40 protein-coding genes and 1 tRNA gene (1 of these 41 running past the window's edge) are annotated in these 57,671 nt (G+C 38.1%); 13 read left to right on the top strand and 28 right to left on the bottom strand.

Annotation, left to right across the window (positions count from 1 at the left end; genetic code table 11):
- The 8 genes from Q0947_RS12185 to Q0947_RS12150 form a co-directional block, all read right to left on the bottom strand.
- Positions 1 to 924: the 5' portion of a gliding motility protein RemB gene (locus tag Q0947_RS12185; protein WP_299397782.1), read on the bottom strand. Its footprint begins 1,188 nt before the window's first position; the window shows 924 of its 2,112 coding nt (coding positions 1–924); its start codon is at positions 922 to 924; the stop codon falls past the left edge of the window.
- Positions 925 to 1,096: 172 nt separating this feature from the next.
- Entirely contained in the window at positions 1,097 to 1,888 is a 792-nt protein-coding gene (locus Q0947_RS12180; protein ID WP_299397779.1) for an energy transducer TonB, read from the bottom strand.
- 183 nt (positions 1,889 to 2,071) lie between these two features.
- Complete coding sequence (locus Q0947_RS12175) at positions 2,072 to 2,800, bottom strand: energy transducer TonB (RefSeq protein ID WP_299397776.1); 729 nt, start codon at positions 2,798 to 2,800, stop codon at positions 2,072 to 2,074.
- A 64-nt stretch (positions 2,801 to 2,864) separates the two neighbouring features.
- On the bottom strand, positions 2,865 to 3,227 hold the full coding sequence (locus Q0947_RS12170; protein ID WP_299397773.1) for a VanZ family protein: 363 nt from the start codon (positions 3,225 to 3,227) through the stop codon (positions 2,865 to 2,867).
- Entirely contained in the window at positions 3,220 to 3,600 is a 381-nt protein-coding gene (gene gcvH / locus Q0947_RS12165; protein ID WP_299397770.1) for a glycine cleavage system protein GcvH, read from the bottom strand. Before gcvH ends, Q0947_RS12170 begins: the two co-directional genes overlap by 8 nt.
- A gap of 57 nt (positions 3,601 to 3,657) precedes the next feature.
- Positions 3,658 to 10,854 carry a cell surface protein SprA gene (gene sprA, locus Q0947_RS12160; protein WP_299397769.1) on the bottom strand — a complete coding sequence of 2,399 codons (7,197 nt, stop codon included), beginning with the start codon at positions 10,852 to 10,854 and terminating at the stop codon, positions 3,658 to 3,660.
- A 6-nt stretch (positions 10,855 to 10,860) separates the two neighbouring features.
- A complete protein-coding gene (ruvA, locus tag Q0947_RS12155) occupies positions 10,861 to 11,442 on the bottom strand; it encodes a Holliday junction branch migration protein RuvA (protein WP_299397768.1) in 582 nt (193 codons plus the stop codon).
- Positions 11,443 to 11,483: 41 nt separating this feature from the next.
- Complete coding sequence (locus tag Q0947_RS12150) at positions 11,484 to 13,802, bottom strand: NADP-dependent malic enzyme (protein WP_299397767.1); 2,319 nt, start codon at positions 13,800 to 13,802, stop codon at positions 11,484 to 11,486.
- A 252-nt stretch (positions 13,803 to 14,054) separates the two neighbouring features.
- Here Q0947_RS12150 and Q0947_RS12145 point away from each other — a divergent pair, with 252 nt between their 5' ends.
- Positions 14,055 to 15,929, top strand: coding sequence for a hypothetical protein (locus Q0947_RS12145; RefSeq protein ID WP_299397766.1), 1,875 nt, complete (start codon positions 14,055 to 14,057; stop codon positions 15,927 to 15,929).
- Positions 15,930 to 16,050: 121 nt separating this feature from the next.
- Here the strand turns inward: Q0947_RS12145 and queG are convergent, their stop codons facing one another.
- From queG to Q0947_RS12085, 12 genes are all read right to left on the bottom strand, one after another.
- Positions 16,051 to 16,977, bottom strand: a complete 927-nt coding sequence (gene queG / locus Q0947_RS12140) for a tRNA epoxyqueuosine(34) reductase QueG (protein WP_299397765.1) — start codon at positions 16,975 to 16,977, stop codon at positions 16,051 to 16,053.
- A gap of 182 nt (positions 16,978 to 17,159) precedes the next feature.
- The gene (locus Q0947_RS12135; protein ID WP_299398321.1) at positions 17,160 to 17,426 is read right to left on the bottom strand and encodes a GIY-YIG nuclease family protein; all 267 of its coding nucleotides are present in this window, start codon (positions 17,424 to 17,426) and stop codon (positions 17,160 to 17,162) included.
- Positions 17,427 to 17,516: 90 nt separating this feature from the next.
- A complete protein-coding gene (locus Q0947_RS12130) occupies positions 17,517 to 18,851 on the bottom strand; it encodes a cytochrome P450 (RefSeq protein WP_299397763.1) in 1,335 nt (444 codons plus the stop codon).
- Positions 18,852 to 18,940: 89 nt separating this feature from the next.
- Entirely contained in the window at positions 18,941 to 19,966 is a 1,026-nt protein-coding gene (gene ruvB / locus Q0947_RS12125) for a Holliday junction branch migration DNA helicase RuvB (RefSeq protein ID WP_299397760.1), read from the bottom strand.
- Positions 19,967 to 20,135: 169 nt separating this feature from the next.
- A complete protein-coding gene (locus Q0947_RS12120) occupies positions 20,136 to 21,932 on the bottom strand; it encodes a cbb3-type cytochrome c oxidase subunit I (RefSeq protein WP_299397757.1) in 1,797 nt (598 codons plus the stop codon).
- Between the two features lie 35 nt (positions 21,933 to 21,967).
- Positions 21,968 to 23,035, bottom strand: a complete 1,068-nt coding sequence (locus tag Q0947_RS12115) for a cytochrome c oxidase subunit II (protein ID WP_299397754.1) — start codon at positions 23,033 to 23,035, stop codon at positions 21,968 to 21,970.
- 28 nt (positions 23,036 to 23,063) lie between these two features.
- Entirely contained in the window at positions 23,064 to 24,434 is a 1,371-nt protein-coding gene (locus Q0947_RS12110) for a quinol:cytochrome C oxidoreductase (RefSeq protein ID WP_299397751.1), read from the bottom strand.
- Positions 24,435 to 24,436: 2 nt separating this feature from the next.
- On the bottom strand, positions 24,437 to 25,018 hold the full coding sequence (locus Q0947_RS12105) for a cytochrome c (protein ID WP_299397749.1): 582 nt from the start codon (positions 25,016 to 25,018) through the stop codon (positions 24,437 to 24,439).
- A gap of 5 nt (positions 25,019 to 25,023) precedes the next feature.
- Positions 25,024 to 25,557 carry a DUF3341 domain-containing protein gene (locus tag Q0947_RS12100; RefSeq protein ID WP_299397747.1) on the bottom strand — a complete coding sequence of 178 codons (534 nt, stop codon included), beginning with the start codon at positions 25,555 to 25,557 and terminating at the stop codon, positions 25,024 to 25,026.
- A gap of 4 nt (positions 25,558 to 25,561) precedes the next feature.
- The gene (gene nrfD, locus Q0947_RS12095; RefSeq protein ID WP_299397744.1) at positions 25,562 to 27,286 is read right to left on the bottom strand and encodes an NrfD/PsrC family molybdoenzyme membrane anchor subunit; all 1,725 of its coding nucleotides are present in this window, start codon (positions 27,284 to 27,286) and stop codon (positions 25,562 to 25,564) included.
- A 31-nt stretch (positions 27,287 to 27,317) separates the two neighbouring features.
- Positions 27,318 to 30,446 carry a TAT-variant-translocated molybdopterin oxidoreductase gene (locus Q0947_RS12090; RefSeq protein ID WP_299397741.1) on the bottom strand — a complete coding sequence of 1,043 codons (3,129 nt, stop codon included), beginning with the start codon at positions 30,444 to 30,446 and terminating at the stop codon, positions 27,318 to 27,320.
- A 91-nt stretch (positions 30,447 to 30,537) separates the two neighbouring features.
- Positions 30,538 to 31,833: a c-type cytochrome gene (locus tag Q0947_RS12085; protein WP_299397738.1), complete on the bottom strand. Its 1,296-nt coding sequence runs from the start codon at positions 31,831 to 31,833 to the stop codon at positions 30,538 to 30,540.
- A gap of 232 nt (positions 31,834 to 32,065) precedes the next feature.
- On the opposite strand from Q0947_RS12085, the gene Q0947_RS12080 reads away from it, so the two are divergent.
- Positions 32,066 to 32,512 carry an SPOR domain-containing protein gene (locus Q0947_RS12080; RefSeq protein WP_299397735.1) on the top strand — a complete coding sequence of 149 codons (447 nt, stop codon included), beginning with the start codon at positions 32,066 to 32,068 and terminating at the stop codon, positions 32,510 to 32,512.
- A gap of 244 nt (positions 32,513 to 32,756) precedes the next feature.
- Here Q0947_RS12080 and infB read toward each other — a convergent pair whose 3' ends face one another.
- Genes infB through rimP form a run of 3 tightly spaced genes read right to left on the bottom strand, consistent with a single transcriptional unit; the run spans position 32,757 to position 37,354 of the window.
- On the bottom strand, positions 32,757 to 35,612 hold the full coding sequence (gene infB, locus Q0947_RS12075) for a translation initiation factor IF-2 (RefSeq protein ID WP_299397732.1): 2,856 nt from the start codon (positions 35,610 to 35,612) through the stop codon (positions 32,757 to 32,759).
- Between the two features lie 29 nt (positions 35,613 to 35,641).
- The gene (gene nusA / locus Q0947_RS12070; RefSeq protein WP_299397729.1) at positions 35,642 to 36,874 is read right to left on the bottom strand and encodes a transcription termination factor NusA; all 1,233 of its coding nucleotides are present in this window, start codon (positions 36,872 to 36,874) and stop codon (positions 35,642 to 35,644) included.
- 12 nt (positions 36,875 to 36,886) lie between these two features.
- The gene (rimP, locus tag Q0947_RS12065) at positions 36,887 to 37,354 is read right to left on the bottom strand and encodes a ribosome assembly cofactor RimP (RefSeq protein ID WP_299397726.1); all 468 of its coding nucleotides are present in this window, start codon (positions 37,352 to 37,354) and stop codon (positions 36,887 to 36,889) included.
- A gap of 154 nt (positions 37,355 to 37,508) precedes the next feature.
- Here rimP and Q0947_RS12060 point away from each other — a divergent pair, with 154 nt between their 5' ends.
- Complete coding sequence (locus tag Q0947_RS12060) at positions 37,509 to 38,333, top strand: universal stress protein (protein ID WP_299397723.1); 825 nt, start codon at positions 37,509 to 37,511, stop codon at positions 38,331 to 38,333.
- A gap of 586 nt (positions 38,334 to 38,919) precedes the next feature.
- Here the strand turns inward: Q0947_RS12060 and Q0947_RS12055 are convergent.
- Positions 38,920 to 38,992 (bottom strand) — tRNA-Gln (locus tag Q0947_RS12055).
- 228 nt (positions 38,993 to 39,220) lie between these two features.
- Between Q0947_RS12055 and Q0947_RS12050 the strand changes: the two genes are divergently transcribed.
- On the top strand, positions 39,221 to 42,532 hold the full coding sequence (locus tag Q0947_RS12050) for a DUF2723 domain-containing protein (RefSeq protein ID WP_299397720.1): 3,312 nt from the start codon (positions 39,221 to 39,223) through the stop codon (positions 42,530 to 42,532).
- 6 nt (positions 42,533 to 42,538) lie between these two features.
- Positions 42,539 to 43,225 (top strand): polysaccharide deacetylase family protein, encoded by a 687-nt coding sequence (locus Q0947_RS12045; protein ID WP_299397717.1) that lies wholly within the window; start codon positions 42,539 to 42,541, stop codon positions 43,223 to 43,225.
- On the opposite strand, the gene Q0947_RS12040 is transcribed toward Q0947_RS12045, so the two are convergent.
- Together Q0947_RS12040 and Q0947_RS12035 are read right to left on the bottom strand one after the other, a co-directional pair.
- The gene (locus Q0947_RS12040; protein WP_299397714.1) at positions 43,222 to 43,518 is read right to left on the bottom strand and encodes a thioredoxin family protein; all 297 of its coding nucleotides are present in this window, start codon (positions 43,516 to 43,518) and stop codon (positions 43,222 to 43,224) included. The two genes, Q0947_RS12045 and Q0947_RS12040, sit on opposite strands and share 4 nt — an antisense overlap.
- Positions 43,519 to 43,617: 99 nt before the next feature.
- The gene (locus Q0947_RS12035) at positions 43,618 to 44,853 is read right to left on the bottom strand and encodes a metallophosphoesterase (RefSeq protein ID WP_299397711.1); all 1,236 of its coding nucleotides are present in this window, start codon (positions 44,851 to 44,853) and stop codon (positions 43,618 to 43,620) included.
- Positions 44,854 to 44,968: 115 nt separating this feature from the next.
- On the opposite strand from Q0947_RS12035, the gene Q0947_RS12030 reads away from it, so the two are divergent.
- Positions 44,969 to 47,932, top strand: a complete 2,964-nt coding sequence (locus Q0947_RS12030) for a GH92 family glycosyl hydrolase (RefSeq protein WP_299397708.1) — start codon at positions 44,969 to 44,971, stop codon at positions 47,930 to 47,932.
- A 166-nt stretch (positions 47,933 to 48,098) separates the two neighbouring features.
- On the opposite strand, the gene Q0947_RS12025 is transcribed toward Q0947_RS12030, so the two are convergent.
- Positions 48,099 to 49,511: an aldehyde dehydrogenase family protein gene (locus Q0947_RS12025; protein ID WP_299397705.1), complete on the bottom strand. Its 1,413-nt coding sequence runs from the start codon at positions 49,509 to 49,511 to the stop codon at positions 48,099 to 48,101.
- A gap of 174 nt (positions 49,512 to 49,685) precedes the next feature.
- Here Q0947_RS12025 and Q0947_RS12020 point away from each other — a divergent pair, with 174 nt between their 5' ends.
- From Q0947_RS12020 to Q0947_RS11990, 7 genes are all read left to right on the top strand, one after another.
- Positions 49,686 to 49,955 carry a hypothetical protein gene (locus Q0947_RS12020; RefSeq protein ID WP_299397702.1) on the top strand — a complete coding sequence of 90 codons (270 nt, stop codon included), beginning with the start codon at positions 49,686 to 49,688 and terminating at the stop codon, positions 49,953 to 49,955.
- 356 nt (positions 49,956 to 50,311) lie between these two features.
- The gene (gene polA / locus Q0947_RS12015) at positions 50,312 to 53,170 is read left to right on the top strand and encodes a DNA polymerase I (RefSeq protein ID WP_299397699.1); all 2,859 of its coding nucleotides are present in this window, start codon (positions 50,312 to 50,314) and stop codon (positions 53,168 to 53,170) included.
- A 290-nt stretch (positions 53,171 to 53,460) separates the two neighbouring features.
- The gene (locus Q0947_RS12010; protein WP_299397696.1) at positions 53,461 to 53,991 is read left to right on the top strand and encodes a hypothetical protein; all 531 of its coding nucleotides are present in this window, start codon (positions 53,461 to 53,463) and stop codon (positions 53,989 to 53,991) included.
- Between the two features lie 78 nt (positions 53,992 to 54,069).
- Positions 54,070 to 55,290: a DNA cytosine methyltransferase gene (locus Q0947_RS12005; protein ID WP_299397692.1), complete on the top strand. Its 1,221-nt coding sequence runs from the start codon at positions 54,070 to 54,072 to the stop codon at positions 55,288 to 55,290.
- Positions 55,287 to 56,414 carry a restriction endonuclease gene (locus tag Q0947_RS12000; RefSeq protein ID WP_299397689.1) on the top strand — a complete coding sequence of 376 codons (1,128 nt, stop codon included), beginning with the start codon at positions 55,287 to 55,289 and terminating at the stop codon, positions 56,412 to 56,414. The genes Q0947_RS12005 and Q0947_RS12000 overlap by 4 nt, the downstream gene beginning before the upstream one ends.
- A gap of 207 nt (positions 56,415 to 56,621) precedes the next feature.
- Positions 56,622 to 56,852 carry a hypothetical protein gene (locus Q0947_RS11995; protein WP_299397686.1) on the top strand — a complete coding sequence of 77 codons (231 nt, stop codon included), beginning with the start codon at positions 56,622 to 56,624 and terminating at the stop codon, positions 56,850 to 56,852.
- Positions 56,853 to 57,074: 222 nt separating this feature from the next.
- Entirely contained in the window at positions 57,075 to 57,245 is a 171-nt protein-coding gene (locus Q0947_RS11990) for a hypothetical protein (protein ID WP_299397683.1), read from the top strand.
- On the opposite strand, the gene Q0947_RS11985 is transcribed toward Q0947_RS11990, so the two are convergent.
- Positions 57,246 to 57,488, bottom strand: coding sequence for a hypothetical protein (locus Q0947_RS11985; protein WP_299397680.1), 243 nt, complete (start codon positions 57,486 to 57,488; stop codon positions 57,246 to 57,248).
- Positions 57,489 to 57,671: the final 183 nt, after the last annotated feature.

Here is a 57,671-nt window from a genome sequence, read left to right as displayed (position 1 = left end):
AAACCTACCCTGACTTTCAAAAACAGAGGCCGAAAAACTAAACTTCTTACCTAAACCACCTTGAACATATATGCCTCGAGTATTATTGTAGGTCGTAGAAAAATCAGCATCTGTGTCTTTCCCCACTTGTAAATCGAGTACAGGGTCAATGGTAAACCAATAATCGCCACCTTGCACCTCTACCAAATGCTCATCCCACAATTTCCTGCTCCACCACGCATCTGAACCTTTAACTAAAGCTTCCTTTTCTGCCTTAAAATCATAATATGGCGCTACTTCCTCATAAACAAAAGGTTTTGCTGCGGTATGACTGTTGGTCCCCAAAGCATTCATTTGACCATCAAAACGCGAATAATATTGATGTGTAAACGGAATATTTAATTGACTGCTGTATTCCAAGCCTTCATATTTTTTAATGGCCTTGGTGATACTATCAAATTCATTGGAGACAATTGTATTAAGGTCGATTGTTTGTTTAATACTTTTTTCCTCTTCTATAGCATTAGTGGTCACCTCCTCAGGATTGACCAACGGAATTTTAATAGCTAAGGAATATTGATAAAAAGTAGGTTTACCATTATAGGTTCCGGGTTGAATTTTAGGCAAGGAATCGAAAATACGGTTGGTTTCATCTTTTAAACTATCATAAACGGCATCTATATAAAGCACATTTATAACACCTTCCTTATCCACTTCAAAAAGCACTTTTACATCGCCTTTATAGCTATCATCGGCTACTTTTTGAGGAACCTTGAAATTTTCGAAAATAAAGAGATTCAGTTTATTGTTAAAACATGCTTTTAGATCATCAATAGCTTGATTTTCGCAACCTTCAAAAACGGGCGATTTTTCATAAATTTTGATGTTCTGTGAAACACTTGTAAGATGAAAACAGATAAATACACTTAAGAAGAAGTACTTCATAGACAGTTGCAACCTTTTTACTGAGGAAAGATACTATTTTTTTTAAAACAGAGATGTCAAATTTAAAAAGTTCAGTTTGAGCTATTTTAACAACAAAGAGTTACTGAAAGATCCTCATTTGAGAAGGTCTTTTCAATAACTCTTTATAAGCTGATGGTTGTACAAGTACTTTTTACTGCACGTCAAATAGTATTGGCAAAGTATACAATACAGATACCGGGCGATGTCTTTGTTTCCCAGGAATCATTTGTGGCACTTTACTAAGCACACGCTTTGCCTCGTCTTCTAATTGCTGTGATGGCGCTCTCGATTGGATTTCAGTAACATTGCCCTTCTCATCAATTTTAAATTGTACATAGATTTTCTGAACGCCGGTTAATCCCATTTCACTGGCAATTTTGGTGTCAAAACGTTTCTGGATGAGCGTAGTCAACTTATCAGACATACAAGCTCTACGCGCATCATTGGTGGTAGCAAATTCACATCCTGGATAGATTGGCACCTGCTCTACCCCCAACATGTTGAAAATTTGAGGCTCATCAATTTCTGGTGGTGCCACAATATCTAACTGATCAGGATTGATCGGCTCATGGTACACATCCGGTTCAGTCAAAATATTTAATGAAGGGCTTTCAAAATCGTCAGGAGCAATAATTGGGTCTTTGTCAAGCACCACGGTCTTTTTTGAATTATCAACACTTTTTGGTGTAGTGTTTTCCGCAATCTGAAATACTTCCGGGGAGACCTCGGCAAAGGGCTCTTCTACCTCCAATTTACTTAGCTGATAACTTTTGTTCTCAAACTTCATTTCAAAAAGTGAATAGGTGCCCAACAAACAGAGAATCAATCCCACCTGAAAATAAAGGGTGAAGTTTTTTTGTAAGTTTGCATCATGCTTGCGTGATTTTACATGACGTGGGTCGCTCTGGCCAGCAACTCCACATGAATTTTTAAAATTCTTCATAATATGTATATTTAAAATGTTAATATTATGCTAAAATCACAACAAGCATACCAAAACGAAAATCCCGGCTAATTTATTAGACGGGATTTTTAATTATACGCATTACTACTGAAAATAGAATCAATAAAAACTAAAAAACCCCGAAGCTTTCGCAACGGGGTTTTACTATTTCAATTTGGTTTCTTAGTCTTGAACTTGGAACAAGATTGGTAAAGAATACGGTACTGTTACCGCTTTACCACGTTGCTTACCAGGTTTCATTTTAGGAAGCAAACCAATAACGCGTTGTGCTTCTTTCTCTAAACCAGGGTGTGGCGCTCTTGCTCTAACATCAGTAATACTACCAGTTTTGTCAATCTTAAAGATAACACTAATACGTTGTCTTCCTGAAAGACCTAATTCTGATGCTAAGTCAACATTAAATTTCTTGTTTACAAACTGAGCAATCTTATCAGACATACATTGTTTTTTCGCATTGTTACCACTTTCGTTTTCACAACCTGGAAAAACAGGTACATTTTCAATTACTGCAAATGGAACTTCAATATCTTCTTCTGGAGCTTCAACAACAACTACGTCTTCAACTTCAGCGATTTCATCATCTTGATTCGTTTCAGAAGATTGGATAACTGTTTCCTCAACTTCTTTCTCATCCTCAACAACCTCTATTTCCTCTGGCGCTGCTGGTGGCGGCGGTGGCGGCGGCGGCGGCGTTTGTAACTGTTCAGTAATTGGAATTTCTTCTTCCAATTCATCATCCATATTGATCATCCCAATATCAATGGCCTCTTTATCGTAAGTCTTGTAATTGATAGCCAAATTGGTTAACAATAACATTAAAGCAAGACCGACAGCAAAATAGATCGAGCTATTTCTACCAACGTCTGCCTTTATATTTTTTTTTGGTTCCATGTGCTTAGAGTGTTTTAGGAATGCTAAAATAACCAATAATTTGTTAAATAAGCAAGGGATTAATTTATTTTATCTTTAACTTTCTATAGACGACTACAAAGAGTACCGCAAATATTGCACCAAAGATATTGGCAATCATATCATAAACATCAAAGGTTCTATTAACTGTTAAAAAATCTTGAAACAATTCCATTAAAACCCCGTAAGTTGATGCAGCAAACAAGGCAATTATTAATGCGTTCTTTATTTTTAACGTCTTTAAATAGTTAAAAATCAACCAGGTCAACACAAAATAAGCTCCAGAATGATGGATTTTATCATCAATTGATGAGCCAAGTGTCTCAATACTTCCTAGCGTGATTAAACTTAAAACCAAAAGTACAATGGCATAAGCTACAAGCAAAGCCAAAGCTACATGTTTATGCACCTATTAATTCTTTGTAGGCATCAGCAGTAAGCAATCCGTCAATTTGTGAAGCGTCAGAAATTTTCATTTTGATCATCCAACCTTCACCGTAAGGGTCAGAATTCACTTTTTCTGGCTCATCTTCCAATGCTGAATTGAATTCAATAATCTCTCCAGAAAGAGGCAAGAACAAATCAGAAACTGTTTTTACAGCTTCAACTGTTCCAAAAATCTCCTCGATTTCTAAAGTTTCGTCTACAGTTTCAACCTCAACATAAACAATGTCTCCTAATTCTCCTTGTGCGAAATCTGTAATTCCTACAGTTGCAACATCACCATCAATACTGATCCATTCATGGTCTTTGGTATACTTTAATTCTGCTGGTATATTCATTATGTAATAAATTTAATAGTAAAGCAAATGTACTTTTTTAAAATCCTTAAATCAAAATTAATTGCCGAAATTATATCGCAAGGTTATCCCTGATCTTATTGTAGTTTGAGGGAATGCTGTAGAGATGGCATATTCAGAAAATGTATAATCAAAATAGAAAATACCTGTTAAGTTTTTACTGAAGGCATAATCCGCAGAATACTTAACTCCCCAAATGGTCTGACCAGATGTTACTTGGTTGTCTTCCAGATCCAAATACCTAATAATGGTCTTATTATCACGTAAGGAAATGTCCGCCTTCATGTTCAGATCAGCTTTAATAATTTCCGTTGGTCCGGCCATTTTTGATCGAATTCTTACATCTTTAATTCGGTAGCCTAACCCTAAAGTATATTCATTCCCTTTAATTTCAGTCAGTAGATTGTTATCAAAACTTAAGGAAAGGATTCTATCTTTTTTAACCTCAGCTAATATCTTAACAGAATTCTTCATTTCAAAATCCAATTTCACTAACGGACTAAACTGTTCTTCCAAGTTGATATTACTGAATAAGGTTCTGTTTTTGAAATTCCCACCTTGATCGAGCACTTGCGGATGCTCTTGATCGTAATCGAGATTGGTACGGAATTGATTGATGGTATATCCAGAACGGTAGCCATGAGAGACTGAAAAACGTTTGAATTTGTCCTTAAACCATTTTAAGCGCATCAATCCTGTATACTTCATGGTCCAATTAGGAATTGGAATATCTCTGAACGCACTTAGTTTTACATTATCAGGATTTGTTCCTTGATAAGCCGATAAGAATGCCGGCAATAAGACCGCTTGATTATTTTTTCCAAAACCAACTGGATACCCATCAGCGTCTGTAGGATAGGATGAATTACCATAGAAATCCTGCGCCAAACGTCTTGCAACTACCAATCTATTGGCTCTAAAATCATCAAACGCCGCGGATTGTTTTTCATCACTTGGGCTGAATGCCGTTTTTATGAGCGATGTTGAGATGTTAAAATTACCAAAGGAATTTGTGATGAGCGTGTTGTACGTATCACTCAACCCATCATTATCAAGATCGATGGCATTAAAGTTTTCACTTGTATTTTCAGAATACATTCTGGTACCAATCAAATCAATCTTCAAATCTTTAATCACTTCAAGATTGGCAGAAACATCTAATATGCGATTGGTAACTTCTGAATATTGCTGATTAAAATCAGGGTAAACGGTCAACCAACCATTTCTCGCTACCAAATCTCTAATATCATTTTGGCTACCAAAAGTATACCCGAGCGTAGGTTTCATAGTTCCAATAAAACCTGGAGTTCTTAAATATCCAGGCAAAAACGACCCATTATTTTCACTGTAGTTAATTTGCAAACGTTTCACCATGGTCACAATGTCCACAAAAGTATTGAATGCCTTTGCACCTACGTTGGAATCAGCCTTTTCTTGGTCAGGATTCTGATTTCCGTTGGCTGGTGTTTTTCTCTCTATACCACCTGGAGGAGGCGTTCGTCTTTGTAATGCCTTATTCTTATCCACTTTTCTCACGAGTCCTACATATTTATATAGGGTTTCCATGTTTAATGTGGAATTGATATTATGTGTATTGGCGTTTTGGATTGAATTTCCTAAGTTGTAATTCTGGATGACTCCTGTGGATTCATCTTCGAAAGGTAAATTAGTGTATATGTCCGAACCTTTTTGCCATTGGAAATCGCCAGTATAAGAATAGGTAGCTTTTAAGAAGCTAAACGTAGGAATCTTATAAAGTGGAATTTCATAATTGAGTTGTAACTGCTGATTCTGAATGTTTGGATCTCCGAAATCGAAAAAACCATCCCACACATCTAATGTAGGATCTTGTCGGCCATTGATCACATCATCAATAAAATAATTTCTGACGATGTTTGTGTTGTTGGCAGAAAAATTCAAGTTCAACGATTTCGACAGTTTGTAATTGATGGCATATTGAAAGTCGAATCTGTAATTTCTTCGGAATAATTCTTCCAAGCCAATATTATTTCCTGCTAATTCAACCTCTCTAAATTTCTGCTTGTTGAACTGACGTAAAACATCGGTGTTAATTGTAAAACTGTTCGGCAATAAATTAAGATTGAAATCCTTTAGAATCTTAGCATATTTCCCTTTGAAAATAGAATCATTTTTGGCGAAAGGCTCAAAGGTGATCGATTCAAAAGAATGCGCATAATTTACACCTGTTCGTAAATTCTGGTCTAAGGCATTCTCGATTTCGAAGTCGCGATGTTCTACCTTATTATAGGAATAGTTAAATGTCAGATTCTCCACATCATAAAACCGTGGTTTTTCATCTCCTGTACGTTGTTTTCTAACCCCGATAAAATTGATGCTTCTACGCTTGGTATAATCTTCAGACTGCGCCAAGATAGCATCCTCTTCTTCCGATGACTTTGCTGCGCTAAGTCTTGAATCTAACGTTAAATCATTATAGAACTGATCATACTTTGGCGTGATCGTTTCTTCACTTTGCGCATAATTAAATGGCACTTGAATGCCCCATTTTTTAGGTAACAACTGCCCAAGATTAACATTGGTAACCACATCATACTGCTTAACATCTTCACGGCTACGCTCATTAGGACGTTGCTCAATGCCGCCAAAACCAACGGTGCTCTGTCTTCCGGTTGCACTAATGCTTGCGAAATCGGCAATATTGGAATCCATGCTCAACACAGCAGCCCAACCGCCTTCATTATCCAAATCAGAAAGTCGCAATTCATTAAACCAAACCTCTCCACATACATTGGTTGCGGTAGTATTATTTTTAACACCAACCATCAGCACTCTGACATCACCAAAATTAGGATTTCCTTTTATGGCAACGCGGGTTTCGCCCACCTCAAAAGGATCACTTCCAGAAACCACTTCAGGTCCCGAAGATGTAACATTATAAACGGTAGGATTCTGATTAGACAAGGAGCCTTCACTTATTCCTATCGATTTAATTTGTTGTAGGATGTCCAACGAGATGTCAATTTCGTTTTCCGAAGGCCAAACCTGATCTCTTCCCGCACCTGAAACGACGTTTAAAGGCACTTGAATTTCATAGAAATTTTGGGTGAAATCATTCCCCATTCTGATAAAACCGACCATTTCACCAGGATTCAACGTACGGCCTTCCTGTGCTTCGGCATGCATAAACATTTTAAGTTTTTTGTACTGACGCATGTCAATGCTAATATTTTTATAAACCCCACGAGAATCTCCAGCTTCCAGTTCGCATACCTCAACTACTAAGGATTGTTCGTTTTGTCTGATAATATTGTTATTGTTGTTCAGCTGCTCCAATTCTACTCCTGGAGGCAATACATAATTTCCTTCGTTTTCTTGCAGACCAATCACACCCACATTAAAGGAAGCATCTGAACTATTATTTGCAGGATCACTATCCAAGTCTAAAGTGTAGCGTCTCCAATCACTTCTTACCAAGTCTAACGATGCAAAACGCATAACGGTAGGTTGCGTAAAGCCTTTAAGATACATTCTTGCAAAACGTACAGATCTGATATCCGTAATACCACCGATAGCTCTTGTAGATTTATCAATTGGAATACGGAATTGGTACCATCTGACATCTCTATTGTCGCCATTAGGCAAGGTGATGTTTCTCGTTTTAACGTCATTAATTAACGTGTTGTTCGGGTTGTCCAAACTAGCACGCGAAATATCAACTTCATACTCATAATAACTATCAATGGTATTCATTGTGTTATCTCTGTTGATGTCCTCAACATCCGGTTGCGTAGTAGAACCACGGTTGGTGTCAGAGAAAATATCTGGCGAGTTCCCCTCGGTACCGTTGTATTGTTTATAACGATCGAAAATATTTCCTTCCGCTTGAAGGAAGTATTTATAGTTATCATTTGATGGGTCTGGGCCAAATTGTGAGCCAAACTCCAAAATCTCCTGATCGTCATTATACCCATCATAACCCACATCTTGGTTTGTACGTTCTGCGCCTAAACTGGAAAACGCATAAATCAAGGATTGATTACGCGGCACAACAGTTCCAAATTCGGTAGTGTTTAATCCGCTGATATCACCATTGTCTGGAAGTCCATTTTCATATTGCTTTTTACCATCCTTAATGATATCTTCAGAAATATTTCCAAGATTTAAAAGCAATTTCCCTCCTGGGTTGGATGGATTATCCAAGAATGGATCCTGTACCCAAAATTCGATATATTCCACATTCGCCTGTTCAAAATCTGTACTTGTAATTTGACGCGTGATACCCGCCCAGCTATCTTGTGGCGATGTTAATGTATTAGGAAAATTAATGTTTTGAGTTTGGAAATTGTAAGGTCCTCTTTCAGTAGGATAAAATGCCAAGTCTAATGTTGGAATGACGGTACTTTGCCCCTGCACCAAATCTCTCTCAGGGAAAATCTCATCTATATACACACGTCTCGTGTAGAGATTGGAAACATCTTGATCAGTAATTCCACTTGGCCTTTGAGGACTGTAAAAAATAGGATCTACCGTGTACCAGTTCAGTAATGCTCTATTAAATCCGTTTTGAATGCCATTTTCATCCTCATTTGGAGCGATGCCTAAATTTTTAGGACGGCTTGACAAAAACCAAGCTTGAGGCGAAAGCAAATCGATACTACCCTGTGAACCTTCAAAATTATCAACATAAGCTGTAGCTTCCCCTTGAAAATTGGTACCTTTTGGTGCACCAGGAAGCAGGTATGCAAACTCCCCTCTTACCGAAAGATTGGATGGTACATCAGTATCTATATTTGGCAATTTATTGGCCAAACGGGTTAGGAAAGGCACTTCAGTAGAATAATTACCATTAAGTCCGAAAATTGTATTGTTGATGGACTCTGTATTGTAATTTGCTTTTTGGGTGATTGGCCGTTCGCTCAGATTTAAGAATGTTGCGCCCAATACAAAATTCTCATTGAACTGATGCTCCACATTTACTCCGGCAAAGCGTTTGGTCTGTTGACCGAAAACTGCGTTATTTTCTACGGATACATTAATCGGCGTATTTGAAGCTTTTAAGGCTTGATCTAAAATTTCAACACGCCCTAACTGATAATTTACAGTATAGTCAACGCCTTCAACCAACACACGACCACCTGCAGTTACTTTTACAGAACCTCTTGGAACGTTGAAAGCGCCAATGGCAATACCATCGCTCCCTGAAGATTTGTAACGCCCTTTTAACTGGAACTTATTCTTATCTGCTTCCTCTAAAGCTGCCGTTTTTGTGCCTTTATACAGCAAATCATACACATACTTTTCTTGATTCGGGTTGGCATAGGTGGCATCATTATAATCTGAAGGATAAGCTGGATCGGCTAAAACATCAAAGAGATATTTTCCGAAAGGTTCTACTTTTGTGAAAATAATCTTGCCATTTTGGGTCAGGACTGTAACACCGGGAACGAAATCGAAAAACCCATCCCCGTTTTGTTGAGGATCATTATTAAAGTTCAACCGGTCCAAATGGAAAAGTCGGATTAATGGTGTTTCGGTAATCTGTGTATCATCCGTGGGGTCTGGAGTGTTATTGTCATAAAGCGGGAATGTTGTTCCAGCTACCGGTTTTATGTAGTTCACTGGTGATGATTCCGTATAGAAAATATTCAATTTAAAATCTTCCTGACTTAATTGATAAGCACCAGAATCATAGATATTTTTCATCATCAAATCCCAAATAGGCTGATTCACATTCGTGATCGCACTTTTCAGCATTTTTAAGATCAAGTTATTATTGTTGATGACCGTATTTCCGGTTGATGGATCTGTAGAAGAACCTGTAGCTTCCACCCCATCGTTCGCAAATTCACCCACTTGATAAACTTTATTCCCCACCGTATATTGGAAAGCTACTGCCAACACTTCATCATTAAGCAAACGTTGATTTAAGGAAATATATCCCAATTGCGTTTGAAGGGTATAGTCATAACCTTCAATCAATTTTTTAGCATTTTCCAATTTACCAAAATCGAAACCTTCATTGGCCGGGATATTGATACCTTGTTGTACCCTTGTAATGTCTCTAACCGCACTGTTTAAATTGGAACCTGGACCACCAATATTCGTAGGATCAAAGCCGTTGTTTTTATTATCAGGAAGTGGACCTGGTTGTAATATATTAACATTAGAACCTACTCGTTGTGATTCCCCAAGATCTTGAAATGCGGCCACATTACGCACATTATCCGTTTGATTACTCCTATTGGTAACCCAAACTTCTATACGTGTAATTTGAACATTACTGTTGATATGTGGGTAACGTTGTAGGGCAACATCATAACGATCCCTAAAATATTGTGCGAGGAAAAAATGTCGGTTTTCATCATAATCGCGGGCATAGAAAGAAAACTCTTCTAAGGTGCCACCGCCTTGTGCGACAACAGAGCGCGACTGCGATTTTTGCTCTGAGAAGACCGCGGTAACACGAGTTTTCCCAAATTGCAATTCGGTTTTCACCCCAAATAAACTCTGCGCTCCTGTAATTAGCGAACTATTTAAAGGCATGCTGACGTTACCAACCTCAATTTTTCTGACAATATCATCTTCAGTTGGGGTGTATTCCAACTTGATTAAATTCTGAAAATCGAAGGTCGATTCTGTATCGTAGTTAGCGGTGACTTGGAGTCGGGTTCCAACTTTACCAAGCAAACTCAAACTGATACGTTGGTCAAAATCGAAGGTGAAATTGCTCCGGTTACGTGGTGAAAATGATGGATTATCCTGTTTTGTAAACAGCACTCCCAAATCCATTTCTACCGAACCTTGCGGAACAACCTCAATGGTATTCCCTCCAAAAATGGTTTCAAAAAATCCGGAATTGACATAAAACTCAGGGAGTAGATTCTTTTGCTGTGCATCAGTACCGTCTTTTCGACCTTCAGCAGCGTCAACCTTTTGTTTGTAATAATTTTTGAGATTTTCTTCAAGCACCAATTTTTGATATTCCGTCGGCGTTAAAATGAGCGGATAATTGATGTTAAAACGTCCAACAGATTGGGTGTAGATATACCGATCTGTAATAGGATCATACGTATATTTTGAAACAATACTGTTCGGATTAGGCATTTTAATACTGCCTAACGCATAGCCGGTTTTTGTGCTATCTTGAGTTGGCGGCGTTTCTTGCGAAAACCCAAGGTGACTTATAAACAGGGTTATGACGATAAGCCATAAACGTTTTCTTAACTGTAATAAGCTTGGGTTAGTTGTGCTCAAAATCGTTTATAAATTTTTTAGTGCCGCCTTTATAATCACTTCTACATTGGCATCTGGTTGGTTGGCAACAATTTTATCGACTACTCGTTCTGCTTGCTTTCGCGCAAATCCAAGAACTTCTAATGCAGATAACGCTTCATCTTTATGAGTATTGTTTTGAACCACAGAAAGTTCATCGATGTCATATACTTTTAGCACTTTATCCTTCAAATCTAAAATAACACGTGCAGCAGTTTTAGCGCCAATGCCTTTAATAGACTGAATCAGTGCCACATCGCCATGCGCAATTCCTTCCCGCACCTGCTTTGGAGTTAGTGACGATAACATGGTGCGTGCAGTACTGGAACCCACACCACTAACCGAGATTAAAAGCTTGAAAATTTCACGCTCAGCAATGGAAGAAAACCCATACAATGTATGGGAATCTTCCTTCACTTGCAGATACGTATATAGCTTTAAATTCTCAGCATCAGGAATCTGAGAATAGGTGTGCAATGAAATATTGATATGGTAGCCTACACCATTGCAATCAATTACAACATCAGTTAGATTTTTTTCAACAAGTTTTCCTTGGATATGTGTAATCATGAAATGGCTTTAGTTTAAACTCAAATGTAATAAAATTATTTTCATTGCGAAGCTGATTCCTTCGCTAAAGCTGCTTTGGCTTCTTGCTCTTTTCGTTCTTTATATTGTGCATCAATAACCGCAATTGCAGTCATGTTTACAATTTCATCCACACTAGCGTCCAATTGAAGAATGTGCACCGGTTTGCGCATGCCCATCATGATTGGCCCAATAGATTCTGCTTTGTTCAATTCCTTTAAAAGCTTGTAGGTGATGTTTGCCGAATCCAAACTTGGGAAAATTAGGGTGTTCACTTTTCTTCCTGCCAATTTTGAAAATGGGAACAGCTCTTGAAGCATGTCTTGGTTAAGTGCGAAATCTGTTTGCAATTCGCCATCTACCACCAAATCAGGATTTGTTTCGTGTAAAATCTTAACAGCATCTCTAACTTTAGTCGCTCTCGGACTAGAAGAAGACCCGAAGTTTGAGAAGGAAATCATGGCCATAACTGGTTCCATGCCAAACATTCTCACCGTTCTGGCGGTCATTTGTGCAATTTTAGCCATGTCTTCAGCTGGCGGATCAATATTGATTGAGGTATCACTCAAGAACATTGGTCCACGTTGCGTCATCATAAGGTTAGTCGTGGCAACACGAGTAGCCCCTTTTGCCATTCCGATAAGTTCTAACATTGGTTTTACAACCGATGGATAACTACGTGAATATCCAGAAATCAATGCATCTGCATCACCTTCATTAACCATCATTGCCGCAAAATAATTGCGCTCCCTCATCAGTTTTTGTGCCGAATAAAGCGTTGCGCCTTTACGCTTACGTTGTGACCAATACACCTGCGCATACCTATTGCGGCGTTTTTCTTCATCATCCGTTTTAGGGTCGATGATTTCAACATTGGCATCAAATTCAATTTCTGCCATTAAGCTTAAGATGGTTTCCTTTCTACCAAGTAAAATAGGAATAGCAATTCCCTCATCATAAGCTATTTGTGCTGCTTTTAGTACTGCTAAATGATCAGCCTCGGCATAAACCACACGTTTCGGATTCATTTTTGCACGGTTGGTCAACAAGCGTACAATTTTATTATCAGAGCCCAAACGCTCCAATAAACTGTCGCGGTATTTATCCCAATCAGTAATATATTCTTTCGCAACGCCACTTTCCATAGCTGCTTTTGCAACTGCTGGTGGCACTTCAGCAATTAATCTTGGGTCGAAAGGTTTTGGTATAATATACTCCCTTCCAAAGGTTAAATGCGTCTCTCCATAAGCGATGTTAACCTGCTCTGGTACATTTTGTTTTGCCAAATTAGCAAGTGCAGTCACCGCAGCCATTTTCATAGCTTCATTGATTTTAGTAGCCCTTACATCAAGAGCGCCTCTAAAAATATATGGAAATCCGAGTACGTTATTTACTTGGTTAGGATGGTCAGAACGGCCTGTCGCCATAATAACGTCCTTACGTGTTGCAATCGCTAATTCATAGTCAATTTCAGGATCTGGATTGGCCAAAGCGAAGACAATAGGGTTGTCAGCCATAGACAATAACATTTCTGGAGATAGAATGTTTGAAGTCGACAGTCCTATAAAAACATCTGAGTTATGCATTGCATCCTCTAATGTTTCAATATCGCGATGGGTTGCAAATTCTGCTTTTTCTGAAGTGAGATCCGTTCTGGTTTGTCTGATCACACCTTTACTGTCTGTCATCACAATATTTTCGCGTTTTGCTCCAAAAGCTTGGTATAAACGGGTACATGAAATAGCCGCTGCACCTGCACCACTGATGACAATTTGAACATCTTCAATCTTTTTATCTGCAAGTTCTAAGGCGTTTAATAACGCTGCCGCAGATATAATTGCGGTGCCATGTTGGTCATCATGCATTACAGGAATATCCAATTCTGCCTTTAAACGACGCTCTATTTCAAAAGCTTCTGGCGCTTTAATATCCTCTAAATTGATACCTCCAAAAGTTGGCGCAATCATTTTTACCGTTTGGATAAATTCTTCTACATTTTCAGTATTGACCTCAATATCAAACACATCAATATCAGAAAATATCTTAAAAAGTAAGCCTTTTCCTTCCATTACAGGTTTAGAAGCCTCAGGACCAATATTTCCCAATCCTAAAACAGCGGTACCATTAGAAATTACGGCTACCAAGTTACCCTTGGCTGTATATTTATAAACGTTGTTGACATCTTTAGCTATCTCCAAACAAGGTTCTGCAACCCCTGGCGAATACGCCAAAGATAAATCGCGTTGTGTTGCGTATTTTTTTGTAGGAACAACCTGAATTTTACCAGGTGTTGGTTTTGCGTGATATACTAATGCCTCTCTACGTTTGCTCTGCTTGCTCATATATTTTAAAATTTTAGCGAAGAAACAAAGGTAAGCGTTTTAGGAGAAATGATATAGGACATTAATTGGAATTACTTAAATTTATTTAGCGCACAATTATATGTAAAACAAGACTTAAAAGAGTTAAAGATTTGCGATTTAAAACTCCTGATTTTAGTAAATATTAAATAGTTTAGCTGCGTTATAATTTTGATTTTGAAGCCTTCAAATGGATTATATTTGCAGGTGAGATTTTGAATCCCCTTTGTGTCCATGCCATTAAAAATATTAATTTTTATAACTCTCTTTTTCTTAGGTCATGGTTTGGTTATCGCACAGGATAACATTACCGAGAAAGACTCTGTTAACCTGTATGAAAAAATAGAGACCTATTCACAAAAACGAAAGTTCACAAAATCGCTTCACAAACTTATTTTCCGATCGACCACAAAGAAGCCTGTCAATGCGCCCAAAAATCGTCCACGACAAGACTTTACGCCATTTGAAGGTAAAATTATCAGGAACATCAATATCACAAGTCATGATCCTTTTGGGTTTTCATTTACAGACAGTACACAAACTGCTAATAGTTGGATAGAAAAAACCGGCAACTTCATCCACATTAAAACCAAGGCCTTTGCGATAAGAAACACGTTACTGGTAAAAAAACACACGCCCTTAGACCCGTTATTGGTTCGGGAAAGTGAGCGATTGTTGCGCTCCCAAAACTATATAAGACGTGTTCAGATTACTGCCAAAAATGCGGAAACTTCAAAAGATTCTGTAGACCTGCACGTTGAAGTGTTAGATTCTTGGAGCATGATTCCGTCAGCTACAGCATCAACCTCAAAAACAAAGTTGAAACTAAAAAATCGGAACTTTTTGGGCTTTGGCCACGAATTCAACAATAGCGTTCTTAAAAGTTTGGAAGACGGCAACTATGGCTATGATATGAGTTATACGGTGCCTAATTTCCAAAACACCTTTATCAAGACGTCTTTGGGCTATAAGATAGATTTGAATGGTTATTACACGAAGCTTTTAAAAATCGAACGTCCCTTCTATTCCGCTTTAACGCGATGGGCAGGCGGGATCTACCTCGATGAACAATACCGGAAAGAATACTTAGGTCCAGAAGATATTGAAGAGAACTTACAACCTTTTAGATATTTAACCCAAGATTTCTGGGGCGGGCATGCTTACCAACTCTTTAAAGGAAATTCAGAAAAGGAACGTACCACAAACCTCATAACCAGTCTGCGCTATTTACATGTGGGCTATAGAGAACGGCCATCAGCAGATTTTGATGAGGTAGGTTATTTTGCCAATGAATCGTTTTATTTAGGAACTGTGGGTATTGCGTCGCGTCAGTTTATTAAAGACGATTATATTTTTAGGGATGGCATTATTGAGGATGTCCCTATTGGTACTATTTACGGCGTCACAGGCGGCTACCAAAGAAAAAACCAGCATGACCGCATGTATATTGGCCTTAAGGCATCCCATGGGGATTATTTTAATTGGGGGTATTTAAGCACCAATTTTGAAGTTGGAAGTTTTGTTGATAACAGCCACCTCGAACAAACCACCATTTCCTTACAGGCTAATTACTTTACAAATTTAATTTCTTTAGGTAAAAATTGGAAAATGCGCCAATTTATAAAACCTCAAATCCTTATTGGTACCAATAGATTGGACTCAGAAGGCGACCGACTTACCATCAATCATCACAACAAATTTAGAGGTGTTTATGATAATAATTTTGACCTTAACGATGGCGCCGGCATTCAAGGTTTTGATAGCGACCTTATGGGTACTAAAAAATATGTCTTGTCTTTACAAACGCAATTCTACTCGCCGATGGAATTGTGGGGATTTCGATTAAATCCGTATTTTAATTTTAGTGCTGCGTCGTTGGGCAATGAAGGCACCTCTATTAGGAAAAGCAAAGTCTACTCTTCAATTGGGGCAGGTTTTATAATCCGAAATGATTATTTGGTGTTCAGTTCCTTTCAGTTATCATTTTCATTCTACCCTAAAATACCTGGGCAAGGCGAGAATATTTTTAAAGCCAATGCTTTTGAAACTGAAGATTTTGGCTTTCAAAGTTTCGATTTGGGGAAACCGACGCCTGTTTGGTATAATTAGTTGGGTCTGAGGTTTGAGGTTTGACTTTCGAAAACAATAGTATCATCTTCATTAATTCTTAGTCCATTGCATTTTAGATTGATCTTATGCAATCCAAAATTCTAACAAAAAAAGTTTAAGTCTACTGTTCTCTCAGGAATTCAATATTTCGTGTTAATCCTTCAAACTTGGTCCGTTTTACTGGAGATTTCTTAAAAAGGTCCCTGAATACATCTTCGGTAATTTCTTCCCAATCTTTTTTAGTCATCGATAGTAATTCTGGATGCGGATTAAATAAAGGCTCATTATGTGCTTTTGAAAAACGATTCCAAGGGCACACATCTTGACATATATCACAGCCAAACATCCAATCATCAAATTTACCTTTAAATTCGGTTGGAATTTTTTCCTTTAATTCGATTGTGAAATAGGAAATACACTTACTCCCATCAACAACATACGGTTCCGTAATGGCTTGTGTAGGGCAAGCATCGATGCATCTTGTGCAGGTGCCACAATGATCCGTCGTTGCATGATCATATTCTAAATCGAGATCAATGATTAGTTCTGCCACAAAATAAAAGGAGCCGACTTGTTGTGTCAATAAATTAGTGTGCTTGCCAATCCAACCCAAACCTGATTTTGCGGCCCAAGCCTTATCCAAAACAGGAGCAGAATCTGTAAACGCGCGACCATGAACTTCGCCAATTTCCTCTTGAATAAAGTTTAACAGCGATTTTAGCTTGTCCTTAATTACAAAATGGTAGTCCGTACCGTAAGCATATTTGGAAAGCTTAAAGCTATTTTCCGTTTGTTGCGCTTCAGGAAAATAATTCAATAACAAAGAAACTACAGATTTTGAACCCTCCACAAGTTTTGTTGGGTCCAACCGTTTATCAAAATGGTTTTCCATGTAGTGCATCTCCCCATGCATATTGTTCTTAAGATAGCGTTCCAAGCGTGGCGCTTCCTCTTCAAGAAATTGTGCTTCGCTGATCCCACACGATAAAAAACCGAGGCGTTTTGCTTCTTCCTTTATGAGTTGGCTGTATTTGGATTTATTATTCACTCTTTAGTTTGTTTATTTCTATGAGCTTGGTGGCAATCAAATTTTTTGTCAGGCTGAGCGCTGTCTCATTTTTTTTGTCAGGCTGAGCGCAGTCGAAGCCCCTGTCAGGCTGAGCGCAGTCGAAGCCCTTGTAAGACTAAGCTCTGTCGAAGCCCCTGTCAGGCTGAGCGCAGTCGAAGCCCTTACTTTCCCTTTTCAGGTCCATATTTATAATGCGTCGCATTCCGACATTCCGATAATATTTGCAATCTATCAAAATCGCCGTCAATCAGTGCTTTCTTTTTTGCTCTTGTCCACCCTTTTAGTTTCTTTTCAAAATAAATGGCTTGTAACACATCATTAAATTCCTGATGAAACTCCATGATGACCGGCCTTTTTTTAAAGGTATAACATTCTTTATTTTTTCCAAGCTGATGCTCTTCAAATCTACGCGCCATATCGTTGGTGATTCCTGTGTGCGCTCAGCCGACAACATTCTTGTTTTGCTTAACTTGACAACAATCGACTACCTTAAGCTTGACATTTAGCAGACAGACACCTTACACCCGTCTTTCAAATCTCAACAATGCATTCTTTGGTTTTAAGGTGATTAACGGCGTTATTTCAATCGATTCGAATTCAGGATAGATTTTATAGTTCCGAATTAATTCTGTTACCGCCAAAATCATTTCAAACATGGCAAAGTTATTTCCTATACATTTTCTTGGGCCTGCTCCAAATGGAAAATACTGTGATGAGAATTTACGCCCGCCTTCATTAAATCGCTCTGGTAAAAAATTGTCTGGGTTTTCCCATAAATCAGGATGACGATGGATTTCATAAATTGAAAATAACAAATTTGACCTTTTTTTGAATAAGAGCTTGTTAAATTCATCTTCCTCTATATTCACCCGATCAATAAAGTAAACTGGCGGATACAAGCGCATCGACTCTTCAATAACCTGTTGGCATATTTTTGACGACATTACCACTTGCATCAAATCATCAGAATTTTTGCTGGTCTGCAGACTTTCCTCATAAATTCGGTCTTGCCATTCAGGATGTTTTGCCAAGAGCTGAAATATAAAGGTCAACGCATTTGAGGTCGTCTCATGCCCTGCTGTAAACAGAATTAAGATTTCATCAATGAGTTGTTCCTCATCCATAAACGTACCATCTTCATAACGCGCATCCAATAGCATATCAAGCAAATCGTCATGACGTACGTTAGCATCCCTTCTCGTTTTTACGATGTTTTTGAGGATTTGTCGTGCTTCGCGGGTCAGTTGCAAATGCTTTTCAATAGTGCCACTTACGGTAAACCACCACCCTAAATAGGGTTGCCTAAGTTCTCTAACGAGCATTTTTTGAGCAGCTTCAGTGATAAATTGTAATCGACTTATATCTTCAGTAGTTGCCGCACTACTGAATAACGATTTAACTACGGTTTGAAATGCCAGATTGTTTAAAATCGGAAAAACATCCATCGTTTTACCGGGTTGGATGTGTTTGTACTCAGACTGTATAGCCGCTTGTACTTTCCCCATTAAATTGGCAAGTTGCGATTTATGAAAAGCCGGTTGGATTAATTGGCGTTGTTTTTTCCACAATTCGCCCTCTGAAGTCAAAAGTCCACGGCCCACATATTTGACCAAGTCAACCGTTTGGATTGTGGATTTTTTATAATTTTTATGATTCTTTTGAAGTACGTATTCTGCAAAAGCAGCATCACGGGAAAAAACAATTTCGTTAGAAAAGCCAATCCTCAATTTAAAGGTATCGCCTTTAGCATTAAAATTGGCATGATGGAAAGGCAATGGGTTTTTAAGGATATTTAAAGAATGCTTCAAAAAATGAATCAACGGAACTGATGGAATTTCATTTTTTGTTTGCATTTCGGGCATCTCTTTACACTGATTAGTTTTGGTATGACTGTATGTAGCGTTTTAAATTATCAAGACTACCTTGGAATCATTTTCAGTCTTTAGCTGAACAATCCGCCTTGTATTCCTCCTTTAATTTTCCCAAGATGTTTATATGCCAGATCCGTTACTTCCCTTCCACGAGGCGTACGCATTATAAACCCTTGTTGAATTAAAAACGGCTCATACACTTCTTCTATAGTTTCGGCGCTTTCACTGACAGCGGTCGCCAAGGTTGTAATCCCCACTGGTCCGCCTTTGAACTTATCAATAATGGTCACTAAGATCTTGTTGTCCATTTCATCAAGTCCGTGCGCATCCACATTCAACGCTTTAAGGGCGAATTTCGCAATGGCAATATCTATACTTCCATTACCTTTAATCTGTGCAAAATCGCGCACACGACGCAATAGCGCATTGGAGATACGGGGTGTTCCCCTACTGCGACCTGCAATCTCAATAGCAGCTTCCATAGAAATAGGAACGTTCAAAATTGAGGCACTACGTTGGGTAATGGTAGTTAATAATTCCGTGTTATAATATTGTAATCTGCTTTGAATTCCGAAACGTGCCCGCATTGGCGACGTCAATAAACCTGAACGAGTGGTGGCACCGATTAACGTAAACGGATTCAAATTAATTTGAACCGTTCTTGCATTAGGTCCAGACTCAATCATGATGTCAATTTTATAGTCTTCCATGGCGGAATACAAGTACTCTTCCACAATGGGACTCAACCGATGGATTTCATCAATAAACAACACATCGCGCTCTTCAAGATTTGTTAAAAGGCCCGCAAGATCACCTGGCTTGTCCAATACTGGCCCTGAAGTTACTTTAATATTAGCGCCTAACTCACTCGCTAAAATATGCGCTAAGGTAGTTTTACCAAGTCCTGGAGGGCCGTGGAACAAGGTATGGTCCAAGGCTTCATTTCTTAGGTTAGCGGCTTCAACAAATATTTTCAGATTCTCCAAAACCTGATCCTGACCGGAGAAATCATCAAAGGATAAGGGTCTTAATTTTTTCTCGACATCAAATTCTTCAGGAGAAAAGTGTTCGTTGGATGGATTGAGGTTGTCGTTCATGGCACTTCCCACAAGCGTGAGAATTTCTTTTAAAAATATTCAGATTAATCAATAAACTATTCATCAATTAAACAAAGCAAATATAACAAAAAAGACCTTTAGAATGATTGTCTCAATCTAAAGGTCTTTTAATATGTGTTAATAGAATTCTGCTTGTGCAGCGTCTATTTTAGTGTTGTAATTCCTCTTCTCCTTCTTTTAAAGGCACGTTTTGAGGTACGAAATCATCGTCATGTCCTGGCTTACTGTAGTCATAAGACCAACGGTATACGTGAGGAATTTCTCCTGGCCAGTTACCGTGGATATGTTTTACAGGTGTAGTCCATTCCAAAGTAGTTGATCTCCATGGATTTTGTATAGCTTTCTTACCGTAGAAGATACTAACGAAGAAGTTGTATAAGTAAACGATTTGAACAATACCACCGATAATTGCGAAAACTGTAATAACAACGTTTACATCAGCTAAATCATCAAATAATGGGAACGCTGAGTTGGTATAGTAACGTCTTGGTAAACCTGCCATTCCAATAAAGTGCATTGGGAAGAATACACCATAAGCACAAATTGCAGTTACCCAGAAGTGGATATACCCTAAGTTCTTATTCATCATTCTACCGAACATTTTAGGATACCAGTGGTAAACTCCTGCAAACATCCCGTAAATTGCTGAGATACCCATTACTAAATGGAAGTGGGCAATAACGAAATAGGTATCGTGAACGTTAATATCTAAGGCACTATCTCCAAGAATGATTCCTGTTAAACCTCCAGTTATAAACGTTGATACGAATCCGATAGAGAATAACATGGCAGGGTTCATCTGAAGATTACCTTTCCATATGGTCGTAATCCAGTTAAATGCTTTTACTGCAGATGGAATTGCGATCAATAAAGTTGTAAATGTAAATACAGATCCTAAGAATGGGTTCATTCCTGAAACGAACATATGGTGACCCCAAACAATAGTTGATAAGAATGCGATCGCTAAAATAGAAGCAACCATCGCACGGTATCCAAAGATTGGTTTACGTGAGTTTGCCGCCATAATTTCAGACACAAGTCCCATTGCAGGTAAGATTACAATATATACTTCAGGGTGACCTAAGAACCAGAATAAGTGTTCAAAAAGTACTGGTGAACCACCTTGGTAATGTAATACTTCACCTTGAATAAAGATATCAGATAAGAAGAAGGACGTACCAAAACTTCTATCCATGATCAATAATAAAGCTGCAGCAAATAATACTGGGAACGCTACCACACCAATGATTGCAGTTACGAAGAATGCCCAAATTGTTAAAGGCAAACGCGTCATGCTCATTCCTTTGGTACGCATGTTAATAACCGTAACGATGTAGTTTAATGATCCTAATAATGAAGAAGCAATAAAGATAGCCATAGAGATTAACCATAAGGTCATACCCATACCTGAACCACCTTGAGCCATTGGCAATGCACTTAATGGAGGATAAATTGTCCATCCAGCTGCCGCAGGTCCTGCTTCAACAAATAATGAGATTAACATGATGACACTTGAAAGGAAAAATAACCAATAAGAAACCATGTTCAAGAATCCAGAAGCCATATCTCGTGCTCCAATTTGCAACGGAATCAATAAGTTACTAAAGGTTCCACTCAAACCAGCAGTTAATACGAAGAATACCATGATGGTACCGTGAATGGTAACTAATGCCAAATAAATATCAGCATCCATAACACCACCTGGTGCCCATTTGCCTAATAACGCCTCAAAAAGTACGTTTGGCTCTTCTGGCCATGCAATTTGAATACGGAACATGATCGACATCAAAACCCCAATGATACCCATGATAGTACCAGTTAAAAGGTATTGTTTCGCGATCATTTTATGATCTTGACTAAAGATATACTTAGTTACAAAGGTTTCTTTGTGATGATGTCCGTGATCGTCGTCGTGTGCGTGAGTATCTACTGCGTGTGTTGACATAATCTATATATACTTTTTAAAAACGATTTTTGTTATTATTTCAATGATTCTTTGAAGGTTGCTTGCTCTTTAATCCAAGCGTCATACTCTTCTTGGGTTTCCACGATAATATTCATTTGCATATTATAGTGAGATTTCCCACAAATCTTGTTACAAAGCAATAAGTAATGGAACTCATAAGGATCTAAAGGTTCTTCACCTTTAGCCATTAACTCTTTACTTTTCTCTGCACGCAGATTGTTGATGTTTTTAACCTTCTCAATCATATCTGGGTTTTCACGCATCTCCTTAGTAGTGATGGTTGGAGTAAATCCAAACTTAGTAATCATTCCAGGAACAGAGTTCATTTGAGCTCTAAAGTGAGGCATGTATACAGAGTGTAATACATCTTGAGAACGAATTTCAAAAACTACTGGTTTCCCAACAGGTAAGTGTAATTCCTTAACAATAATATCGTCTTGTGCATTAGGGTCAGATTCATCAATACCTAAGACGTTAGCCTTATCCATATCAATCAATCTTACGTTAGCCATACCTAATACGTTATCCTCTCCTGCATAACGGGCAGTCCAATTAAATTGTTGACCATAAATTTCAACAACCATTGGGTCGGCATCTTCATCAATATTCATGATAGAAGTCCAAGTAAATAAACCGTAGATGATCAAACCTGCTAAAACGATTACAGGAATAATAGTCCAAATTGCTTCTAAAGTATTGTTATCAGCAAAGAATAGGGCTTTTTTCCCTTTTTCGCCTCTATATTTAAAAGCGAAGTAATGTAGTAGGAATTGAGTGATGATTTGTACTGTAAAAATCACAGCCATGGAAATCATCATCAGGTTGTCTACTTCAGAACCATGTTCTGATGCAGCATTGGACATTAATGGTAAATGTCCCCATTTTACAAAAGAAATAATAGTAATGGCATAAATGAACCCTAAGAAGCCCATCATTAAGTAGCCATTGATTTTATTATCGTAATCTGTTGCAATTCCACTATTGGAGTCGGTACTAACTTGAGAAAGATCAAATATTTTGACCATTTGCCAGATAGCTACCGCTACGAAAAGTACTATGAAAATTGTAAATAAAGCAGTCATTGTCGTTTCTCTTCTTTATATATTGTTATTAATAATGGAAATGTTCGCTCTCTTTGATAAATGGGTTATTCTTCACTGTTAAAGGCGCTTTAGCCAATGATGAAAACACTACCAATAAGAATAGGCCACCAAATAATAGAATAGATCCTATTTCAGGTATTCCGATGAACCATTGATCACCTGCAGTTGCCGGCATAATCATAACGAAGATATCAATATAATGACCTACTAAAATTAGGACACCACACATCATCACAAACCATGGAATACGTTTAAAATCGCTGTTCATTAAAAGTAATAATGGGAATACGAAATTAAGAACCAACATTCCAAAGAATGGTAAATTATAATCTTCAATTCGTGTGATGAAGTACGTCACCTCTTCTGGGATGTTAGCATACCAGATCAACATGAATTGTGAGAACCATAAATACGTCCATAATACACTAAATCCGAACATGTACTTAGCTAAGTCATGGATATGACTATCATTAACTAAAGGTAAATGTCCTAAAGATTTTAAGAATACAGTTACCATAGCGATAACAGTAACACCACTTACAAGCATTCCTGCCAATACATACCAACCAAATAAGGTACTAAACCAGTGTGGGTCAACACTCATAATCCAGTCCCAAGACATGATTGATTCCGTGTAAATGAAGAACACTAAGAATGCAGCAGCAATTCTAAATGATTTAATAAAGTTTTTCTTATCTCCTGGTTCAGCGGTATCTTGAGCAATAGAGAATTTGCGAGCAAAATGTCTATACCCAGCCCAACCTGCAATAAATATAATAGCTCTTACAACGAACCATGTAATATTTAAATAGCCAGATTTATTTTGAATCAATTTATCTTCAGCAACCACTTCAGGGTTCATCCAAATAAAGATTTCATTATGGTGACCGATGTAATGTGATCCTACTGCAATAGCAACTACGATAATAGCACCAGGCAATAAGTAGGCAGTAATACCTTCCATGACACGGTTAAGTAATGGAGACCAACCTGATTGTGCCGCCACGTTAATCGCATAAAATGCTAATACACCTAATGCAATCATCATAAAGAAAAAGGCTGCAACATACATTGCTGACCAAGGTCTTTTTGCCAATTGTTCTTGAACGTGTGCTGCGTGCTCATCATCATGAGATCCATGATCAGCTTCTGCCTTAGCTTCATGTGAAGCTCCTTCAGTAGACGTTTCAGCGTGGTTCTCAGCACCAGCAACTACATGTGTATCTGCAGCTGTTTCGTGACCATCACCATGAGCCAGCATCGTTTTAACTTCGTCTAAAGATTTATGAGATGTCATAAAACCATAAGCCACTCCTAAAACACCTAGGACGATAAGGATGATGGAAAATGTCTTTAATCTATTTGAAATTGTGTACATATCTATATTGAATCTTTAACAGTCTGACTTCCTCCTAATTCTGATTTAAGTTGCATCACGTAATCCACAACTTGCCAACGCTCTTCTTCGTTCAATTGGTTAGCATAAGACCCCATGACGTTTTTGCCATAGTGAATGGTATGGTAAATACTTCCTTCAGTCAATGCTCTTCCTGCATCGTTAAAAGCAGGAACACCAAGAATTTTCTCACGTTTAACTAAATTACCTTGTCCGTCACCATTTTTACCATGACAAACTGCGCAATAAATATCATATAACTGACCACCTCTTGGAGCGTCAAGTTGTGTAGAATCTAAAGGATTTTTTAATGTCGCTTTTGCAAGATCATAACCTTCTAACGTACCATCAATATCAAAAGGTTTGTGGCCTCTTGCTACTGAACCTTCTGCTGGTAATCTTGATACCATTCCGTCAGGTAAAAAATCTACTTCACCATAAGATTCATATCCTAATGGCTCATACATATCTGGGAAATACTGATAATTTGGCTTCGAGTTGTTTTGGCATGATGCAAAAGAGATCAAAACCACCATCAATACTACTAATTTAAGTAAGCTTTTCATTTGTATTAGTGTGCTTTATCAATTAAGGTAACTTCTACTGCTCCTGTATTTCTTAACATATCAAACTGCTCATCAACATTGTTTCCAGCAGTGATTTCCATTAAGAAATGATCATCTGTTGTTCTTACATCTGGGTTTTCAGCTTCTTTAAAAGGCCAGATTCTACTGCGTAAGTAAAATGTGATTACCATTAAATGCGCCGCGAAAAACACCGTCAACTCAAACATAATTGGAACGAATGCTGGCATGTTTTCGATATAGCTAAAACTTGGTTTTCCACCAATGTTTTGTGGCCAATCTTCAATCATGATAAAATGCATCATAGCAGAAGCAACTGCAAGACCGATACATCCGTAAATAAAAGCTGTAATTGCCAATCTCGTTGGTGCCAATCCCATTGCTTTGTCTAATCCGTGTACTGGAAAAGGGGTGTATATTTCTTCAATGTGATATCGTTCTGCCCTTACTTTCTTAACGGCAGCCATTAAGACATCATCATCTGTATAAATAGCGTGAATAACTTTTGAAGATACTTCCATACTACTATTGGTTGTTAATTAATGTTCTTGCTTGTTCTGCCCAATCATCACGTTCTGCTCTTCCTGGGGAAGATGCCGTAATCTCGTCTAACAAGTCATATTCTCTCTTAGTCATTTTACTTACTTGCAAGTAAGAATAGATACCGATACCGTTAAGAGTTTCCTCCATTTTTGCGTCTATTCCATTAATTTGCTGTAAGTCGTCTTTAGTTTGCGTCAACGGATCAAAAGTTCCTACACTCGCCATAAGCTTATCGATAGCTTTAGGATCATGTGGTGTAGCGGTTGATGTGTTAGCAACAACTTTATGAGTACGAGGATCAGAACCTGTACCTACCAAGCTTCCGCCTGAATCTCTAATAGACTTGTAGCTCTGACCTGATGATTTCAAAATAGTTTTGATCTCTGCTTGTGCAATTACAGGGAATGTACGTGCATATAGTAAGAACAATACAAAGAAGAATCCAATGGTTCCTATGAAAATTCCGATATCAACAAATGTTGGTTGGAACATTGTCCATGATGATGGTAAATAATCTCTGTGTAATGAGGTTACGATAATTACGAAACGCTCAAACCACATCCCAACGTTTACCACGATAGAGATAAAGAATGAAAACATAATACTCGTTCTCAATTTCTTGAACCACATAAATTGTGGCGAGAACACGTTACACGTCATCATTAATAAATACGCCCACCAGTAAGGTCCGGTTGCTCTATTTAAGAAGGCATATTGCTCATACTCTACTCCTGAATACCATGCGATAAACAACTCAGTAATATAAGCCACACCTACGATAGAACCCGTAATCATGATAACGATGTTCATCAATTCAATATGCTGAATAGTGATATAATCTTCAAGGCTCACTACTTTTCTCATAATGATCAAAAGCGTGTTTACCATCGCGAATCCGGAGAATACCGCTCCAGCAACGAAGTATGGAGGGAAAATGGTGGTATGCCATCCTGGAATTACCGACGTTGCGAAGTCAAAGGATACAATCGTGTGTACAGAAAGTACAAGTGGTGTTGCTAAACCTGCAAGAACCAAAGATACTTCTTCAAAACGTTGCCAATCTTTCGCTCTTCCTGACCAACCGAAACTCAATAAAGAGTAGATTTTCTTTTGGAAAGGTTTCACCGCTCTATCTCTTAACATTGCAAAATCAGGTAATAAACCAGTCCACCAGAATACTAGTGATACCGATAAGTACGTAGAAATTGCAAACACGTCCCAAAGTAAAGGCGAGTTAAAGTTTACCCATAAGGAACCAAATTGATTCGGAATTGGTAATACCCAATATGCTAACCATGGACGACCCATGTGAATAAGTGGGAACAAACCGGCTTGAACAACCGCGAAAATTGTCATCGCTTCCGCAGAACGGTTAATTGCCATACGCCACTTCTGACGGAACAATAACAATACTGCTGAAATCAGGGTTCCCGCGTGACCGATACCTACCCACCAAACGAAATTGGTAATGTCCCAGGCCCAACCAATGGTTTTATTTAGACCCCAAACACCAATCCCTGTTGAGATGGTATAAATGATACAACCAATACCCCAAAGGAAGGCAAGAAGCGAGATAGAAAAAACTATCCACCACGACTTATTGGCTTTTCCTTCTACAGGCTTAGCTATATCCACGGATACGTCGTGGTATGATTTTTCACCTCTAACTAAAGGTCTTCTAATAGGTGCTTCGTAATGAGACGCCATAATGCTTTTAGAATTATTTCTTAATTAATTTTTATGCTTCGGTTGTATTTCTCACTATAGTGTGATACTGTACGTTTGGTTTTGTCCCAACGTATTCCAGTAAGTGATACATACGTTTATCTTCTTTAAGTTTCGCAACTTTACTTTCTTTATCATTGATATCTCCAAATACCATTGCTCCAGTGCCACAAGCCGCAGAACAAGCTGTTTGGAATTCGCCATCCTTAATTTCACGGCCATCGCGCTTAGCATCAAGAATTGTTTTCTGTGTTTTTTGGATACACATAGAACATTTTTCCATCACACCACGAGAACGTACAACAACATCAGGATTCAATACCATACGACCAAGATCATTGTTCATGTGGTAATCAAACTCATCATTTTTGTTATACAAGAACCAGTTGAAACGACGTACTTTATAAGGACAGTTGTTTGCACAGTAACGTGTACCAACGCAACGGTTATACGCCATATGGTTTTGACCTTGACGTCCGTGAGACGTTGCAGCCACAGGACATACAGTTTCACAAGGTGCGTGGTTACAATGCTGACACATGATAGGTTGGAAAGCAACTTGAGGATTGTCAGCCGCAATTTCCATTTCATGTAAGGTATTCTGAATACCAGTATCACCAGTTAAGCCATTTGCAGCCTCTTTCTTGTTGATATCTCCAGTAAAGGTATCTTCAGAAGAGTAGTATCTATCAATACGCAACCAGTGCATATCTCTACTACGTCTTACTTCAGATTTTCCTACAACAGGAACGTTGTTCTCAGCGTGACATGCAATAACACAAGCACCACAACCGGTACACGCGTTAAGGTCTATAGACAGGTTAAAGTGATGTCCAATAGATCTGTCAAACTCATCCCATAAATCAACATCAGGAGACGTTACAGGCGTTTCTATATGATTTAAAGATACTTTAGGAACTGCATTATAGTATTCCTTATCTTTTGTATTGAAAATTTCAAGTGTGGTTTCCTTGATGATATCACCACGACCCATTAAGGTGTTGTGCAACTGAACACATGCAAACTCATGCTCTCCAGCAACAACTTTTACAGATACGTCCTGAACGTTATTAAAGTTCGTGTAGAATGGGTAAGCGTTAACACCCGTTTGCATTTCTTCTTTAAGACCTTTTCTACGTCCGTAACCAAACGACATCCCTAAAGAACCTGTTGCTTGACCTGGTTGAATGATTGCAGGAACAGTCATTTTCTGACCATTAACCGTTAATTCTACCAAGCTACCATTAAGACCACCATTAGCAACATGCCAGTTTTTAATACCTAATTTTTTCGCATCGGTACTAGAAACAGTGACGTAGTTATCCCATGTTGTTCTTGTAATTGGATCAGGGAACTCTTGTAACCAAGGGTTATTAGCTTGTTGTCCATCTCCCATACCTGTTTTAGTATAGAGTTGTAACTCCATGCCGTTGCTTTTTGCAGCAGAAGCTAAGGCTCTCGCAGCAGCACCTCCTGAAGAAGCAGTCATGGTTTGACCAGCAACATCACCTTCCGGTGCTGATTGTGGACCAGATGCCAACATACCAGTTAAACCAGTCGCTACAAACATACCATCATGTAATGCTTGATTGAATGAAGCACCACCAAGTACACCTGTATTCCAGTTTTCTTTGATAAAATCGTAGTAAGAAAGATCGCTACCTGACCATTTTAACAACGCATCTTGAAACTGACGTGTGTTAAATAACGGACGGATGGTTGGTTGTGTTAAACCAAAATGACCTTTTTTAAGTTCTACATCACCCCAAGATTCTAAGTAGTGAGGTGCTGCAGCAATATATTGTGATTCAGAAGCTGTCTCATCCGCTTTCATTGAGAAGGTGATAGACAATTCTGTTTGTTTTAATCCTTCAGCAAATTCCTTTGCATTTGGTAAGGTGTAAAGTGGATTCACACCACTCATGATAATCGCACCAACTTTACCAGCTTTCATGTCAGCTACTAAAGCCATGACGTCCTTATCACTACCTTGTCTTGTTTTTACTGGCGTAGCAGGGTCAAAAGCTTTACTTCCTAAAGCAGCATTAATTTCTAAAGCAACTGTTTGGGCATTGACATCATTGATACCAGTAACCACTACAGCATTGCTTCCAGCTTTCTTCAATTCTGAAGCTACTTTTTGAATGCTTTCGTCAATATGAGCAGGCAAATCTGTAGAAACAGATTGTCCAGTCACATAACTATATAATTTAGCTAAGGCTTGTTTTTGTTGTGTAGGTGTAACCGGAATACGCTTATCAGCATTAGCTCCAGTTAAAGACATGTTAGATTCAACTTGAATATGTCTCGACATTTTACCGTCTTTAGGAACACGTCCTTGAGCATATCCACCTTCAAATCCACCACCTTGCCAATCTCCTAAGAAATCAGCGCCAACAGAAACGATTACAGTAGCTTTTGAAAAATCGTAATTAGCAAAAGCGCGCTCGCCGTATTTAGCTTGATACGCATCTAATGCAGAAGATTCAGATACAGCATCATAAACCACGTGGCGTACATTACCATACTTCTCTTTGAATGTAGAAATCAATTTGCTTGTTGAAGGACTTGCAAAAGTTTGTGTCAATAACACAATCTCTTTTCCGCCGTTCATCACATCTGTCAATTTCTGATTGGTTTCAGAATCGAATGTTGACCACGAAATGTCTTTACCTTCCTTTTGTGGACCTTTAACCCTTAAGTTGTCGTACAATCCTAAAACAGAAGCATGAACTCTAGCATTAACGCTACCTTGAGCAGCTGCTAAATCATTACTTTCAATCTTAATTGGACGCCCTTCGCGAGTTTTCACTAAAACACTTGCAAAATCAAAACCATCTGCAATTGTAGTAGCGTAATAATTAGCCACACCAGGTATGATTTCTTCTGGCTGCACAACGTAAGGAATCGATTTGATCACCGGTCCTTCACAAGCTGCCAAAGAAGCAGCTGCTGTACTGAAACCAACATATTTTAAGAAATCACGACGTGTTGTTGAAGACTTCTCCAAATTGGATTTGTTGCCTAAAAATTCGTCAGTTGGAATTTCTTCAACAAATTCATTTTGCCTAAGCGCCTCAACAATAGAGCTATCTGTATTTAGCTCCTCAACACTTTTCCAGTATTTCTTGTTTGATGACATATTATATAATTGAATTACTTCTTATTAAATTTTTTATCAGCGCTTCGAGAAGCTTACACCCTTTCGAAACAAACAGCGTTAAAAGTGTTTTTTAGTAGTGGCATTTACCACATTCTAAACCTCCCATTTGTGCAACGGTAAGTTTCTCAACACCATATTTTTTAGATAATTGCTCGTGAATTTTTGTGTAATATGCATTATCCTCAACCTTCACATCAGTCTCTCTATGGCAATTGATACACCAGCCCATTGTTAATGGTGCATGTTGCGACATAATTTCCATAGTTTCAACAGGACCGTGACATGTTTGACATTCAATACCACCAACAGTAACGTGTTGTGAGTGATTGAAATATGCAAAGTCAGGCAAGTTATGAATACGAATCCATTTTACTGGCTGTGGCTCTCCTGTGTACTTTTGATCAGCAGGACTCCATCCAGTTGCAGCGTAAAGCTTTTGGATTTCTTCGTTGTAATCTACACCATACTCTCTTCCTTCAGCCAATGTCTCAGGAGACACTTCAGAAATAGATTTATGACAGTTCATACAAACGTTTAATGATGGAATACCAGATTGCTTACTCACTCTAGCAGATGAGTGACAGTATTTACAATCGATACCGTTATCTCCGGCGTGGATTCTGTGTGAGTAGTGGATTGGTTGAACTGGTGCGTAACCTTGATCAACACCTACCTGCATAAAGTAACCGTAAACGAAATAACCACTAGCTAACAATAATAAAATTACAGAAACCAAAACCAAGAATTGATTTTGAACAAATGCTTTCCAGATTGAAGTACCTTTTTCCTCTTGTACAACCACACCTTTTGCTTCAGCAAAATGCGTTAATGTACGTCTCACTAAAATTAAAGCAACTGCCAATAATGCGAACAATAAAGCAAGCGCACCAAGAATCAACGTGTTTGAAGTTCCTGAATCGCCACCTGAATTAGCAGTTCCAGCTTCACCAGCTGCAGGTACTGCAGGAGCCGCTTTCTCTTCAGCAGTGTATGCCAAGATATCACTGATGTCCTGATCAGACAACTGTGGGAAGGCAGTCATTGGAAGTTTATTGTGGTCGTTATAAACTTTGTTTGCGTAGGCGTCACCCGATTTGATAAGGCCGGCACTATTGTGAATCCAAGCCGTCAACCAAGCTCTATCAAGACCTTGCTCATCAGCCAAACGCTGTTCAATGTGACGGAGCGCTGGGCCCGTACTTGGTCCATCTAATTTGTGACAAGCAGCACAATTGGAGTTGAACAATGTTTTTCCCTTGATAGGATCACCATCTTGAGCGTGAAGCGATGTTGAAAACGTAAGTAAAATAAGGAACCCTAATTGTAGAAAATTAGCAGCCAATTTACGGTGTATCACCTGTTTCATATTATTAGTCGAATTATCTTCCAAACTTTGGTATGATTTTTTCATTAAAAAGAAAAAAATACAGTTATAAAATCTCACGCAAAAGTAATACTTAAAGTCGATTATGGAAATGTTACAGAAGTGTTAATTGGTAATTTATAAAGATTCTAAATAATAAAACAACGCTTATTATAGTTAATTAAAATGACATGAGCGGATTGCAAATTTATTTTGATATTTTTGCAATTCGTAAATGGTTTCAGTACAAATCATTTCGTTTAAAAACCCAAGATTATTTATTCTTAAAGAAGAAGATTTCATGATAAAACCTATTTTAAAAACAGCCCTTATTGCCTTCACCCTATTTTCTACAACCACTGCTGTTCAGGCACAACAAGGGACCGTTTCTGTTGATCAGCCTAGAGATATTGATAAACTTTTAGAGTTTAAGAAGGATTTACGCAGCATGAACGCGTTTAGAATTCAGGTGTATAATGGCTCAAGAGGCGGTGCTGAATCTGCAAAAGCCCAAGCAGCTTCGTTGTTCCCAAATTGGAGTAATTCTATTGAATATGAACAACCTAACTACAAAATATGGGTAGGGAATTTCAGAACCAGATTGGAAGCTGACCGCGCATTGATAACAGTTAAAAAAACCTATGCCAACGCTTTTATACTCCTTCCAAAAATTAATAAGTAAGACTTTATAAATGCGTTTCAGAGCTCATTATTAGCACGCATTTTAGGATGCTGGAATAACATGACAAGGCTTCTTTGCCAAGACGCTTTATAAACGCTTTAAATTGAGGCTTACAACAGCTGTTAAGGCCTGTAAAATCATATAAAGGAGATTACTGGCACTAAATATAGACAAGTACCAAACTATTAGAAATAAAAAAAGCGACTCAATAGAGTCGCTTTTTTAGTTTTATATAATTAAAATATTATTTCAATTTCTTTTTCACTTCTACTTCGTGGAATGCTTCAATCACATCATTCTCTTTAATGTCATTGTAGTTCTTAATTTGCATACCACAATCGTAACCTTTAGAAACTTCTCTAACATCGTCTTTAAATCGTTTTAAAGAGGTAAGCTCACCTGTATAGACTACTACACCTTCTCTAATTAAACGAATGCCTGAGTTTCTGAAAATCTTACCAGAGGTAACCATACATCCTGCAATCGTTCCAATTTTAGACACTTTAAAGATTTCTCTAATTTCAGCAGTACCTGTAATTTCCTCTTTAAGCTCAGGAGACAACATGCCTTCCATCGCATCTTTAAGGTCATTAATAGCATCATAGATGATAGAGTACATTCTGATATCGATTTCTTCCTTATCTGCAATCTGACGTGCATTACCCATTGGGCGTACGTTAAATCCGATAATAATAGCATCAGAAGCCGTTGCTAACAACACATCACTTTCTGTAATGGCTCCAACACCTTTATGGATGATATTTACTTGAATTTCTTCAGTAGATAGTTTTTGGAATGAATCTGTCAATGCTTCCACTGATCCATCCACATCACCTTTAAGGATAATGTTCAACTCTTGGAAATCTCCAAGGGCGATACGACGACCAATTTCATCAAGTGTAATATGACGTTGAGTTCTTACAGATTGCTCACGTTGTAATTGTGTACGCTTAGCAGCAATTTGTTTCGCTTCACGCTCATCAGCAAAAACGTTGAATTTATCACCAGCTTGTGGCGCACCGTCCAATCCTAAGATTGATACTGGCGTAGAAGGTCCTGCACTCTTAACGTCATTTCCACGTTCATCATGCATTGCTCTTACTTTACCACTATTTTTACCAGCAAGGACATAATCTCCTACTTTCAATGTTCCGGCTTGTACTAAGATGGTTGATACATAACCTCTACCTTTATCTAAAAAGGCTTCCACAACAGTACCAACAGCATTTTTATTAGGATTTGCTTTAAGCTCTAACAATTCAGCTTCCAACAATACTTTTTCCAATAATTCTTTAACACCTTCACCTGTTTTAGCTGAAATATCATGAGATTGGATTTTTCCACCCCAGTCTTCAACCAACAAGTTCATTTGCGCTAAGCCTTCTTTTACTTTTTCAGGATTCGCACTTGGCTTATCAATTTTATTAATCGCAAACACAATTGGCACTCCTGCAGCTTGTGCATGAGCAATAGCCTCTTTAGTTTGCGGCATAATAGCATCATCCGCAGCAATTACAATAATCGCTAAATCCGTTACTTGAGCACCACGTGCACGCATTGCCGTAAAGGCCTCGTGACCAGGTGTATCTAAGAATGCCATTTTTTGGCCGTTATCCAATTGCACCCCGTAGGCTCCAATATGTTGTGTAATTCCTCCAGACTCACCTGCAATTACATTCTCTTTACGGATATAATCCAAAAGTGATGTTTTACCGTGATCTACGTGACCCATTACTGTAACAATCGGCGCACGCGGAATTAAATCTTCTGGTTTATCTTCAACAACAACAATGCTGTCTTCTAGATCTGAGGTTACAAACTCTACGTCGTAACCAAACTCATCAGCAACAACTGATAATGTTTCAGCATCCAAACGTTGGTTCATCGTCACCATCATTCCTAAGGACATACATGCCGATATAATTTGCGTCACCGGAACATCCATCATTGTAGCCACCTCGCTTGCCGTAACAAACTCAGTTACTTTCAACACTTTGCTTTCCGCTTCTTGCTGCTCGATATCTCTTTCCGTTTGTGAACGGTGTTGATCTCTCTTATCTCTTCTGTATTTAGCGCCTTTACCTTTGTTGGATTTCCCTTGAAGTTTTTCAAGAGTCTCACGAACTTGCTTTTGAACATCAGCTTCGCTAGGCTCCTCTTTTACAGTACTAGTTCTATTTCCTGCTTTACCTTTGTAGTTAGGACTTGTACCTCTATTGGCACCAAATGCTGGTTTCTCACCTGGAGCAGCTGGACCTTTACTGATACGACGTCTCTTTTTCTTATTGGCGTCAGCGGCAGCACCTACTGGCTTGCGCTCTTCTTTTTTCTTCTTCGGTTTGTTAAACTGGGAAAGATCTATCTTTTCACCGGCAATTTTAGGGCCAGTTAATTTTTGATATTGCGTTTTGATTTGCTCATCACCAAACTCAGGAGTTTTAGGTGTTTGTGCAACTTCAGGACCTTTTGCTGCTTCAGTAGTTTTTGGAGCTTCTGTCTTTTGGACTGGTTCCGCTTTCTTAACTTCCTCCTTAGGAGCTTCCGCTTTTTTAGGTTCAGCCTTAACTTCTTCCTTCGCTTCTACTTTTGGAGTTTCTTTTGCTACTGGTGTCGCTTTTTCTGAAGGCTCAGCTGGCTTTGGAGCTTCAACCGGCGTATCAACCTTAGGCTCTTCAGCTTTAGGTTTCTCTACCTTAGGCTCTTCTGCCTTAGGCGCTTCAGTTTTTTCAACTTTTTCAGACTTCTTAGGCTCTAAATCAATTTTACCAACTTGTTTAGGTCCACTTAAAGAAGCTCTTGCTTTTACAACTTGCTGTTTGCTAGCCTCTTCCTTCTTCTGTTTTTCTTCAATCTCCTTTTCGCGCTGCAGACGTAGTTCTTCCTTCTCTTTCAACTTCGCCTCACTAACCTCCTGAGAGGCCATTTTCTTATTGGCATCGGTTTGAAATTCATTGGAAAGAATGGTATGAACATCCTCTGATATTTTCGTATTGGGACTCTTTTCCACAGCAATGCCCTTTGATTCTAAAAAATCAACTGCACGGTCAATGGAAATATTGAGTTCTCTTAATACTTTATTTAATCTAATTGTATCAGCCATAAATTGCTTCTAATATAACTTAATATGTGCTATTCTTCAAATTCTTCTTTAAGAATTCTGATAACATCTAAAATTGTTTCTTCTTCTAGATCGGTTCTTTTAACCAAATCCTGAACATCTTGTTCTAATATACTCTTAGCAGTATCTAAACCTGCTTTGCTGAATTCTGCAATGATCCATCCTTCAATCTCATCAGTAAATTCTGATAACTCAACATCTTCTTCAGCACCTTCTCTAAAGACATCGATTTCATATCCTGTTAACTGTCCAGCCAAACGGATATTGTGTCCACCTCTACCAATTGCTTTACTTACTTCTTCTGGTTTAAGAAGTACTTCAGCACGTTTCGTTTCTTCATTGATTTTTACAGAGGTCACCCTTGCTGGACTTAAAGCCCTGGTGATGAACAACTGAATATTGGTAGTGTAGTTAATCACGTCAATGTTCTCATTGCCCAATTCTCTAACAATCCCGTGGATTCTAGATCCTTTCATACCCACACAAGCTCCAACAGGATCAATTCTATCATCATAAGAATCTACCGCTACTTTTGCTTTTTCGCCTGGCATTCTAACCACACGTTTTACAGTAATCAATCCGTCGAAAACCTCAGGGATTTCCTGTTCGAACAATTTCTCCAAGAATACCGGAGCTGTTCTAGACATAATGATGGTTGGCTTATTTCCTTTAAGCTCAACACTTTCTATAATACCTTTCACGTTTTCTCCTTTACGGAAGAAATCAGAAGGGATTTGTTTTTCTTTTGGAAGGATGATTTCGTTACCCTCGTCATCCAATAAGATAATAGCTCTGTGACGGATATGGTGTACCTCAGCGGTATAAATCTCGCCAACTAAATCTTTAAAGTGCTTGTAGATATTCGTATTATCATGCTCATGGATTTTAGAAATCAAGTTTTGACGTAATGCCAAAATTGAACGTCTTCCTAAATCGATAAGTTTTACTGCTTCTGCAACATCTTCACCCACCTCAAAATCTGGTTCTATTTTGCGTGCTTCAGATAATTCAATCTCCTGATTTGGCTCTTCAACCTCACCATCAGCTACAACAACTCTATTTCTCCAAATTTCTAAATCTCCTTTATCAGGATTTATAATGATATCAAAGTTATCGTCATCTCCGTATTTCTTCTTCAATGCATTCCTCAAAACATCTTCTAAAATCGCCATTAAGGTTACACGATCGATTAATTTATCGTCCTTAAATTCTGAAAAAGAATCAATTAACGCAATATTCTCCATAACTGTATCGAATTAAAATTTTATTACCACTTTAGCTTCTAAAATATCATCATATGTAATTTTAGCCTGCTTGATTACCACTACTTTACCTTTACCAACTGGTTTAGGTTCTTTTGTTTTCCATTCCAAGGTTATTCCTGCGTCATCAACATCGATTAATTTTCCTTCAAATTTCGAATTCGATTTTGCTTTTACTTCCAAGGTTCTACCAACATTCTTTCTATACTGCCTCATGTTGATTAATGGCGAAGTCGCTCCGGCAGAGGCAACATCCAAAGAAAAATCTTCATTTTCCCTGTCCAAACTATGCTCAATAGCGCGACTCATAAATATACAATCCTCTACAGTCACACCGTTATCCCCATCAATAACCACGCTGATTTTGTTATCAGCCCCCATCTTTAAATCGATCAAAAAAAGATCCGATCTTTCCTCTAATGCGTTATCAATTAGATCTTTAACTATGTTCTCACTTAGCATATAGTTAGTATAAAAAGAGGGGACTTCCTTGTCCCCTCGTGTTTTCTTTTACCATTCAGCGGTGCAAATATACGATTTTTTTATTGACTTATCCAAAGGATATAAAGTCGAATTTTATTATTAAATTTAGGATTCACTAAGCAGCTTCCTCGTCATGAAAAAAATTCTTGTACCCACCGACTTCTCAGAACAAGCAGAAAATGCTCTAAAAGTAGCTGCACAATTGGCTAAAAAACATGGTTCTGAAATTTATTTATTGCACCTGCTAGAACTACCACTACAAGAAGTTGATATGATGAACACGGGCAGCCCTTTACCGGAAGCTATGTTTTTCATGAAATTGGCGCAACAAAAGTTTGAAGACCTTATGGCCAGAGACTATCTTGAAGGCATTAGAGTTCACGACATTGTTAAAAACTACCCTTCCTTCAGTAGCGTTATTGATACCTGTCATGAATATAATGTCGACCTCATTGTTATGGGATCACACGGCGCCACAGGCCTAAAGGAAATGTTTATAGGCTCTAACACTGAAAAGGTGGTCCGCACATCAGATATTCCGGTGTTGGTGATTAAAAATGAACATGCCAAATTTACTGTTGACCGTTTTGTTTTTGCATCAGACTTCAATAAAGACAACGCCGCCACATTTAAACAAGCTGGAGATATCGCGAAACTTTTTGATGCGCAAATGTATTTGGTAATGGTAAATACCGCCAATAACTTTACCTCGACTTCCGAAGCGAAGAAACGGATCCAAAACTTTATTAAAGATTCTGATTTTAAGAATTATACCACGCACATCTATAATGATGAAAGTGTTGAAACAGGGATTTTAAATTTCTCCAAAGAAATTGATGCCGATTTAATTGGAATAAGCACGCATGGCCGACAAGGGATTGCGCATTTCTTTAACGGCAGTATTAGCGAAGATTTAGTGAACCATTCAAAACGACCGGTGATTACGTTTAAAATATAGGAATAGACCGCTGCGCTGTTGTTAAAAAGACCGCTGCGCTGTTGAAATAGACCGCTGCGCTGTTAGAATAGAGAATAGAGACCGCTTCGCTGTTAGACTTGTATTTGCTTCATTTTGAAATTTGAGTCTAATTTGAAATTATATTGAGACAAAAGAATCATACATCGAGAACCAAGATTTGAAAACAAACCCGAATAAGTCTCTTCTCTCTGCTCTCTTTTCTATTCTCTTGAAAAATAGACCGCTTCGCTGCTAGAACAAAGAACAAAGACCGCTTCGCTGTTAGACTTGTATTTGCTGCGATTTAAGATAGGACAAAAGAATTATAAATCAGGAACAAAGACTTGAGCACAAGTCTCTTCTCTCTACTCTCTATTCTTGTAAAATAGACCGCTTTGCTGTTAGAATAGAGAATAGAGACCGCTTCGCTGTTAGACTTGTATTTGCTTCGATTTAAGATAATAAATAAGGAACAAAGACTTGAGCATAAGCCTCTTCTCTCTTCTCTCTTCTCTCTATTCTATTTTCTAAAAACCATAAAAACAAAAAATCCCGACATATTGCTATATCGGGATTTCAATTCTTGTTGGCCTACTAGGGCTCGAACCTAGACTCTTCTGGACCAAAACCAGACGTGTTGCCAGTTACACCATAGGCCAATCTCTAATTGAGGATGCAAATTTACTACAAAGTTTTATTTGCGCAAATATTTTCATAGAAAAAACACAAATAAAAAACACCTTTTTTCCAATCCCCTTCTTTATCAGCGTCAAAGCCCAGTAATCACACTAAAAAAACATTTTAGAAATACTTAACGTTTACTTAAAAACTTTCTCCTCTTATATTATTATTCTTAAATTCGCCACTCAATTTCAACCAAAAAATCTATGAATCATTTCAACTTTGAAAAATGGAATACCATTTTAGGTTGGTTCGCCTTCGCAGTTGCATTTACTGTTTACGCACTTACCATTGAACCAACTGTTAGTTTTTGGGATGCCGGAGAATATATATTGACTTCCGCAAAACTTCAAGTAGGACATCCTCCAGGAGCACCTTTATTCCAAATGTTTGGTGCCTTCTTTTCAATGTTTGCCCTTGAGCCTTCCCAAATTGGTGCCATGTTGAATATGATGAGTGGTGCGGCCAGTGCCTTCACCATTTTATTTATGTTTTGGACCATCACCCTGATTCTTAAAAAATTGGTGAAGACGGAAGAAGAATTTACGACTTCTAAAAAAATTGCAATTCTAGGTAGTGGACTCGTTGGAAGTTTAGCGTTCACCTTTACGGATTCGTTTTGGTTTAATGCGGTTGAAACTGAAGTATACGCAATGGCCACGTTGATTATGGCCGTGATGTTCTGGCTTGCCCTTCGTTGGGAACAAGACATGGACAAACCCCGTGGAAACCGTTGGTTAATCCTGATCGCTTTTGTTATTGGACTTTCTTTTGGAGTTCACTTTATGGGACTTTTGACCATTCCTGCCATTGGTCTGATCTACTACTTTAAAAATTACAAAACCATTACCGTCACTAATTTTATCGTGGCCAACGTGGTGTCAGCTGCCATTTTATTATTCATCTTTAAATTATTGCTTCCTAATGCGCTAAAAATATTTAGTGCTTCAGAGATCTTTTTTGTGAATAGTTTGGGCATGCCTTTCAATTCAGGGACTATCATTGCCTTTATTATTGTGGTGGCGGCCTTCTATTTCGGATTGAAATATACTAAAGACCATCACAAACCTATCGCCAATACCTTAGTGTTGTGCCTACTCTTTATATTTATCGGGTTCTCCTGTTGGTTAATGTTACCTATTAGAGCGAATGCTAAAGTAACCGTCAACGAAAATAACCCTTCAGATGCACGTGAGCTTTTGGCCTACTATAATTTGGAACAGTATCCGGAAACTCACTTGTTTTACGGCCCATTATTTACAGAACAATACACTGGTCTTGATGAAAACGAGCCTTATGTTGATGATAAGCCTAACTATGAAAAGGATGAAGCTGCGGGCAAATACGTTATTGTAAACGATTATAAAAACGCGAAACAGAATTTCAATTCTGAGCATGCCGCCATCCTTCCAAGAATGTGGAGTGGTGAAAACGCTGAAAACTATATGATGTTTACTGGATTGTTAGATTTTAATATCAAGCCAGAATATCAAATGGAAAATCAGATCAGAAGTATCGTGACTGATTTTAAAATGAATGTGAGAGAAGGAAAAGTAGATTATAGCGACTACCATAAATTCCTAAAACAATTCGGACAGTACTTAAACATCGAGAAACCATCATTGATCCAAAATTTCGGATACATGATTGAGTACCAATTTGGCTATATGTACTGGCGCTACTTTATGTGGAACTTCGTGGGTCGCCAAAATGATATCCAAGGAAAATATGACGACTTGAATGGAAATTGGATCAGCGGAATCAAACCTTTTGATGCATGGCACCTCAACATGTCACAAGACAATTTACCAAGCGATGTTTTAAACAATAAAGCACGAAACACCTATTACTTCCTACCGTTAATTTTAGGGCTAATCGGTTTCTTATTTTTAATTGGAAGGGACAAAAAGGTATTCTGGACCTTACTCGTATTCTTTGTAATGACGGGAATCGCCATTCAGTTTTACACGAACGTCCGTCCATTTGAACCTCGCGAACGTGACTATTCTGTAGTAGGATCTTTTTACGTATTTGCTATTTGGATAGGTTTTGGGGTGTACGCTCTTTTTGATGCGCTTAGAAAATATGTCAACTCAAAATTCTTACCGCATGCCGTTACCTTGGCGTGTTTAATTTTGGTTCCAGGCATATTGGCAGCCAACAATTGGGATGACCATGACCGTTCTGGCAAGAGAACAGCTCACGCTATGGCCGTTAAATACCTCGAATCTTGCGGACCAAACGCTATTTTATTTACCATTGGAGATAATGATACTTTCCCGTTGTGGTATGCCCAAGAAATTGAAGGCATCCGTAGAGATGTGAGGGTTATTAACACGAGTTTGTTTCAAACAGATTGGTATATTGACCAAATGAAGCGTAAGGCTTATGAAAGTGATCCTATCCCATCGCAACTGACGCATGAGCAATACCGTTATGGTACGCGCGATTATGTTGTTGAGAAGGAAATCACCAAAGACACCTTAGATATTAAAGATTTCATGAATTTTGTGAGTAGTGACAATCCGCGGACTAAACTCAAGCACGCTTTACAACAAGAAGGTAGAGACACGAGTGGCTACCCATCAAACATGTTAAATTCTAACTACTACCCTACAAAGTTTGTCAGAATCCCTGTGGATAAAGCATCGGTTTTAAAACATGGTATTGTTAAAGAGAAAGATGCTGATAAAATTGTAGATGAGATTGTTATTGAAATTAAAGGCGGTGCGCTTTACAAAAATCGATTGTTGATGTTGGATATTATCGCCAATAACAACTGGGAACGTCCTATCTATTTTACAGGCGGTAGTTTTGGTGATGATGATTATATCTGGATGAAGGATTACCTTCAATTGGATGGTCTTTGCTACAAATTAGTGCCTATTAAAACTCCTGTTGATAGAGCAAATCCGTTTGATATGGGCCGTGTTGACAGTGAAGCTATGTACAAACAAGTGATGGCTTGGGATTGGGGTAATAGTAACGACCCTAACATTTATCACGATGTTGAAACCCGTAAAAACTCTATTACCTACCGTGGTAATTTAGCACGATTAGTGGAGCAATTAATCAACGAGGACAAACCTGAAAAAGCTGAAAAAATCGCTGATTTAGCGATGAAACAAATGCCTGTTGATTATTTCGGATTCTACACCTTATTGGAGCCTTACATCAGTGGATACTATGAAATGGGCCGTATTGAAAAAGGTAGAAAACTCTATAAGGACGTCAGCAAGAAATACCAAGAAAGCCTAACATATTACAGTGGACTTTCCATAGATACCCAAACGCGTTACTTGGATGAAATTGTTACCGATATTGAGCGCTATAGAAGCTTAGTGGACATTCTTGTTATTTACAATGATAAAGACTTTGCGATGCAAGAAACTGAGAAATTCAATAATTACTTGAATTTGTTCAAACACTTCATGGGCGAAGAACCACAACGACAAGCGCCAAGAGAGGAACGCGATCTAACTAAAGATACCATTGATACCCTCTTACAAATTGAATAACTGGTAGTGAACCTTATTCCTATAAAAACACCAAAATTGATCAAAGGCATATTCCCAAATTATACGTGGAATATGCCTCAAGATCAAAAAGTCATCTACTTGACTTTTGATGATGGGCCAACGCCAGAAATCACCGATTGGACTTTAGACCTCCTAAAATCATACAATGCCAAAGCCACGTTTTTCTGTATTGGCAATAATGTAGAAAAGCACCCTGAAATCTTTCATCGCATATTAAAAGATGGGCATGCAGTAGGCAATCACACCTATAACCACCCTCGTGGTTGGCGTACCCGCACGGAAGATTATGTTGCTGAAGTCGTAAAAACAACGCACATCATGAATCAGGAGCTTGAAGTCTTAAACTCAACAACCCGCTCGTACCGAAAAGGCACGTTCGGGCAGGTCAGCAATCTCTTCCGGCCGCCTTACGGCCAAATCAAACCTAGTCAAGGCAAACGCTTGCGTCGCTTAGGTTACAACATTATCATGTGGGATGTTTTGGCTCTGGATTGGAAAATGGAGTTATCAAAAGAAGACTGCGCACAAAATATCACTTCAAAAGCAGGCCCAGGAAGCATTGTCGTGTTGCATGACAGCGTGAAAGCCGCGCCGCGAATGATGCACGCATTATCAGAAACCCTAGAACATTTCAGCAAGCAAGGGTATCAGTTTAAAAGTATTGAATTCTAGATATATTCTTGAAGGATATTGATGAGCGTATTAGCGTCTTGTTCTCCGCTATGCCGCCATTTCATTTCGCCGCCCTTATAGATGATAAGCGTAGGTAGGCCTTTTACGCGAAGTGCCTCTGCCAAGTCCTTATTTTTATCAACATCTATTTTGATCACTTTTGCCTTGTCTCCAAGTGCAGCAGCTACATCTCTTAGTACAGGATGCATTGCGGTAGACTGATCATTCCATTCTGTATAAAAATCCAACAACACAGGAATGTCGACATCTATAAGTTCCCCAAATTTTGACATACATTTTAATGTTTAAAAATGTGTTACTACAAACCTACTTATTTTTTTTTTATTATCCTAAAACATACGTAAATAGCTTGCTGAGGGTGAATCTTAGCTTTATGTGATAACCGAATTTTTTCCTCTTTTGAGTTCAATAACAGTTATTTCAGGCCAAATTCCCACTCGTCCCGGAAACCCTAAATAACCAAAACCTCGGTTAACGTTAATGTACTGGCCCATTTCTCTATAAACGCCCGCCCAATGTTTGTATCGGTATTTTATAGGGCTCCATTTTATCCACCCTGGAATCTCAATCCCAAATTGCATCCCGTGCGTATGCCCGCTCAAGGTTAAATGGTAATGGTAATCATCGCTTATCACCACCTCATCCCAGTGGCTTGGATCATGCGTCATCAAAATTTTAAAATCGTCAGGCTTCACTCCTTCTGCCGCTTTCTTCAAATCGCCAGCTTTCTTAAAACCACCTTTCCCCCAGTTCTCAACTCCCAAAACGGCAATACGCTGCCCATCGCGTTCAATAAACCGATGTTCATTAAGGAGCAAATCGTAACCCATATCTTTCTGAAGCGCTATCAATTCCTCAAGATTCTGCTTTTTCTCAGCCGTAGAATCCCAATCAATATAATCGCCATAATCATGATTCCCCAAAACCGAATACACCCCATCATCTGCCTTCAATTCGGCAAACAAATCCTTCCAAGGCAACATTTCGGAACTTTTATTATTGACCAAATCGCCGGTAAACAAAATGGCATCACTCCGCTGCTCCTTAATCAAATTAACGGCGTGCTCAATTTCTGCCCGATTGTCGAAACTTCCGGAATGGATATCACTAATATGCGTAATCCTGTACCCATCAAAAGCAGCAGGCAAATCCTCAAAATGCAAGACGTGTTTGATCACCTTAAAATTATATTTCCCCTTATACATGCCGTAAAGCATCGATGCAAAAGGAATAGCCGCCACGCCAAGCGCAATGCCACTCACAAACTTTCGACGAGAGGGCATGTAGAACGTTTCTTTAGGGCCAAAGAATTTAGAATACAGCCCGGTTATCACCCGCACAATGTCTTCCCCAAAGAGAAACACAATCATGAACAAATTGAACAACATAAAGGCTAAAATAAATCCGAAGGCATAACTTTTTGAAGGCGATAGGACGCGGCCTGCAGACCCAAAAGTGAACTGTAGAATTAAATTTCCTGCAATGATAAGTGCAATGGCGATGAATACATAATGCACCCAATTAACCTTTGTAAGTGTCCTAATGGCTTGAAATCCATATAGCGATATGAGAATATAAAATATGGTGAATAGGACCCATCGCAACATAAAAGGAGTTTTTACCAAAGATAAATGAATTAAACTGTTATTAAAATGTTGCGATTAAATTTAACCGTCCCTTAAGATTTAGTATATTTCCGCAGCAATACCAATCCGTTTCCTGATGAAGTCTTTTTTTATAGCTATTACGGCGTTTTTACTACTATTAGGCTGCTCTGACCGACCTAAAACAACACCAGCTAAAAAGGATAAATCTTTAGTGTCCTTGGTCAATCCGTTTATTGGAACTGGCGGTCACGGACATACTTTTCCTGGTGCAACCATGCCGTTTGGAATGATGCAACTGAGTCCTGACACCCGACTTGAGGGTTGGGATGGCGCTTCCGGATACCATTATAGCGACACCCATATTTACGGCTTTACACACACGCATCTTAGTGGTACTGGGGTGAGCGATTATACTGATATCTTATTGATGCCAACCAATGAAGTGGTGTACAACAACGGCAGCAATGGCAAAAAAGGTTACCGTTCCAAATTCTCCCATGCCAAAGAAAAAGCGGAACCTGGCTACTACAAAGTACATTTGGACGATACAAATATTGAAGTAGAGTTAACGGTTTCTGAACGCAGTGGCATCCATAAATACCAATTCCCGACGTCTAAAAATCAAATCATCGTTTTAGATTTAGAACATCGCGATCAGCTATTGGCTTCTAAAATCAAGCAAACGTCAAGAACTGAAATCACGGGTTATCGTCATTCAAAATCGTGGGCTGCCAATCAAAAACTATTTTATTATATCAAGTTTTCGCATCCCATGTCGGTCGATTTAATTGCCAGAAAACAAAAATTGACCAATAAAAAGGCGGTGTTCCAATTTGACAACCCGAAGAACGAACCTATTTATGTGAAAATCGGTATCAGTGCGGTTGATGAAGAGGGCGCCAAGAAAAACATGGAAGCGGAAATTGGCGACAAGACTTTTGATGAAGTTAAGGAAATCGCACAAAGCACTTGGGAAAAACAGTTGGAGAAAATTGTTATTGAAAGTGACAACCAAGACCATAAAGTCAATTTCTACACGGCACTATACCATACCATGATTGCACCAAACCTTTATCAGGATGTGGACGGACGCTATAGAGGGATGGACCAAAAAATCCATACCACAAAAGAATTTAAGTATTATACGGTGTTTTCGCTATGGGATACTTACCGCGCTACACACCCTTTATACACGCTTATTGAGCGCAAACGCACCAGCGATTTTGTGAACACGCTTTTGGCAAAATACGATGAAGGCGGCATTTTACCAATGTGGGAGTTGAGCTCCAATTACACCGGTACGATGATTGGCTATCACGCGGTTCCTGTAATTGCCGATGCGTATTTAAAAGGGATTAAAGGTTTTGATCCTGAAAAAGCATTTAAAGCGATGAAACATTCCGCCAACAAAGACCATTTGGGATTAAAAACCTACAAGCAACTCGGGTTTATTCCGGTGGAGGAAGAAAGCGAATCGGTTTCTAAAACCTTAGAATATGCTTATGACGATTGGACCATTGCTAAAATGGCGCATTCTTTAGGCAAACAAGACGATTACGAAACTTATATAAAACGTGCACAACACTATAAAAACGTATTTGATCCGGAAACAAAATTCATGAGAGGCCGATTCAAAAACACGTGGGCCACGCCTTTTGATCCGTTTGAGGTGAATTATAATTATACCGAAGCCAATGCATGGCAATACAGTTTTTATGTGCCTCAGGATGTTTCAGGTTTGATAGATTTAATGGGCGGCAAAGAGATTTTAGAAGCACAATTGGACACCTTATTTACGGCAAGCAGCAAGACTTCGGGGCGTGACCTTGTTGATATCACAGGGCTTATTGGGCAATATGCGCATGGTAATGAACCGAGCCACCATATGGCTTACCTCTATAATTTTGTCAATAAACCTTATAAAACACAAGAGAAAGTCCATCAAATTTTAACCACGCTTTACAAAAATGCGCCGGACGGTATTTCAGGCAATGAAGACTGCGGACAAATGAGCGCTTGGCATGTGTTTTCAGCAATGGGCTTTTATCCGGTAACGCCAGGCTCTAACGACTTTATTATTGGAACGCCGTTATTTGATAAGGCAACCATCAATCTTGAAAATGAAAACAACTTTACCATTAAAGCTTTTGACCTCTCTGACGAGAACAAATACATCGATTATGTAAAGTTAAATGGCAGCAAACTGCATAAATCGTACATCACTGCAAACGAAATTTTAGCAGGTGGTATTTTGGAATTCTTTATGACCGATGAACCTTCTGATTGGGCCACGGACGATGATGAAGTTCCAACAAGTTCCATCACAGATTTTAAAATTGTGCCGGCACCATATATTGCAAAAGGTGATATTTCTTTTAAAGATCAAACGGAAATTACTTTAGGAAATGCACAATTGGAAACTGACATGTATTACACGCTGAACGATTCAGTGTACACCAAATACGAAGCGCCTTTTATCATTTCTGAACCGGCAACGTTAAAGATTTACGCAGAGAAAGAGGGCGAACAAAGCATGACGATTGCCACCAATTTTCATAAACTCGACCCTAACCGCTCCATATCACTTAAAACACAGTACGCATCCCAATATAGTGCTGGCGGGCCGAATGCCTTAATTGACGGCGTTACGGGCACTAAAGACTATAGAACGGGCTTGTGGCAAGGGTATCAAGATGAAGATGTACTGGCGATAATCAATTTAGGTGAAGAAAAACAAGTGCAAACGGTGTCGCTTAACGTGCTGCAAGACCAGCGTTCCTGGATATTTTATCCTACGGAAGTCTTTTGTTATATCTCAACCGATGGTCAGAATTTCCAATTTATAGGAAAGCAAAACCTCAATGCGAGCAAGAAATCAGATGATGTGAATATCAGGACCGTCACTTTTAATCTGAAAGATAGAACAGCATCACACATAAAAGTGGTTGCCAAGCGCATGGACAAATTACCACAATGGCATAAAGGTGCTGAGGAAAACGGCAAAAGCTGGATTTTTGTTGATGAAATCAGCATTGAAGCACAATCCGCAACTGAAATTCCAAAGCCAACCATCAAATAAAAAAAGATGCTCATAGTTATTAATCTCTATGAGCATCTTATTATTTCAATACACTTCAAAAAATCACCTCCTTCAATCCACACCCAACATCCCCGCCAACTGAAGACTGAAAACAGCCTACTGCCTACTGAATACTGCCTACTGAATACTGCCTACTGACCACCCCCTAGAACCACTTCAACGTCAAATCAATCAGTTTCTGCTTAAAATTATTATACGGCGGTGTCAATAAATCGGTGGCGCCCATAGTGTGTTGTTTCATCATAGAGCGTTTATTGGAAAAAGCTTCAAAACCGAAAAAACCGTGAGATTTCCCCAAGCCGCTATTATTACTCCCGCCAAAAGGTAAATTATGATTTAAAAATTGAAGCAGATTATGGTTAATACAACCACTTCCCGCTCTCGTATTGTTCATGATAAAATCAATGTTTTTGCTCGATTTACTATAAATATAAAGCGCTAGCGGTTTTTCTTTGGAATTGATGTAATCTATAGGTTCTTGCAGATTCGTAAAGGTTTTCACCGGAAGAATAGGTCCGAAGATTTCATCCTGCATCAATTTGGAATCTTCAGGCACATCAAAAACGAGTGTCGGCTCAATAAAATGGTCCGTGCTATTCGTCGCACCTCCAGACACAATAGTGCTTCCATTCTGTTTTGCTTCATCAATATACCCCGATAAGCGTTCAAAATGCTTTTTATTGACAATGCGGCAATAGGAATCTGAACTTTCAGCCTCATCGGAATAAAATTCTTTAATCTTCGACTTAAAAAGTGTGGTGAATTGTTCCTTTAAATTGGACTGCAACAGCACATAATCGGGCGCAATACAGGTTTGGCCTGCATTGGTAAACTTCCCAAAAATGATTTTCTCGACCGCTTTTTCTAAGTTGGCAGAATCATCAATAATAGTGGGCGACTTTCCTCCCAGCTCCAAGGTTACTGAACTCAAATGTTTGGAGGCCGCTTTCATGACTATTTTACCAACTTGAGGCGATCCCGTAAAAAAGATATGGTTAAACGGTAATTTCAATAAGTTTTCAGAGACCTCAACTTCGCCTTCAAAAAGCGCAATTTCATCTTCGCTGAACAAGTCACTGATAATTTCAGCCATCACTCTAGAAGCATTTGGCGTCATCTCAGAAGGCTTAATAATAACCGTATTTCCTGCAGCAATGGCCGACACCAAAGGACCAAATGTTAAGTTGATGGGGAAATTCCAGGGTGAGATAATTAAACACACACCTTTTGGCTCGTATTTTATATAGGAAGACGCGCCAAGTAAGGCTAATGGCGTATCGACTTTCTGATCTTTAAGCCACGATTTGAGGTTGCTTTTGGCGAATTTAATTTCCGTCAATACCGGATAGATTTCCGTCAGATCGGTTTCCAAAAACGGCTTTTTAAAATCAGCATACATCGCCTCACGGATCTTCTGTTTATAATCAACTTCCAAGGCCGTTTTCAGAGCATCCAATTTTTTGAGACGCTCCTTATACGTGGTATTACCAATTTTAAACTGGTTTGCTTTTTGTCGATTGAAAACCCCGTAAAAGGGATTGCTATGTAATTCTTCCATGAACTCGTTCTGTTTTTATTGCGCTAAGCGCCAGTATTATGCATTTCATCGGATTTTTTTGAGTGATATTTCACCTTATCCGTTTATCGATGTTATTTATCCAATATATTATTTTCTACTGAAGTTGTACTGTTTCTTTGTACCATAATTAATCGCAACAGCACAATTTTAATAATGAAAAAAGTTTTATTCCTTATCGCAATGGCAACTTTACCAATCCTAACTTTTGGTCAAGATGCTACTAACGATGCTGCAAAACAAGCTGATATCATTACTTTTGAAGCGCTTAATCTTACTGAAGCACTAGAAAACCAAGTCGCTGAAGGCACATTCACAAAAAATGAGGTGACCAATTTAAGCTACAAAAAGAGCAATGAATTGATCAGCATTAAAGCCTACAGAAAAAGTCTTCAAATAAAAGTAAAAGAAGTTAAATCCTGTTAATTTCAACGTTAACACCCTAAAATAGCAATCGGAACAGTTCTTAAATAGAATTGTTTCGATTTTTTAGTTTACGACCTTTCGTATGTAGAGGTGTTGCCCATCTTTCAACTTCCCAATCCCTTTTCCACCATCGCTAAAAACATTAAAAATACGCGCATTTCAGCGTTAATTGCTCATTATCATTAATGTCGTTAAAATACAAATTGCATTTCAATAAATTTCTATTCGATGTATAAGTTTTGTAATTTGCGAGCTGTCCTTTTAAGCGGTGTCGAGAACTTCTTTTTTACGAGTTCCAACGATTCAAAAAAACTCCCGATACCACAAGGCACACCAAATTTCAAGCAATTTTCAATATGTCAGAACAAAAGCGCCTTTTCTTAGTCGATGCTTACGCCTTAATATTTAGAGGCTATTACGCCTTTATCAAAAACCCGAGAATCAATTCCAAGGGAGAAGACACTTCCGCCATTATGGGGTTTATGAACTCTTTATTAGATGTAATTAAAAGAGAGCGTCCAGATCATCTGGCCGTTTGTTTTGACAAGGGCGGCAGTGCCGATAGAGTAGAAATGTATGAAGCTTATAAAGCCAACCGCGACGAGACTCCGGAAGGTATCCGAACCGCCATTCCGCATATTTGCCGAATTTTGGAAGCCATGCACATTCCAATTATGGTGAAAGAAGGTTTTGAGGCTGATGATGTCATTGGAACACTTTCCCGACAAGCAGAAGCCCAAGGGTACAAAACTTATATGGTTACGCCAGACAAGGATTTTGCGCAGTTGGTTACTGAAAACATATTTATGTACCGCCCAAAATCATTTGGTGGCGGCTATGAAACTTGGGGCATAGAAGAAGTTAAGAAAAAATTTGAAGTAGAACATCCTTCACAAGTCATTGACTTTTTGGGGATGATGGGCGATTCGTCCGATAATATCCCAGGACTGCCTGGTGTTGGTGAAAAAACAGCCAAGAAATTCATCAAGCAATACGGCAGTATGGAAAACCTTTTAGCCAATACCCATGAGCTAAAAGGCAAAATGAAAGAAAATATTGAGGCCAATAAAGAATTGGGCCTACTGTCCAAAACTTTGGCGACCATTATGTTGGACGTGCCTGTAGAATTCTGTGAAACCGATTTTGAAATGTCAGAACCTGATGTGGAAGCGGTGACCAACATTTTTCAGGAGTTGGAGTTTAGAAGACTCATTGACAATTTCCTCAAAACCTTTGCTCCAGGAGCGTCTAGCAATGGCGGCACTGAAGCTAATAAAGAACATACCACTGCACCATCTGCCAGCGCTACAAAATCGGCGGCTGCCGGTGTAGGTCAGTTTTCATTGTTTGGTGGCGATCCTGATAACGCTTCAGAAGCCTCCACCACCGTGGCACATACACGCCACACCTCCGCCTCTGCCTCCCATTTTTACCAAAGTGTGGCTAGCGGCATGGCTACCAAATTGTTCATTCAAAATTTGATGAAACAATCGAGCGTATGTTTTGATACCGAAACCACAGGTCTCGACCCGATTACGGCCGAGTTGGTAGGCATTGCGTTTTCATGGGAAGTTGGTAAAGGTTATTATATGCCATTCCCAGAAGACAGAACAGAAGCACAAGAACTGATAGAACAATTGCGTCCGTTTTTTGAATCTGAAACCATTGAAAAAGTGGGTCAGAATTTAAAATATGACATTAAAGTACTTCATAAATACAACATTCAGGTAAAAGGCAAATTGTTTGACACGATGTTGGCACATTATCTGATCAATCCTGATATGCGCCACAATATGGACGTATTGGCGGAAACCTATTTGAATTACACCCCTATTTCAATTGAAACGCTTATTGGCAAAAAAGGCAAGAATCAAAAGTCCATGCGCGATGTACCTTTAGAGCAGCAAACGGAATACGCCGTAGAAGATGCGGACATTACCTTACAGCTTAAAGAGCATTTTGAAAAGGAATTGGGCGAAGCCAACACCCAAAAATTATTTGATGAGATAGAAATTCCGCTATTGCGCGTGCTTGCCGATATGGAATTGGAAGGCATCAATTTGGATAAAGACTTTTTGAATTCCCTATCCGAAAAGTTAGATAATGACATCAAAACATTAGAAGCTAATATCTTTAAGGAAGCGGGCGAAGAATTTAATATTGCCTCTCCAAAACAGTTGGGCGACATCCTATTTGACAAGCTTAAATTGGTTGATAAACCTAAAAAAACCAAGACCGGTCAGTATGCTACGGGTGAAGAGATTTTATCCTACCTCGCCAAAGACCACGAAATCATCCAGCATATTTTAGACTACCGAGGCTTGGCGAAACTGAAAAGCACCTATGTAGATGCCTTGCCACATCAGGTGGAGCCTCTTACAGGTCGCGTACACACAGATTATATGCAAACCGTGGCGGCTACCGGACGTTTGAGCAGTAATAACCCCAACCTTCAAAACATTCCTATCCGTACGGAGCGCGGACGCCAAGTGCGGAAAGCCTTTGTGCCACGAGATGAGAATTACACCTTATTAGCGGCCGATTATTCGCAAATTGAATTGCGCATTATTGCCGCCTTAAGCGAGGAAGAAACGATGATTACCGCCTTTAAAAACGGCGAGGACATTCACGCCTCTACCGCCTCAAAAGTTTTTGGGGTACCGCTAGAGGAAGTGACGCGCGAGCAACGTAGCAATGCCAAAACGGTCAATTTTGGGATTATTTATGGGGTCTCTGCTTTTGGACTGAGCAATCAAACCGATTTATCACGTAGCGAAGCCAAAGATCTTATTGACACTTATTACGAAACCTATCCAAAACTCCGCCGTTATATTGGCGAGCAGATTGATTTTGCCAGAGACAACGGTTATGTCCAAACCGTTTTAGGACGCCGTCGGTATTTAAAGGATATCAATTCCCGTAATGCCGTAGTGCGAGGCGCTGCCGAACGTAATGCCGTAAACGCGCCCATTCAAGGGAGTGCTGCAGATATTATTAAACTCGCGATGATCAACATCCATAACAAATTAAAAGAAGGCGACTTCAAAACCAAAATGCTGCTCCAAGTACATGATGAGTTGGTGTTTGATGTCTATAAGCCAGAATTGGAAGCCATCAAAACCATGGTAAAGACAGAAATGGAAAGTGCGTATACCATGACCGTGCCTTTAGATGTGGACTTGGGTGTGGGTGCGGATTGGTTGGAGGCGCATTAGGGTTTAGAATTGAGACCGCTGGCCGACAAACAAATTTAATTAAGGCCATCGAACATAATGGATTTAATTTATTACAACACATCAAGAATTAGGCTATATGTCATGTAACCTTTTTTTCTAGTGGAATGCTTATACATTACACATTTGTTTTAATTTTAGTGTAGGGAGTTTTAATTTTCATTAGGTATATTTACAATCATCACCTAAAGCTCAAATAACAATATATTATAATTAGTAAACTTAAAAACATCTGATTTTTGTAGTTTTGCTTGCTACAACCAGAAATTAAAATGAATTTATTTTTAAAATATATTGGTGAATTCTTGCGTATTTATCCGCAAATTCGCCTTACAAGAAATGACGAAATTTCAATTAGAAATTCCGCAATGAGTCATTTAGGTTTGTATAACATCAATCAGCTTAGGGACAGATATGAAGGTCAAGCTTTTTTTGAAAAAACCATGATGAATGTTGGAGGATTAATATCGATTCAAAAATACTTAAACTTACCTGTAGTTGATTTTACAGAAATTAACTTAAGTGATTTTCAACCAAAGATTAAATTAAATGATGAATTAATAGATATCCATGTTTTCGAATTCGGGACATTACCTTTGATAAACATTGATGACATAAATAGACCTATATTCTTTGTGATAAAAAAGGATAAAACAACATTTACGATCTGCGGTGTGGCCTCAACTGAAGTCATTAAAGAAAATTTAAATGCTACTAGTATAGAGAAATCTTCAACAGTGAACCATATGAGCTTTACAGGTTTTAAATTTTTAAAACATATTGATAAATTCAAAATAAAATAATTATTCTCAACCCATATATTTTAAAGGATTAATAAAAACATTTCGCAAAGAATAGAAGCGATTATATAAATTTTGAAATTGAAAATAAAAGACCATAAAATAAGTATTGAAGAATTTGATGGAAAAAACTATCAAATTACACTTATTGAGCCTGAAGATAAAGCTGTTTTAACCCATTATTTACATAATGTAGCAAATGGTCTTTCCAAACATTATGAGAAAGATGCATTAAAAGTAATTGAGAGTTTTATTCAATACAAAGAGAGTAATAATATACATATTGCTCAGGAAGAAGCATTACAACAACTGCTATTCGAGGCAGAAAATATACCCTTCCCAACCTCTGAAAATTATTCTTTTAAATTTATTGATTTATTTGCCGGAATTGGAGGCTTTAGATTAGCTCTTCAAAATTTAGGCGGAAAATGTGCCTATACAAGTGAATGGGATGAATCAGCTAAAAAAACGTATCGAGCAAATTTCGGAGAAGTCCCATTTGGAGATATAACTAAAACTCAAACAAAAAATTATATTCCGGATGATTTTGATATTTTATGTGCGGGATTTCCTTGTCAGGCTTTCTCCATTGCGGGAAACAGAAAAGGTTTTGCCGATACTAGAGGAACATTATTCTTTGATGTTGAAGAAATTATTGCAAAACATAGACCTAAAGCAGTTTTTCTTGAGAATGTAAAGAATTTAGTTACGCATGATAAAGGAAAAACTTTTAAAACTATAATTGAAATTCTAGAAAAAAAATTAAATTATAAAGTGTTCTACAAGGTATTGAACTCAATGACTCATGCAAACATCCCCCAAAATCGGGAACGTATTTTCATTGTTGCATTAGACCCTGATCAAGTTCAAAGTTGGGAGAAATTTGAATTCCCCAATGAAATAAAACTAACGAAGTCAATACACGATATAATAGACAAAGAAAAACAAGAAGAAAAATATTACTATACTAGAAATCATAAATATTATCCAGAACTGGAAAAAACCATGACTTCAAAAGACACGGTATATCAATGGAGAAGAGTTTATGTCAGAGAAAACAAAAGTAACGTATGCCCTACTTTAACAGCGAATATGGGTACAGGAGGTCACAATGTCCCACTAATAAAAGATGATTACGGTATTAGAAAACTAACTCCAAGAGAGTGTTTTTTATTTCAAGGTTATCCGGAGAACTATGTACTTCCTAACCTAGCGAACAGCAAATTATATATGCAAGCAGGAAATTCTGTTACTACAAATTTAATAGAAAGAATTGGCATGGAAATTATCAAAGTTTTATGAAATCATTCGTAGATATAGATCTAGAAAATAATGGTAATTATTTAAAATTACTTTCTGCCGTCTCTAAACTCTCAGGATTATTTAGCGATAGTTCTGTACCTTTAATAAATTATAGAATCGCCGAAAATATATTTTGTAAAAGCTTCAATGCAAACAATCTTTCGAGATCGGATACAGCTTTTGATGCAAACTACAATTCTATTGGTATAGGATTAAAAACATTCATTTCTAAAAGTGATAGTAGTACTGAAAAAATCGCAGAGTTTAATAGCCTCTCAAGAATCCTTAAAAATTTTCAAGGCCGTGAACTTGCTCAGAAATTAGGTGAATACAGAAATGAGCGAATTGAGCTAGCAAACAGAGTCTACAATATCAATTCATCATTATATCATATTGTAGCGAGAAGAGAGAAAGAACTTCTTCTTTTTGAAACAGATTATGAGAAAATTGATATTGACAATATTCATTCAGTAAAAGAAAATAAAGCAAGTTTACAATTTGAGGATAGTAAAAACTTTTATTCATTTAATCACTCAAAAAGCACTTTATTTAGGAAATTTATAATTCCAGAAATAGCATATAGATTACCTATAGATATAATAGAGGATCCTTTTGAACTATTACTTGATTTATTGTCTGAGAAGGAATATAAATCCGCTACAGATATGCTAGAAAGAGGTAAGAACTACGTAATATTACCTCTCTATGGCTTAAAAAACGGTCAAAAATATATTTACGACAAAAGCGGAATTAATCAATGGAATGCAAACGGACGAAAAAGAGATATGGGTGAATTGTATATTCCCATTCCAAAGATTATACATACCAATTTTCCTGAGTTCTTTCCAGAAAGAGATGAGAGTTTTCAATTAATAATTCCTACGGGTGAAATATTTGATGCAAAAGTATGTCAAGACAATTCAAAAGCGTTGATGACAAACCCTAATAAAGCCCTATCAGACTGGTTGCTTCGTAAAGTTCTTAAATTAAATGAAGGGGAAGTAGCGACTATAGAAAAATTAGATAAATTAGGTTTGGACAGTGTAATCATTATTAAAGAAAATCCTGGTGTTTTCAAAATAGATATAATGAAAACCAATTCTTATCAAGAATTTTGGCATTAAGAATAAATTTTAATTAATTTATAAATCAATTAAATACAGATTTTGACATCTTATGATACTATATAAAATCTATTAAAATTTCTCGACAGAATTATACAAATTTTAGAAATAACTAAAAGTACATTAACCTTAAAAGTTTAATAGATAATCTATTATTTTAGAATATTTATGTTAGCTTAAAAATGCACTTTGTTAATAATACATCGAATGGCTCTAATTGGAAAAATAATCAAGGAAGATAATCAATATATAAAAGTACGTTCTGGAGAAGTGATAGCAGATGTGAACTTTGACAAAGAATATCTACAATTAAGGACGTACGCCATGGGAGACACAGAAAGAGCCCGCGGTTGTAAACAGAATATACAAATATCAAAGGAAAAAGCAAAAGAACTTATTTCTATCCTAGAACTATTTATAAATTCTAATCACAAATAATTCAGCTTCCTTTATTATCATTTAATTAATTTTTCAATTGCTTCATAAGTGCCACCTTCATCATCCCATAATTGTTAATACCCTCAATCCCCTTGAAAGACCCTACCCCAAAAAGCAATTGCACGTGAACTAGGCTTACAATTAAATAAAAATTCAAATACATATATCGCAAATATTACTCATTCAATTCTCGGAATTAAACTTGGTAATAAAATAGAAGAATTGAAAAAAGAAGACATTCATGTTGATATAATACCACTTAAAAATAGCAATCAACCTCAAGAAGGTATTTCTTTTCCATCATTTGAATATAAAAAGCTTATTGAAACTGATTGGGAAAAATCATTTTTTAAGAACATATCTTACGTTAGAGACGAAGTATATTTAAAATAGCTAATTATCCATCACATTCATATAAGATTTTAATTGATTTGTCAAAAGCTCATCAACTACTAAATCCTTTACATAAACAACCATAACGGGCGGAAAAGACAATCCGGTGTTCAATGTAAACAACTTGGCTCTCGATTTATCTTCATCCTCAAAAACCTCAAGAACTACATAAATCTGATTTGGATCTTCATCTGCATTCGGAGTATGAAATCTTACGATTTGACCTTTTTCAATTGGTTTCATAATATATTAATTTTACTCAAAATTATATATTAAACCAATGATTGTCAACCTACAATTAGTAGCATTTCCTAATCAAAAATCTGTCTAGTAATAATAGAAATAGCTTCTGGTTACTTCGGTTCGATTCGTGCCAGTGATTTCGGTTTCATAGTGCCAGTGATTTCGGTTCAAACTGTGCCACTT

Origin of the sequence: uncultured Gelidibacter sp., from assembly GCF_947500795.1 — a bacterium.
Classification (GTDB): Bacteria; Bacteroidota; Bacteroidia; order Flavobacteriales; family Flavobacteriaceae; genus Gelidibacter.
Note: the sequence above shows the minus strand (reverse complement) of the source record. Positions and strands in the feature narration are given on the sequence as shown.

Bases quoted from the DNA above. Each gene is read 5' to 3' on its own strand.
- Q0947_RS12180 (WP_299397779.1), bottom strand. From the start codon at position 1,888: ATGAAGAATTTTAAAAATTCATGTGGAGTTGCTGGCCAGAGCGACCCA.
- Q0947_RS12175 (WP_299397776.1), bottom strand. From the start codon at position 2,800: ATGGAACCAAAAAAAAATATAAAGGCAGACGTTGGTAGAAATAGCTCG.
- gcvH (WP_299397770.1), bottom strand. From the start codon at position 3,600: ATGAATATACCAGCAGAATTAAAGTATACCAAAGACCATGAATGGATC.
- ruvA (WP_299397768.1), bottom strand. From the start codon at position 11,442: ATGATTACACATATCCAAGGAAAACTTGTTGAAAAAAATCTAACTGAT.
- Q0947_RS12150 (WP_299397767.1), bottom strand. From the start codon at position 13,802: ATGAGCAAGCAGAGCAAACGTAGAGAGGCATTAGTATATCACGCAAAA.
- Q0947_RS12145 (WP_299397766.1), top strand. From the start codon at position 14,055: ATGCCATTAAAAATATTAATTTTTATAACTCTCTTTTTCTTAGGTCAT.
- Q0947_RS12130 (WP_299397763.1), bottom strand. From the start codon at position 18,851: ATGCAAACAAAAAATGAAATTCCATCAGTTCCGTTGATTCATTTTTTG.
- ruvB (WP_299397760.1), bottom strand. From the start codon at position 19,966: ATGAACGACAACCTCAATCCATCCAACGAACACTTTTCTCCTGAAGAA.
- Q0947_RS12120 (WP_299397757.1), bottom strand. From the start codon at position 21,932: ATGTCAACACACGCAGTAGATACTCACGCACACGACGACGATCACGGA.
- Q0947_RS12115 (WP_299397754.1), bottom strand. From the start codon at position 23,035: ATGACTGCTTTATTTACAATTTTCATAGTACTTTTCGTAGCGGTAGCT.
- Q0947_RS12110 (WP_299397751.1), bottom strand. From the start codon at position 24,434: ATGTACACAATTTCAAATAGATTAAAGACATTTTCCATCATCCTTATC.
- Q0947_RS12105 (WP_299397749.1), bottom strand. From the start codon at position 25,018: ATGAAAAGCTTACTTAAATTAGTAGTATTGATGGTGGTTTTGATCTCT.
- Q0947_RS12100 (WP_299397747.1), bottom strand. From the start codon at position 25,557: ATGGAAGTATCTTCAAAAGTTATTCACGCTATTTATACAGATGATGAT.
- nrfD (WP_299397744.1), bottom strand. From the start codon at position 27,286: ATGGCGTCTCATTACGAAGCACCTATTAGAAGACCTTTAGTTAGAGGT.
- Q0947_RS12090 (WP_299397741.1), bottom strand. From the start codon at position 30,446: ATGTCATCAAACAAGAAATACTGGAAAAGTGTTGAGGAGCTAAATACA.
- Q0947_RS12085 (WP_299397738.1), bottom strand. From the start codon at position 31,833: ATGAAACAGGTGATACACCGTAAATTGGCTGCTAATTTTCTACAATTA.
- Q0947_RS12080 (WP_299397735.1), top strand. From the start codon at position 32,066: ATGGTTTCAGTACAAATCATTTCGTTTAAAAACCCAAGATTATTTATT.
- infB (WP_299397732.1), bottom strand. From the start codon at position 35,612: ATGGCTGATACAATTAGATTAAATAAAGTATTAAGAGAACTCAATATT.
- nusA (WP_299397729.1), bottom strand. From the start codon at position 36,874: ATGGAGAATATTGCGTTAATTGATTCTTTTTCAGAATTTAAGGACGAT.
- rimP (WP_299397726.1), bottom strand. From the start codon at position 37,354: ATGCTAAGTGAGAACATAGTTAAAGATCTAATTGATAACGCATTAGAG.
- Q0947_RS12060 (WP_299397723.1), top strand. From the start codon at position 37,509: ATGAAAAAAATTCTTGTACCCACCGACTTCTCAGAACAAGCAGAAAAT.
- Q0947_RS12050 (WP_299397720.1), top strand. From the start codon at position 39,221: ATGAATCATTTCAACTTTGAAAAATGGAATACCATTTTAGGTTGGTTC.
- Q0947_RS12040 (WP_299397714.1), bottom strand. From the start codon at position 43,518: ATGTCAAAATTTGGGGAACTTATAGATGTCGACATTCCTGTGTTGTTG.
- Q0947_RS12035 (WP_299397711.1), bottom strand. From the start codon at position 44,853: ATGTTGCGATGGGTCCTATTCACCATATTTTATATTCTCATATCGCTA.
- Q0947_RS12030 (WP_299397708.1), top strand. From the start codon at position 44,969: ATGAAGTCTTTTTTTATAGCTATTACGGCGTTTTTACTACTATTAGGC.
- Q0947_RS12025 (WP_299397705.1), bottom strand. From the start codon at position 49,511: ATGGAAGAATTACATAGCAATCCCTTTTACGGGGTTTTCAATCGACAA.
- Q0947_RS12020 (WP_299397702.1), top strand. From the start codon at position 49,686: ATGAAAAAAGTTTTATTCCTTATCGCAATGGCAACTTTACCAATCCTA.
- polA (WP_299397699.1), top strand. From the start codon at position 50,312: ATGTCAGAACAAAAGCGCCTTTTCTTAGTCGATGCTTACGCCTTAATA.
- Q0947_RS12010 (WP_299397696.1), top strand. From the start codon at position 53,461: ATGAATTTATTTTTAAAATATATTGGTGAATTCTTGCGTATTTATCCG.
- Q0947_RS12000 (WP_299397689.1), top strand. From the start codon at position 55,287: ATGAAATCATTCGTAGATATAGATCTAGAAAATAATGGTAATTATTTA.
- Q0947_RS11995 (WP_299397686.1), top strand. From the start codon at position 56,622: ATGGCTCTAATTGGAAAAATAATCAAGGAAGATAATCAATATATAAAA.
- Q0947_RS11985 (WP_299397680.1), bottom strand. From the start codon at position 57,488: ATGAAACCAATTGAAAAAGGTCAAATCGTAAGATTTCATACTCCGAAT.